This window comes from Streptosporangium sp. NPDC002544 (assembly GCF_040295965.1).
GTDB lineage: Bacteria > Actinomycetota > Actinomycetes > Streptosporangiales > Streptosporangiaceae > Streptosporangium.
The window spans coordinates 1-55,977 of record NZ_JBEOWJ010000049.1 but is presented as its reverse complement, the minus strand read 5'-3'; the positions used below and the strand labels follow the sequence as shown (position 1 = coordinate 55,977).

Annotated in this window: 58 protein-coding genes and 6 pseudogenes (1 of these 64 only partly in view); 42 read left to right on the top strand and 22 right to left on the bottom strand. The window is 68.4% G+C overall.

Annotation, left to right across the window (positions count from 1 at the left end; translation table 11 throughout):
- From ABT061_RS44150 to ABT061_RS44140, 3 genes are all read right to left on the bottom strand, one after another.
- Positions 1-337, bottom strand: partial view of an LLM class F420-dependent oxidoreductase gene (locus ABT061_RS44150; RefSeq protein WP_350929651.1) — the 5' end (the start) only. The gene continues 617 nt to the left of window position 1, outside the view; only the first 337 of its 954 coding nucleotides appear in the window; its start codon is at positions 335-337; the stop codon falls past the left edge of the window.
- The gene (locus ABT061_RS44145; RefSeq protein WP_350929649.1) at positions 330-1,190 is read right to left on the bottom strand and encodes a hypothetical protein; all 861 of its coding nucleotides are present in this window, start codon (positions 1,188-1,190) and stop codon (positions 330-332) included. The genes ABT061_RS44150 and ABT061_RS44145 overlap by 8 nt, the downstream gene beginning before the upstream one ends.
- Positions 1,191-1,275: 85 nt before the next feature.
- Positions 1,276-2,055, bottom strand: a complete 780-nt coding sequence (locus ABT061_RS44140) for an HpcH/HpaI aldolase family protein (RefSeq protein WP_350929647.1) — start codon at positions 2,053-2,055, stop codon at positions 1,276-1,278.
- 447 nt (positions 2,056-2,502) lie between these two features.
- Here ABT061_RS44140 and ABT061_RS44135 point away from each other — a divergent pair, with 447 nt between their 5' ends.
- The 3 genes from ABT061_RS44135 (at position 2,503) to ABT061_RS44125 (ending at position 4,538) form a co-directional block, all read left to right on the top strand.
- A complete protein-coding gene (locus tag ABT061_RS44135; RefSeq protein WP_350929645.1) occupies positions 2,503-2,853 on the top strand; it encodes a hypothetical protein in 351 nt (116 codons plus the stop codon).
- Complete coding sequence (locus ABT061_RS44130; protein ID WP_350929643.1) at positions 2,850-3,506, top strand: enoyl-CoA hydratase/isomerase family protein; 657 nt, start codon at positions 2,850-2,852, stop codon at positions 3,504-3,506. The genes ABT061_RS44135 and ABT061_RS44130 overlap by 4 nt, the downstream gene beginning before the upstream one ends.
- 735 nt (positions 3,507-4,241) lie before the next feature.
- On the top strand, positions 4,242-4,538 hold the full coding sequence (locus tag ABT061_RS44125; protein ID WP_350929641.1) for a hypothetical protein: 297 nt from the start codon (positions 4,242-4,244) through the stop codon (positions 4,536-4,538).
- Between the two features lie 100 nt (positions 4,539-4,638).
- Here the strand turns inward: ABT061_RS44125 and ABT061_RS44120 are convergent, their stop codons facing one another.
- The 3 genes from ABT061_RS44120 to ABT061_RS44110 form a co-directional block, all read right to left on the bottom strand.
- Positions 4,639-4,932 (bottom strand): Rossmann-fold NAD(P)-binding domain-containing protein, encoded by a 294-nt coding sequence (locus ABT061_RS44120; RefSeq protein WP_350929639.1) that lies wholly within the window; start codon positions 4,930-4,932, stop codon positions 4,639-4,641.
- A 146-nt stretch (positions 4,933-5,078) separates the two neighbouring features.
- On the bottom strand, positions 5,079-5,936 hold the full coding sequence (locus ABT061_RS44115) for an ABC transporter permease (RefSeq protein ID WP_350929637.1): 858 nt from the start codon (positions 5,934-5,936) through the stop codon (positions 5,079-5,081).
- Positions 5,936-6,775, bottom strand: a complete 840-nt coding sequence (locus ABT061_RS44110; RefSeq protein ID WP_350929635.1) for an ABC transporter ATP-binding protein — start codon at positions 6,773-6,775, stop codon at positions 5,936-5,938. Before ABT061_RS44110 ends, ABT061_RS44115 begins: the two co-directional genes overlap by 1 nt.
- 42 nt (positions 6,776-6,817) lie before the next feature.
- Between ABT061_RS44110 and ABT061_RS44105 the strand changes: the two genes are divergently transcribed.
- Positions 6,818-7,054, top strand: a complete 237-nt coding sequence (locus tag ABT061_RS44105; protein WP_350929633.1) for a hypothetical protein — start codon at positions 6,818-6,820, stop codon at positions 7,052-7,054.
- 500 nt (positions 7,055-7,554) lie between these two features.
- Here the strand turns inward: ABT061_RS44105 and ABT061_RS44100 are convergent, their stop codons facing one another.
- The 3 genes and pseudogenes from ABT061_RS44100 to ABT061_RS44090 form a co-directional block, all read right to left on the bottom strand.
- Positions 7,555-7,827: a flavin reductase family protein gene (locus ABT061_RS44100; RefSeq protein ID WP_350929631.1), complete on the bottom strand. Its 273-nt coding sequence runs from the start codon at positions 7,825-7,827 to the stop codon at positions 7,555-7,557.
- Positions 7,828-7,841: 14 nt separating this feature from the next.
- Positions 7,842-8,024, bottom strand: a pseudogene (locus ABT061_RS44095) (flavin reductase); the annotation flags it as partial.
- Positions 8,025-8,149: 125 nt separating this feature from the next.
- A complete protein-coding gene (locus tag ABT061_RS44090; RefSeq protein ID WP_350929629.1) occupies positions 8,150-8,770 on the bottom strand; it encodes a TetR/AcrR family transcriptional regulator in 621 nt (206 codons plus the stop codon).
- 399 nt (positions 8,771-9,169) lie between these two features.
- Here ABT061_RS44090 and ABT061_RS44085 point away from each other — a divergent pair, with 399 nt between their 5' ends.
- Together ABT061_RS44085 and ABT061_RS44080 are read left to right on the top strand one after the other, a co-directional pair.
- Entirely contained in the window at positions 9,170-10,249 is a 1,080-nt protein-coding gene (locus tag ABT061_RS44085; RefSeq protein WP_350929627.1) for a TetR/AcrR family transcriptional regulator, read from the top strand.
- Between the two features lie 624 nt (positions 10,250-10,873).
- On the top strand, positions 10,874-11,674 hold the full coding sequence (locus ABT061_RS44080; protein ID WP_350929625.1) for an SDR family NAD(P)-dependent oxidoreductase: 801 nt from the start codon (positions 10,874-10,876) through the stop codon (positions 11,672-11,674).
- Between the two features lie 98 nt (positions 11,675-11,772).
- Here ABT061_RS44080 and ABT061_RS44075 read toward each other — a convergent pair whose 3' ends face one another.
- Together ABT061_RS44075 and ABT061_RS44070 are read right to left on the bottom strand one after the other, a co-directional pair.
- Positions 11,773-13,029, bottom strand: coding sequence for an acetyl-CoA C-acetyltransferase (locus tag ABT061_RS44075; protein ID WP_350929623.1), 1,257 nt, complete (start codon positions 13,027-13,029; stop codon positions 11,773-11,775).
- A gap of 205 nt (positions 13,030-13,234) precedes the next feature.
- A pseudogene (locus ABT061_RS44070) lies at positions 13,235-13,453 on the bottom strand (enoyl-CoA hydratase-related protein); the annotation flags it as partial.
- Positions 13,454-13,549: 96 nt separating this feature from the next.
- On the opposite strand from ABT061_RS44070, the gene ABT061_RS44065 reads away from it, so the two are divergent.
- The 8 genes from ABT061_RS44065 (at position 13,550) to ABT061_RS44030 (ending at position 21,447) form a co-directional block, all read left to right on the top strand.
- Entirely contained in the window at positions 13,550-13,846 is a 297-nt protein-coding gene (locus ABT061_RS44065) for a 3-hydroxyacyl-CoA dehydrogenase NAD-binding domain-containing protein (protein ID WP_350929621.1), read from the top strand.
- 145 nt (positions 13,847-13,991) lie between these two features.
- Positions 13,992-15,914 (top strand): FAD-dependent oxidoreductase, encoded by a 1,923-nt coding sequence (locus tag ABT061_RS44060; RefSeq protein WP_350929619.1) that lies wholly within the window; start codon positions 13,992-13,994, stop codon positions 15,912-15,914.
- 172 nt (positions 15,915-16,086) lie between these two features.
- Positions 16,087-17,589: an aldehyde dehydrogenase family protein gene (locus ABT061_RS44055; RefSeq protein WP_350929617.1), complete on the top strand. Its 1,503-nt coding sequence runs from the start codon at positions 16,087-16,089 to the stop codon at positions 17,587-17,589.
- Between the two features lie 55 nt (positions 17,590-17,644).
- Positions 17,645-18,055: a nuclear transport factor 2 family protein gene (locus ABT061_RS44050; RefSeq protein ID WP_350929614.1), complete on the top strand. Its 411-nt coding sequence runs from the start codon at positions 17,645-17,647 to the stop codon at positions 18,053-18,055.
- Positions 18,056-18,090: 35 nt separating this feature from the next.
- Positions 18,091-18,897 (top strand): SDR family NAD(P)-dependent oxidoreductase, encoded by an 807-nt coding sequence (locus ABT061_RS44045; RefSeq protein ID WP_350929612.1) that lies wholly within the window; start codon positions 18,091-18,093, stop codon positions 18,895-18,897.
- Positions 18,861-19,595 carry a hypothetical protein gene (locus ABT061_RS44040; protein ID WP_350929611.1) on the top strand — a complete coding sequence of 245 codons (735 nt, stop codon included), beginning with the start codon at positions 18,861-18,863 and terminating at the stop codon, positions 19,593-19,595. The genes ABT061_RS44045 and ABT061_RS44040 overlap by 37 nt, the downstream gene beginning before the upstream one ends.
- Before the next feature lie 57 nt (positions 19,596-19,652).
- On the top strand, positions 19,653-20,513 hold the full coding sequence (locus ABT061_RS44035; RefSeq protein ID WP_350929610.1) for a hypothetical protein: 861 nt from the start codon (positions 19,653-19,655) through the stop codon (positions 20,511-20,513).
- Positions 20,506-21,447 (top strand): LLM class F420-dependent oxidoreductase, encoded by a 942-nt coding sequence (locus ABT061_RS44030; RefSeq protein WP_350929609.1) that lies wholly within the window; start codon positions 20,506-20,508, stop codon positions 21,445-21,447. The genes ABT061_RS44035 and ABT061_RS44030 overlap by 8 nt, the downstream gene beginning before the upstream one ends.
- 318 nt (positions 21,448-21,765) lie before the next feature.
- Here the strand turns inward: ABT061_RS44030 and ABT061_RS44025 are convergent, their stop codons facing one another.
- Both ABT061_RS44025 and ABT061_RS44020 read right to left on the bottom strand, forming a co-directional pair.
- The gene (locus ABT061_RS44025; protein WP_350929665.1) at positions 21,766-22,041 is read right to left on the bottom strand and encodes an amidohydrolase family protein; all 276 of its coding nucleotides are present in this window, start codon (positions 22,039-22,041) and stop codon (positions 21,766-21,768) included.
- A complete protein-coding gene (locus ABT061_RS44020; protein ID WP_350929606.1) occupies positions 21,926-22,282 on the bottom strand; it encodes an enoyl-CoA hydratase-related protein in 357 nt (118 codons plus the stop codon). Before ABT061_RS44020 ends, ABT061_RS44025 begins: the two co-directional genes overlap by 116 nt.
- A gap of 193 nt (positions 22,283-22,475) precedes the next feature.
- Between ABT061_RS44020 and ABT061_RS44015 the strand changes: the two genes are divergently transcribed.
- The 5 genes from ABT061_RS44015 (at position 22,476) to ABT061_RS43995 (ending at position 26,478) form a co-directional block, all read left to right on the top strand.
- Positions 22,476-22,676: a hypothetical protein gene (locus tag ABT061_RS44015; protein WP_350929604.1), complete on the top strand. Its 201-nt coding sequence runs from the start codon at positions 22,476-22,478 to the stop codon at positions 22,674-22,676.
- Between the two features lie 77 nt (positions 22,677-22,753).
- Positions 22,754-22,972, top strand: coding sequence for a hypothetical protein (locus ABT061_RS44010; RefSeq protein WP_350929602.1), 219 nt, complete (start codon positions 22,754-22,756; stop codon positions 22,970-22,972).
- Between the two features lie 64 nt (positions 22,973-23,036).
- The gene (locus ABT061_RS44005; RefSeq protein ID WP_350929600.1) at positions 23,037-24,080 is read left to right on the top strand and encodes an ABC transporter substrate-binding protein; all 1,044 of its coding nucleotides are present in this window, start codon (positions 23,037-23,039) and stop codon (positions 24,078-24,080) included.
- Positions 24,077-25,300, top strand: a complete 1,224-nt coding sequence (locus tag ABT061_RS44000) for a cytochrome P450 (protein WP_350929598.1) — start codon at positions 24,077-24,079, stop codon at positions 25,298-25,300. Before ABT061_RS44005 ends, ABT061_RS44000 begins: the two co-directional genes overlap by 4 nt.
- Before the next feature lie 29 nt (positions 25,301-25,329).
- The gene (locus ABT061_RS43995; protein WP_350929596.1) at positions 25,330-26,478 is read left to right on the top strand and encodes a CapA family protein; all 1,149 of its coding nucleotides are present in this window, start codon (positions 25,330-25,332) and stop codon (positions 26,476-26,478) included.
- Positions 26,479-27,259: 781 nt separating this feature from the next.
- Here the strand turns inward: ABT061_RS43995 and ABT061_RS43990 are convergent.
- The 3 genes from ABT061_RS43990 to ABT061_RS43980 are packed head-to-tail and all read right to left on the bottom strand — an operon-like array spanning position 27,260 to position 30,230.
- Positions 27,260-28,069, bottom strand: coding sequence for an enoyl-CoA hydratase/isomerase family protein (locus ABT061_RS43990; RefSeq protein ID WP_350929594.1), 810 nt, complete (start codon positions 28,067-28,069; stop codon positions 27,260-27,262).
- Entirely contained in the window at positions 28,048-29,085 is a 1,038-nt protein-coding gene (locus ABT061_RS43985) for an acyl-CoA dehydrogenase family protein (protein ID WP_350929592.1), read from the bottom strand. The genes ABT061_RS43990 and ABT061_RS43985 overlap by 22 nt, the downstream gene beginning before the upstream one ends.
- Positions 29,082-30,230 carry an acyl-CoA dehydrogenase family protein gene (locus tag ABT061_RS43980; protein ID WP_350929590.1) on the bottom strand — a complete coding sequence of 383 codons (1,149 nt, stop codon included), beginning with the start codon at positions 30,228-30,230 and terminating at the stop codon, positions 29,082-29,084. Before ABT061_RS43980 ends, ABT061_RS43985 begins: the two co-directional genes overlap by 4 nt.
- A 553-nt stretch (positions 30,231-30,783) precedes the next feature.
- On the opposite strand from ABT061_RS43980, the gene ABT061_RS43975 reads away from it, so the two are divergent.
- Positions 30,784-31,605: a mycofactocin-coupled SDR family oxidoreductase gene (locus ABT061_RS43975; RefSeq protein ID WP_350929659.1), complete on the top strand. Its 822-nt coding sequence runs from the start codon at positions 30,784-30,786 to the stop codon at positions 31,603-31,605.
- Here the strand turns inward: ABT061_RS43975 and ABT061_RS43970 are convergent.
- Positions 31,554-31,895 carry a thiamine pyrophosphate-binding protein gene (locus ABT061_RS43970; RefSeq protein WP_350929588.1) on the bottom strand — a complete coding sequence of 114 codons (342 nt, stop codon included), beginning with the start codon at positions 31,893-31,895 and terminating at the stop codon, positions 31,554-31,556. The two genes, ABT061_RS43975 and ABT061_RS43970, sit on opposite strands and share 52 nt — an antisense overlap.
- Positions 31,896-32,324: 429 nt before the next feature.
- On the opposite strand from ABT061_RS43970, the gene ABT061_RS43965 reads away from it, so the two are divergent.
- A complete protein-coding gene (locus ABT061_RS43965) occupies positions 32,325-33,080 on the top strand; it encodes an enoyl-CoA hydratase-related protein (protein ID WP_350929585.1) in 756 nt (251 codons plus the stop codon).
- Between the two features lie 30 nt (positions 33,081-33,110).
- On the opposite strand, the pseudogene ABT061_RS43960 reads toward ABT061_RS43965, so the two are convergent.
- Positions 33,111-33,197, bottom strand: a pseudogene (locus ABT061_RS43960) (thiamine pyrophosphate-binding protein); the annotation flags it as partial.
- A 152-nt stretch (positions 33,198-33,349) separates the two neighbouring features.
- On the opposite strand from ABT061_RS43960, the pseudogene ABT061_RS43955 reads away from it, so the two are divergent.
- The 5 genes and pseudogenes from ABT061_RS43955 to ABT061_RS43935 all read left to right on the top strand — a co-directional run.
- Positions 33,350-33,745 (top strand): annotated as a pseudogene (locus ABT061_RS43955) (transposase); the annotation flags it as partial.
- 336 nt (positions 33,746-34,081) lie between these two features.
- Entirely contained in the window at positions 34,082-34,771 is a 690-nt protein-coding gene (locus tag ABT061_RS43950; protein ID WP_350929583.1) for a TetR/AcrR family transcriptional regulator, read from the top strand.
- Positions 34,772-34,980: 209 nt separating this feature from the next.
- On the top strand, positions 34,981-35,298 hold the full coding sequence (locus ABT061_RS43945; RefSeq protein WP_350929581.1) for a hypothetical protein: 318 nt from the start codon (positions 34,981-34,983) through the stop codon (positions 35,296-35,298).
- 179 nt (positions 35,299-35,477) lie between these two features.
- Positions 35,478-35,594, top strand: a pseudogene (locus ABT061_RS43940) (GTP cyclohydrolase I); the annotation flags it as partial.
- A gap of 144 nt (positions 35,595-35,738) precedes the next feature.
- A complete protein-coding gene (locus ABT061_RS43935) occupies positions 35,739-36,200 on the top strand; it encodes a nuclear transport factor 2 family protein (protein ID WP_350929579.1) in 462 nt (153 codons plus the stop codon).
- A gap of 233 nt (positions 36,201-36,433) precedes the next feature.
- Here ABT061_RS43935 and ABT061_RS43930 read toward each other — a convergent pair whose 3' ends face one another.
- Positions 36,434-37,231, bottom strand: a complete 798-nt coding sequence (locus tag ABT061_RS43930; RefSeq protein WP_350929577.1) for an enoyl-CoA hydratase-related protein — start codon at positions 37,229-37,231, stop codon at positions 36,434-36,436.
- A gap of 68 nt (positions 37,232-37,299) precedes the next feature.
- On the opposite strand from ABT061_RS43930, the gene ABT061_RS43925 reads away from it, so the two are divergent.
- From ABT061_RS43925 to ABT061_RS43910, 4 genes are all read left to right on the top strand, one after another.
- Positions 37,300-38,202, top strand: a complete 903-nt coding sequence (locus ABT061_RS43925) for a 3-hydroxyacyl-CoA dehydrogenase family protein (RefSeq protein ID WP_350929575.1) — start codon at positions 37,300-37,302, stop codon at positions 38,200-38,202.
- A 32-nt stretch (positions 38,203-38,234) separates the two neighbouring features.
- Positions 38,235-38,966, top strand: coding sequence for an enoyl-CoA hydratase/isomerase family protein (locus ABT061_RS43920; RefSeq protein WP_350929573.1), 732 nt, complete (start codon positions 38,235-38,237; stop codon positions 38,964-38,966).
- 548 nt (positions 38,967-39,514) lie between these two features.
- Complete coding sequence (locus tag ABT061_RS43915; RefSeq protein WP_350929571.1) at positions 39,515-40,438, top strand: GNAT family N-acetyltransferase; 924 nt, start codon at positions 39,515-39,517, stop codon at positions 40,436-40,438.
- 294 nt (positions 40,439-40,732) lie between these two features.
- Entirely contained in the window at positions 40,733-41,047 is a 315-nt protein-coding gene (locus ABT061_RS43910; RefSeq protein ID WP_350929569.1) for a hypothetical protein, read from the top strand.
- A gap of 92 nt (positions 41,048-41,139) precedes the next feature.
- On the opposite strand, the gene ABT061_RS43905 is transcribed toward ABT061_RS43910, so the two are convergent.
- Positions 41,140-42,207 carry an LLM class flavin-dependent oxidoreductase gene (locus ABT061_RS43905; protein ID WP_350929567.1) on the bottom strand — a complete coding sequence of 356 codons (1,068 nt, stop codon included), beginning with the start codon at positions 42,205-42,207 and terminating at the stop codon, positions 41,140-41,142.
- 173 nt (positions 42,208-42,380) lie between these two features.
- On the bottom strand, positions 42,381-42,899 hold the full coding sequence (locus ABT061_RS43900) for a flavin reductase family protein (protein ID WP_350929657.1): 519 nt from the start codon (positions 42,897-42,899) through the stop codon (positions 42,381-42,383).
- A 189-nt stretch (positions 42,900-43,088) separates the two neighbouring features.
- Here ABT061_RS43900 and ABT061_RS43895 point away from each other — a divergent pair, with 189 nt between their 5' ends.
- From ABT061_RS43895 to ABT061_RS43880, 4 genes and pseudogenes are all read left to right on the top strand, one after another.
- Positions 43,089-44,024, top strand: coding sequence for a hypothetical protein (locus tag ABT061_RS43895; protein ID WP_350929564.1), 936 nt, complete (start codon positions 43,089-43,091; stop codon positions 44,022-44,024).
- A 57-nt stretch (positions 44,025-44,081) separates the two neighbouring features.
- Positions 44,082-45,668: a class I adenylate-forming enzyme family protein gene (locus ABT061_RS43890; RefSeq protein ID WP_350929562.1), complete on the top strand. Its 1,587-nt coding sequence runs from the start codon at positions 44,082-44,084 to the stop codon at positions 45,666-45,668.
- Positions 45,665-46,924: an NAD(P)/FAD-dependent oxidoreductase gene (locus tag ABT061_RS43885; protein WP_350929561.1), complete on the top strand. Its 1,260-nt coding sequence runs from the start codon at positions 45,665-45,667 to the stop codon at positions 46,922-46,924. Before ABT061_RS43890 ends, ABT061_RS43885 begins: the two co-directional genes overlap by 4 nt.
- A gap of 308 nt (positions 46,925-47,232) precedes the next feature.
- Positions 47,233-47,616, top strand: a pseudogene (locus ABT061_RS43880) (transposase); the annotation flags it as partial.
- Positions 47,617-47,865: 249 nt separating this feature from the next.
- On the opposite strand, the gene ABT061_RS43875 reads toward ABT061_RS43880, so the two are convergent.
- On the bottom strand, positions 47,866-48,897 hold the full coding sequence (locus ABT061_RS43875) for a zinc-binding dehydrogenase (RefSeq protein ID WP_350929559.1): 1,032 nt from the start codon (positions 48,895-48,897) through the stop codon (positions 47,866-47,868).
- Positions 48,898-49,194: 297 nt separating this feature from the next.
- Between ABT061_RS43875 and ABT061_RS43870 the strand changes: the two genes are divergently transcribed.
- The 8 genes from ABT061_RS43870 to ABT061_RS43835 all read left to right on the top strand — a co-directional run.
- Complete coding sequence (locus ABT061_RS43870) at positions 49,195-49,353, top strand: enoyl-CoA hydratase-related protein (RefSeq protein ID WP_350929557.1); 159 nt, start codon at positions 49,195-49,197, stop codon at positions 49,351-49,353.
- Positions 49,354-49,721: 368 nt separating this feature from the next.
- Complete coding sequence (locus ABT061_RS43865; protein ID WP_350929555.1) at positions 49,722-51,026, top strand: amidohydrolase family protein; 1,305 nt, start codon at positions 49,722-49,724, stop codon at positions 51,024-51,026.
- On the top strand, positions 51,023-51,220 hold the full coding sequence (locus ABT061_RS43860; RefSeq protein WP_350929553.1) for a ferredoxin: 198 nt from the start codon (positions 51,023-51,025) through the stop codon (positions 51,218-51,220). Before ABT061_RS43865 ends, ABT061_RS43860 begins: the two co-directional genes overlap by 4 nt.
- A complete protein-coding gene (locus ABT061_RS43855) occupies positions 51,217-52,431 on the top strand; it encodes a cytochrome P450 (protein WP_350929550.1) in 1,215 nt (404 codons plus the stop codon). The genes ABT061_RS43860 and ABT061_RS43855 overlap by 4 nt, the downstream gene beginning before the upstream one ends.
- Positions 52,421-53,365, top strand: coding sequence for an SDR family NAD(P)-dependent oxidoreductase (locus ABT061_RS43850; protein ID WP_350929548.1), 945 nt, complete (start codon positions 52,421-52,423; stop codon positions 53,363-53,365). Before ABT061_RS43855 ends, ABT061_RS43850 begins: the two co-directional genes overlap by 11 nt.
- A complete protein-coding gene (locus ABT061_RS43845) occupies positions 53,362-54,348 on the top strand; it encodes an SDR family NAD(P)-dependent oxidoreductase (protein ID WP_350929546.1) in 987 nt (328 codons plus the stop codon). The genes ABT061_RS43850 and ABT061_RS43845 overlap by 4 nt, the downstream gene beginning before the upstream one ends.
- Before the next feature lie 63 nt (positions 54,349-54,411).
- Entirely contained in the window at positions 54,412-55,653 is a 1,242-nt protein-coding gene (locus tag ABT061_RS43840; RefSeq protein ID WP_350929544.1) for a cytochrome P450, read from the top strand.
- A gap of 48 nt (positions 55,654-55,701) precedes the next feature.
- Positions 55,702-55,977, top strand: a 276-nt coding sequence (locus ABT061_RS43835; RefSeq protein ID WP_350929542.1) for an ATP-binding cassette domain-containing protein, incomplete at its 3' end; no start/stop codon positions are given.

Sequence of the window (55,977 nt, the reverse complement as noted above, 5' to 3'; positions counted from 1 at the left end):
CGGTCTGGCGCTGCGGGGCCACGAGCACGCCGCTCATCAGCGTGATCGAGTGAGTTACCCCGGCCAGGAATCCCATCGCCACCAGCGGCTCGAGGAACGGGTTGCGGTGGTCGTAGATCGGCTTGTCGGCCTGCAGTGTGTGCGGGTTGAGTGGCCGCCAGTCGGCCCTGACCTCGGCGTTGACCCCGACGACGTGCTCGGGCACGTAGAGCTCACCGAACCCGATCTCCTCCAGGCCCCTCGCCCACGCGGCCAGGACGGATGGATCGGTGCCCAGGTCGGCCGTCGGGTAGGTAGAGCCGAAGACCGGGCCGTCCGCGCCCGCCCGCTCAGCCACGCTCGACCGCCGCAGGCGCGAACCGGGCGGGTGGGAACGCGATGCACAGCGCCTCCGTACCCGGCGCCCCGGCCACGCTGACCGACTCCCCGAGATCCGACCAGATCACCGTGTGCCGGCCGTAGGTACGACCCTCGACCGTGACGTCACCGGTGTTGGTGAACATGCAGTACGTCCGGTCCCCGGGCATGACGTAGCCGACCGGCTCGTCCCAGCGGATCTTGGTTATCGTCAGGTCGCGCTCAGTGAACCGACCGAGGATCTTGGCCGAGACCCCCGAACCGTCCTCGACGTAGGAGAACGCGTCCGGGTTCATGAGGATCGGCTCGGGATAGCGGGGAGCCGGGATCGCGGACGCCGCGGGGCGCCCGAACACGTGCTCCCAGATCGCATTGAGCCCGTCCTTGGTCTGTCGCTCACCGTTCTCGTCGGTATAGAAGTACTCGCCGCCGGTGAACTCGCCGGTGCGGCTCAGCTCCTCGTACGCCCGGTCGTGTGCCGCGCGGGAGACCCAGGCGTCGCTCCACTGGATCTGGAAGATCGACGCCCCGTCGATCCGCTCCGGCCCGTAGTATGCCCCGGCCGGGAAGTAGGCGATCCAGCCCTCCTCGGTCACCTGGCCGCGGCCGAAGTCCTGCTCACCGGTCATCGAGATCCGGATCTGCTCGAAGTCGTGCCGGTGCCGCGGCGCGGTGAACACGTGCTCGCCGCCGACATACCAGTAGCAGTCCGATGCGTAGCCGACACCCGGGAGGATCTCGCCTTCGCGCACGTACTTGCTTCGGACGTCACCGACGCGCGCGTTGGCGACGACCGCCTTCCACTCGATCTCCTCGGTCGGGATGATCTCCACCTGTTCCTGCTCCTCCCTCGGGTCGCCTCGGCGTCCCGGCGCGGTCTCGTGTACGGTCGGGCGCGGCCAGCCGAGGCCGCGCAGGTCAGTCGGCGTCCGGCCCGCGCAGACCAGCCGTCGCGGCGTCGGCCGCCGCGGCGAGCCACTGCACGTCGCTGCCGATCGTGAGGACGGTGTAGCCCTGCGCCAGCAGGTCGCGGGCGGTCACGGCATCGGCGCACGGCATGCCGACCTGGACGCCTGCCGCCAGGCAGGCCTTGCGGACCCGCTCGATCGCATCGGCGTGCGGGCCGGGGACCGGGATCGGTGTCGGTGGCAGCCCGAGCCCGACGGCCAGGTCCGCGGGACCGAGAAACACCCCGTCGACGCCGTCGACGGCGACGATCTCCTCGACGTTGGCGACCCCGCGCGGGGACTCCACCATCACCAGGCAGACCGGCTCGGCCGAGAGCCGTTCCGGGGAGCGGCCGAGGAGCCGGCCCGCCCGCAGCGGCCCGAAGCTGCGCTCGCCTGCCGGCGGGTACCGGAACGCGCGGACGGCGCGGCGGGCGTCCTCCGCCGTCTCGACCATCGGCACGACGACGCCGAGCGCGCCCGCGTCAAGGACCCGTCCGATGAGCACGGCGTCGTTCGCCGCGATCCGGACGACCGGCGCGACCGGCCGTGACCCCAGCGCCATCAGGCACTGCACGAGGGCGTCGAAACCGTAGAGTCCGTGCTGCGCGTCAAGCAGGACGAAGTCGACGTCCGGCCCGGCCAGCAGTTCGACCACGGCGGGCGCGGCCGTGGAGCACCACGTGCCGAGAGCGGGCTCGCCCGCCGACCAGCGTCGGCGCAGCGGTCCGGGAATTTGTGGAGTTGTCAATGCCGGCACTCCTGTCACTGGTGAGCCTCGATGCTAGCCGCCGCGCGACTACCCGGTCAACGTGTACGTTTATAAGTGGCAGAGGTCCATCGTGGCCGGTCACAGCCGAGCCGCCGGCGTCGCGGACGGTCCCGAGCCGGGCTCAGCGGTCGGTGAACCGGGCGATCGCCTCCGCTCCCTGCGGCAGACCAGCATGAGTAGGTTCCGGAGCGGCCCTCGGACCTGCACCGGGCAGGCGGCCGGCCGGCTGGTCACGTGCCTGCCGGGACGGCGGGTTGATCAGATCTAATTGCACGACGATCCAGCCAACGTATATGTTGATAGAAATGAAGGGTGGGCCGTCGTCACGATGATGGCCGGAATGACCTCGGGAGGGACTGTGCAGCCAGTGTCGTCGGGCTCGCTCTCTGGCACCCCTTCGGTCGGGGTGCCGATCGGAGGTTCCGAGTGATCCGGGTCACCGGAGTGTTCGACCGGGTGACCGGGGCACGGCTATCGTGGCCGGCCGACTCCGGGCTGTACCTGCGGGCCGCCGGAGGCTGTCACACCCAGGCGGTGCTGATCGACGTCGAGGCGGTGGGCCAGGTCCGGCCGGGGGCGCTCGCCACGCTGCGGCGCGCCGCGCACGCCTGCGTCGTGCGGTCGGTGGGGTTCGCCGTCGTCGGGGCCGCGGAGCCGGAGGACCGGCTTAGCCGGGCCGAGCGCGACGAACTCGCCCGGCACCGGCGCCTCCCGAACGTGGTGGCCGTCCTGAAGTACACGCCGGGTGCGGCCCGGCTGCTGGCCGGGCCGCGGTGAGCGATTCGCCCGCCGCGGGCGTCCGGATCGAGGAACACGCCAGGCATTTGCGCCTGGTCGTCGACAGGCCGCCTGTCAACGCGTTCACCGTGCCGATGTACGACCTGCTCACCGAACTCATCGGCGCCCACTGCGACGATCCGCGCCCGCTGCTGGTGCTGGGCGCCAACGACATCTTCTCGGCCGGCTTCGACATGGGGGACGTCGCGGGTTCGAGCGGCGAGCCGGAGGTCGGCCCGGAACTCGAAACGGTCACCCGGGCTGCCGTCCGCTGCCTCGCCGCCGTCGAATCGCATCCGGCGCCGGTGGTCGCTGCCGTCGAGCGCGCAGCCGTCGGGTTCGGACTGCTGCTCGCCGCGGTGGCCGATGTGCTGGTGCTTTCCGAGGCCGCCCGCATCGGCATGCCGGAGGTTCGGCACGGGATGGTCAGCGAGCCCGGCCCGCTCCGCCGGCACCTCCCGCCGGCATGGGTGCGCCGTATCTGCCTTGGCGGCGAACTGCATCGCGTGGCGGACATGAGCCTGGCCGGCTCCGGGATCATCCACTGTGGCCGCGGCGAAGCGGTGAAAACGGCGACCGCATTGGTCGAGGTTATGGGCAGCGCCGACGCGGCCGACGCGGCCCGGATCAAGCAGCGCCTCCAGCTCCTCTGACCGAAAGGTGTCGCGGCCGCGTACCTGTCGCGGGCCACAACTTACTGGTGGCCTGTTTCCGTGAGTCGCCGGGCCCGGACGCAGGTGAGGTCAGGGGAGTGCGGGCGAGGAGGGCGGTGACGTCGGCAGTTCCGTCCAGATCGGATCGCCGCACTCCGCCCGGGACCGTGAGAGCGCGCCGTGCGGCACGGAAAGCGTGCGGGCGATTCACGATCTGCAGCCGGCTCGGCACGCCTGTTCCAGGCTCGGGCAGCACAGTGCGGTCCTCGACTGCGCAGACCAGCGGATTCGTGGTTCGAGTCAAGGTGTCGACGCGCGGGTCCGCGGGCACCCCCAGTTGCGCGGCCAGGCTGACGTCCATGGTCAGGCCGATTCCGGCGACGGCGACACGGCATGCCCGGTTGCCGGGTGCGGCGAGGGCGGCCCGGAGCCTGCGGGCATCGGTGAGGGCCCTGAAAGTGAACTCGGGTCTTGTTCGCCTGGCAGCGGGTCCCCGGTGGCTGCGCAAACGACACATCGGGATCAACTGGAAGGACCTCTATCGGCGGTTCCTGACCGGTCGTACCGGTCGTCGGCCGCAAGAGGGCAAGGTGGAGCTGTTCCAGTGCCCGAAGGTGGAGGTCACCCGCTACCGCTGGCGTGGATTCAACATCCCCACCCCATGGGCAACGGCAACCGCAACCGTATGGCCAAAGGGAATCGGAAGCACAGTTCAAGACGGTGGGGTGCTGTCCGGTGTTTCCCAGTGTCTTCGGCTCGTTCGCCGGTGCCCGTAGTTTCTGTCGCAGGTTCTTCGGCTGTTGCAGCCGTGAGCAATACCACTCCGGGATCGGCCTGCATACGCCGTTCAGCGTGCATATCGGTACGGCGCAGGCCATCCAAGAGCGGTGCGGCGCGACGATCGAGGTCTTCCGCATGGCGAACCCGCAGCGGTTCACCCGCAAGCCCTCCCTGCCCACGCTTCCAGACGTGGCGTGGATCAACAGGCCCGACAGCGACCAGGGCCAACAGCCCAAGGAGGCGGCAGCTTAGTGCGACGTTCCTCACCGGAAGTACAGATCCACCTCGGTCCTGGCATCAGGAGGGCGGACCCGGCAGTCTCGGTTTCCTCGCAGCGCGTAGGAACGGAGCATTAGTGGTTACGGCCCCGGTGTCCCTTTTGACTTGACACATGCCGTCGGTGCGTGGGCTGGTCACGGATGTCGGCGCGGAATGCGAGGATCTCGCGCCCCTGCTCGCGGACCAGCTTCTCGGTCTCGTCCAGATCGTCGGCGGTGGCCATCGCGTAGCCGACGGATTCGACCGGCCTGCACGAGTCGACGGCGATCACGTCGGTGCCCTCGGCCGCGAAACTCACCGCGGCCCGCCGCTCCTGACCGCGCGCCGCACCCGTGATGAAGACGACCCGCCCGTCGAGCTGTCCCACCGCGTCCTCCTTCGAGCACGGGGCGGCGCCGGCGGTGTTCGGCCGCCGGACGGACCCGCCCCGTACCCGTGAGTGCGTCAGCGTTGATCGATCTGGCACCGGGACGCCCACCAGCGGTATCCCGGTGCCGACCAGGTCGACCCGTCTCAGCGGTCCCACGGCAGCGCGGCGCGCTGCAGCAGGCGCAGGACCGTGTTGGTCAGTACACCGAGGATCGAGATGGAAATGATTCCGATGTACATGAAGCTCGGGATGCCGATGTTCCACGAGTTCCAGATCATGTAGCCCAAGCCGGCCTTGGCGGCGACGAACTCCGCGCCGACCAGCGCGAGGACCGCCATGCCCGCCGCAATCCGCAGCCCCGTGAAGATCTGCGGCGCCGCCGACGGCAGCACGATGTGGCGGATCATCTCGATCTTGCTGAGCCCGAAGCTCCGCCCTGCCTCGATGTGCGCTATCTGCACTTCCTCCAGCGCGCCGGTGGTGTTGATCAGCACAATCCAGAACGTGGTGATGCCGATGAGCACCAGCTTCGGCGTTTCGCCGATCCCGAAGACCAGCAGAAGCAACGGGAGAATCGCGAGCTTCGGGATGGTGTAGAGCGCGATGATCGTGGGCTCCAGAGCCCTACCGACCAAGCGGGCCCGGCCGATCAACAGGCCGGCGATGATGCCTGGGATCGTTCCGAACAGGTAGCCGAGGACGATGCGCTGCGCACTCACGCCGAGGTGGGTCCAGTACGTGCCATCGGCGATGCTTTCGCCCCAGGAACCGATGATCGTGGTCGGCGCGGGGAAGAATCGGGCGTCGATCGCACCGACCTGCGCGGCCAGCTCCCAGGAGCCGATCAGGAGCAGCGGGATGAGCACGGCAAGCGTGTTCGTGACCCGCCGATCGATGCGGGCCGCGCGGGCCGGGTTCAGCTCACGTCGGCCCGGGACGAGAACGATCGGCTTGGCAGTCGCTGCGGTGGTGGGTTTGGTCGAGTCCAAGGTTCGCGTCATCACTTTGCCTTCTCGTCTTTCCTGAGCTGGTCCTCGACCTGGCTGCGGATCAGGGACCAGATGTGCTCGTGCAGCTCCCCGAATCGCTCCTCCTGGCGCACCTCGGCGGGCGAGCGCGGGCGTTCGAACGGGACAGCGACGTCGGCGATCACCCGCCCCGGCCGGGCGCCCATGACGATGATGCGATCGCCGAGCAGGATCGCCTCCTCGATCGAGTGCGTCACGAAGACGACCGTCTTGGCCTCTTCCTGGCTCAGCGCGAGCAGCTGCTCCTGCAGCAGCAGCCGCATCTGCGCGTCCAGCGCGGCAAGCGGCTCGTCCATCAGCAGCATCTCGGGGTTGCAGGCGAAGGCGCGCGCGATCGCGACACGCTGGCGCATGCCACCGGAGAGCTGAGTGGGCCACGCCTCCTCGAAACCGCTGAGACCCACGCGGCGCAACCACGTTGTGCTGATCTCCTGCGCCTCGCGGCGTCCAACCCCTTGTGCGCGGATCGGTAGTTCGACGTTCTCCCGCACCGTCTTCCATGGGAAGACCGAGTAATCTTGGAACACCACCGACCGCGCCAGCCTGGTCGGGTCGTCGTGGCGCACCACCGCTCGGCCGACGCTGGGGTTGGCCAGCCCCGCGAGGATGCGGAGCAGCGTTGTCTTCCCGCAGCCCGATGGGCCGACCAGGCAGCAGAACTGGCCGTCGGGAATATCGAGGTCGACTTCCTGCAGGGCTACCACGTCACCAGTGGCGCTGGGGAACGTGCGCCCCACACCCTGGATCGTGACCCTCGGATGATCGAACAGCGTCTGTGCGCCGACTGTCGACTGTTCTCGTGCACTGACCATGGTGGGGCGTCCTCCGCGTCGTCGACCAAGGCGTGTCAGGCCGTGAGCGGAACCATATCCACCGACCAAAAGCTGCGTCAACAGTGCTGTTTAAAAACAGCCGTACCGGAACCCGCCGAACAGCCCGTGGTCGTGCTCGGCGTCGAAGAGCACGAGGCCGAAGCTCGGATCGCCGAGAATCTCCACGGCGATCGGCGCCGCGCTGGAGCACCAGCCGCCGAAGAGCGGCTCGTCAGCGGCTCAACGTGTGCGCAGCAGAGCGAGCGGTGGCCGTGGTAGACGGACCGACTCCACCGCGTCGGCACGTCGGCCACGACGACGCGTTCCGCCAGGCGCTCGTGGCGCCACCAGTAGCTCGAAACGGCGCCGACGCTGATGCTCGCCAATTCAGATCCTTGATGCCACGTCCCCCGCAGAACGCCCCCTTGGACACCTCCGTGCATCCTGCCGCCGACTACCGCGACCGGACGATCGGGAATCTCATCGGCGTACAGCTGCACATTCCTCTTCGAGTCCGCGAAGGGAATCCCGGAGTACGAGAAGAAGGAGAGCGGCGTGCCACAGTCCGTCGTCTTCGCGATCCGTTCGAGCTTCTCGAGACAGTCCTTCGGCGTACCGTGGATGTGGAGATCACGGTAGAGCGCCGCCGCCTCGTCCTTGCCTGAGACGCCGATCCGACCGGAGACCCTCGCGCGGCCGACCGCTTGATCGCTCCGAACCGCACGTCCCGATCTCCGCGCTCGCGCCTACCGACGGGCGGTCAGGCAAAGCGCAGCCGGTCAGGCGATCTCGTGGCCGTGGCGGAAGAAGATCAGAGAACAGTTGCCACGTTCGACGCAGATCTCGTGGTCGCCGCCGTCGTGCACGGCGACGATGTCGCAATCGACCCACGCCGGCGCTCCGCCGAGGCGTGGGGAACCGCTCGTAGCGGACGTCCAATCGAGGCCGTCGAACTTCGGCCCGCCGGAGATGGCGAACCGGCGATACGCCGCCCGCTGGTCGGTCGCGAGGATGCCGGCACAGAACCGCTTCGACGCCTGGAGCCCGGCCACGGCGTCGACGTCTTCGCCGCGCAGAACCCGACGAGCGGTGGATCGAGCGAGATCGAGAAGAACGAGCCGGCGGCGAGACCGAGCGGACCACCGCTGCCGATGGCGGCGATTACGGTGACTCCGGCCGGGAAGTGGCCGAGCACGTGCCGGAAGCGCAAGGGGTCGACCGCGGCGACGGCGGCTGCGACAGCGTCCATGACCGAGACGACGGTCATCAGTCACAACCACTTCAACATGTGTGTTGACATAGCTTGGTTTACGGTTGGATGCCGACCGGGCCCAAGCCCACGCCGTCGCCGTTGTTGGGGACGGGCGCCTCTGACTATCCCGGCTTGACGATGCCGACAAGGATGGTCTCGGTCATCCCGTCGGCGATGTCATTAGCGGTCAGCGCGCCCTCGGGCACGAACCAGCGTGATGTCCAGTTCAACATCCCGACGACGAGCTTGGCGAACACCTTCGGCGGCAGGGTGATCGCGAACTCCCCCGCGTCGATCCCGTCGCGCACGATGGACTCGATGAGGTCCTCCATGCGGCGACCGGAGTGGACGACCTCCTGGTTGAGGTGGCCGTCGATGACCGCCGAGCTGTTCTCCTGGAAGAAGATGTAAAGCTGCGGATAGTGCCGCTCATAGGCACGCATGACCGCGCGCATCGCCACCCGCAGGCGCTCCTTGGGTGGCGCGCTGCTCTCGGCGACCTCCCCCAGTTCTGCGACCAGTTCGGCCACGCCGTCGTGGATCGCCTCTCGGAAGATCGCATGCTTGTCGGCGAAGTAGTAGTAGACCGTCGCCCGGTCGAGGCCCGCCTCCTTCGCGACGGCCTCGACCGTCGTGCCGCTGAGGCCGTTGCGGGCCAGGACGGGCCCGGCGGCCTTGAGGATCTGGTCACGCTTGGCGCCGTAGCGGGTGCGGTCTCGTTGCAACGCCGCTTCACGTTTCATCGCGAGCGTTGGCGGATCCTTGACGGATCTCGATGGCCTTGGTTTCTCCACAGTTTCCACATCCTGTCAATTTACGACCGTGCTGCGGCCGATGCTCCGGCCGAGTGTGCCACACCGGCACACGGACGCCGAATGTGATTCTATTCAACCCGACCGTTTACATTCGTGCGTCCTGTTTGTTGATTTTCGTCGGTCGGCAGGCGTCGCGCGCGGGCGAGCGCGAGAGCCTGTCCCGAAGCGGTGCAGCAGATGCTTGCGGACGCTGAGGAATGGCTCTGGCGCGAACTTGATGATCGCTGGCGATGCCTCGCCAAGCCTTCAACTTGTTGATCAGGCGCTCGACGGTGTTCCGCGCGGCCCAAGCGGCGCAGGTTCGGCGCCGAGTACGAGCTGCGGACCGTGGCCGAGTACGACGCGCTGACCGAGCCGGGCGCCAAGGGAGCGCTGTTGCGCCGCGAAGGATTGCACTCCACCCACATCCTGGACCGGCGACCGGCCCGCGATCACGGGGCGCTGCAGGCGCTGGAGGCCAAACCGCCGGTGTGTAAAGACGCCAAGAGCCCGGCCGAGAAGGAGGCCGAGCGGCTGCGGCGGGAGAACGGGAAGCCTGCCGCGGCACTGGCCAAGACCCAAAAAGCACTGACCTGGGAAAAGCTGCGGGACCTGACCCGTTATCGGCGCCCCGTCGACGACGTGTGGCCGGTCGGTGCGTCACCACCGATCCGACCGCGCCGGCCAGATCGGCGGTCTATCATGAGGCATGTGCATCAGGTCCAGGCCAGCGACGGGGAGGGGTTGATGGAGGAGAAGCCGCGGCGGCCTCGGTCTGCCAAGCGGGCCCCCACGCTGGCCACGAAACGGGAGGCGGCGCAGCGCAAGGACCGCGCCCAGTACGGCGCGAAGCGCGAGAAGATCCTCAAGGCCGCAGGTCTCGTCCTCGCCCGCAACGGGCTCGGCGGTACCACTATCGAAGCCATTGCGCGTGAGGCCAACCTCGACCGGGCAACCGTCTACTACTACTTCTCCGACAAGCACGCGATCTACCGAGAGGCGATCCACGACGGCGTCGCCGATCTGGTCTCGGGGCTGGAGGAGATCAGCAAGGCCGACCTGCGCCCGCAGGCCCGGCTGCGGGAGTCGATGCGCGCCGTCATGCGGGCCTACGAGCGGCACTATCCGCAGCTCTACATCTTCTTTCAAGAAGGGGCGAGCTCGACGGTCATCGACACGCACCTCAACCAGGATCTCATCGACTCGGGCCGCCGGGCAGAGGATCTGATCGAGGCCACGGTGCGCGAGGGGATTGAGTCTGGGGAGTTCCACCTCGCCCTGCCGCCGAAGGTGTTCGCCAAGCTGGTCGTGGGCATGCTGAACTGGACGTCCCGCTGGTTCGTCCCGGACGGTGCGCTGAGCGCCGAAGACATTGCCGACGGCATGACCGAGACAGTGCTGAGCGGGATCGTGCAGCGGACGCCGTAACTCCCGCAGTCTCGGTCCAGGAACCCGGCGCAGGAGGGTGTTGGCGAGGCAGGGTCCCTGTGTGACCGTGGCGACGCCGAGACGACCGCTGCGCTACCCCGACCGACCACGCGCCGGGCCACCACCACGCACGCCGCGATCGCAGACAGCCATCCGACGAAGATCAACCCGACGCACACGGGCCTTGATCAACACTTGGCGAAAGACCGGGGCCAGGGCGCCACCGTCGCGCCGGGACACGAACCAACGTCCGCAACGCAAATCAACGATAGTGCTGACTTGGATTCAGCTTCCCCTGTTCGCTGGCTTCCAGTCCGCTTCTGTGCTCGGCACGAAAACCGAATGCAATCTTCAACAATAGTGTTGTCTTTCTGAGGGGGGCGCGGGTAGATTCGTGCCCACTCGACGGGTGTCTGCTCGACGACGCGGAGGTCCACCTATGGCAATGTCCCCCGGATCGCCCACGGGCATCACGACACGAGGGCACGACGGTCGTCTTCGTTACCCTGTTCGCGTAGTTGCACGAGCACATCTGGTCCCCGGTCCGCAGCCAGGTGGAGGGCCGGCTCGACCGGCCGGTGCGCTGCTGCGCCTGGGGCAGCGGCTCTGCCTGCCCTGGGACCGATGAGCGCCGCGGGAGCGGGGCCGGTCGGTGCGGTGCTCGGGCTCGACGGGAAGGCGGCGCTCGTCGTCGGGGGCGGGTTCGGTATCGGGCGCGCCGTTGCCCGGATGCTCTCCGCTCTCGGTGTCCGGCTCGCCCTGATCGACCTCGACGGCGAGCGGGCCACCGCCGTGGCCGCGAAGCTCAGCGCCCTCGCGATCAGGGCCGACGTGCGAGAGCCGGGAGCGGCGCGGGCCGCCCTGCTGCGGTCCGAGGAGCAGCTCGGCGGGCTCGACATCCTCGTCAACGTCGTCGGCCGGGGAGTCGCCGCACCGGCGGCAGAGGTCTCGGCCGCGCTGCAGCGCGAGGCCCTGGAGACCAACTTCCTGCACCACGTCGAGTTCTGCTCGGCCTTCGCCGCCGCGGCCCGGGCGCGGGGCCGCGGCGGCGCGATCACGCTCGTCTCCTCGTTGGCGGGCGTGGTCCCGTTCCCGGGCCAGGCCGCCTACGGCGCGGCCAAAGCCGCGCTGAACTCGTACACGATGAACCTCGCGGTCGAGCTCGGCCCGCACGGCATCCGGGTGAACACCGTCGCTCCCGGGATCGTCCGGACCGACCGCAATCCCCGCGACGGCGACACCGACCAGGAGCTCGCCCGCGCGATCCCGCTCGGGCGGTTCGCCGAGCAGGACGAGGTGGCCACAATGGTCGTCGTCGTCAGCTCGGCGGCTGCCTCCTACCTGACCGGCCAGACGGTCGTGCTCGACGGCGGTGCGGGCATGACCACTGGTTTCTGGCGGCCGCCGCCGCTGGACAAACCCTGATCGAGGAGCAGAGAAACGGGTTTCATCGACGTGCACTCGCACGTCTTGTCGGAAGGACCCGGGCCGGGGCAGTGCCGCGGCCCGGGCCCTTCCGGTTCTCAGCTCAGCCGCTCGATCACCATGGCCATCCCCTGGCCACCGCCCACGCACATCGTCTCGAGCCCGAACTGCCCGTCCCGCGCCTGCAGCGCGTTGACCAGGGTCGTGGTGATCCGCGCCCCGGTCATCCCGAACGGATGGCCGAGCGCGATCGCACCGCCCCGGACGTTGAGCCGCTCCATGTCGATGCCGAGCTCGCGCTGACAGGCCAGGACCTGCGCCGCGAACGCCTCGTTCAGCTCGACGAGGTCGATGTCCCCGATCGTGAGCCTCGCCAGGTGGAGGGCACGGCGGGTCGCCTCGACGGGCCCGAGGCCCATGATCTCGGGGGACACCGACGAGACCGCGGTCGAGACGATCCGCGCGAGCGGGGTGAGGCCCAGCTCGGCGGCGCGGCGGTCGCTGGTCACGACCACGGCGGCGGCACCGTCGTTGAGGGCGCAGCAGTTGCCGGCCGTGACGGTCCCGCCCGGCCGGAACACCGGGGGCAGCGCGGCGACACCGTCGTAGGTGACACCCCGGCGAGGCCCGTCGTCGTCGGTCACAACCGAGCCGTCCGGCAGGGTCACCGGGGTGATCTCCCGCGCCCACACGCCTTCGTTGGCGGCCCGCTCCGCCAGGTTCTGCGACCGGACCGCGAACTCGTCCTGATCGTGCCGGCTGACGCCACACAAGCCGGCCACGTTCTCGGCCGTCTGCCCCATTGCCAGGTAGACGTCGGGAAGCTCTCCGGCGATGCGGGGATCGGTCCACTGGGCGCCGTCGCGGGCCCGCGCGGCGGACCGGGCCTTGGCCTCGGCGAACACGGGGTTGGTCCAGGGGTTCACCGTGCGCTCCAACGGGTCGGCGCCGGTGTCGATGGGTGGGTTGTCGCTGCTGCCGAGGCGGGAGCGGGACACGCACTCGACCCCCGCGGAGACGAACGCGTGCCCCTCACCGGCCCGGATGGCGTGCAGCGCCATCCGGGTGGTCTGCAGAGAGGACGCGCAGTAGCGGGTCACGGTCGTCGCGGGAACGCTGTCGGTGCCGAGCAGCACGGACACGACGCGGCCCATGTTGAACCCCTGCTCGCCGCCTGGCCGGCCGCAGCCGAGCAGCAGGTCGTCAAGGGTCTCCGGACGCAGCGCGGGTACCTGCGCCAGGGCGGCGGCCACTACCTGGCGGGTGAGCTCGTCCGGGCGGATCGTCCGCAGCGACCCCTTGAACGCGCGTCCGATGGGGGATCTCGTCGCTGCGACAATTACGGCGTCCGGCATAGTTGTCCTCCGTCTCGAGGCTGCTGCCGCCTGCGGCCGGTGCCGCGGCGGGAAGGGGGAGCGGGCTGAAGCGGGGGCATGCATGCCATGCCCCCCGATGGTCGGCTGAGGCGAGCATCGAGCCCATCAGCGGGGCGGCTCGGGCGTGGTCTGTCGCGAGGTGGACCTGATCGGCCTCGAGGATCTGCCGTTTCATGACCGCCCAGCTCCCGGCGGCCGGGCCGTTCAGGGCTGCGATGACCGGGTTCGGGTACACCGCGAGCTCGTGCAGCCGGTGGCGGGCCGGGTCGGCCGCTCGCAGCGTCGCCTCCTCGCTGTCGAGCGGCGACAGCGAGGCACCCGCGCGGAAGGCGCGCCCGGCCCCGGTCACGACGGGGACCCGTACGTCGGAATCGGCCGCCAGACGGTCGAGCGCTTCGAACAACGCGTCCTCAGCTCAGGTGAGTCCATGTTCGATGACCCTAGTCAACGGCACACCCTTATTCAACGCTTACGTTAACAAGTGTGCCAGACTGTGGATGTGTCAATCGACCCTGAGGCGAATCGCGTCGCCGTCCCGGACGGCGGCACCATGGGGCCGGGTGTTGCGCAGCTGCCGGCCACGGTCGGCGACGAGGTGGCGTTGGCCGACCGGTCGTCGGCGCAGTTCGAGCGGGTCGGTGCCGCGAGGCGGGCTAGCCTCGACCGGCTGGCGGGCAAGAGCCGACTGGCCGCCGAGGCGGCGGAGCAGACGCGGGTCCGGATCCGTGTCGGCCTCGGGGAGGTGATTCAGGGGGCCGCGGTCGTCGTCGAGGCGGGCGACCTGGACCTCGGGTGAGGCGGGCGGTGCCGGGGGGTGCTTCGCTTCCTATTTTCAACGGCAACGTTGACAAATTGAGAGTGGCCTCCCTATCGTGGAACGACGCCGTTCGCCGCCCGATGCAGGCCAGTTGCGACGGCGGTACCGTCGGAGGGGAGTCGTTGTGATCGATGAGCCGGAGCCGCGTCGCCAGACACCACAGGAGCTTCGGGGGCTGGTGGGATCCGCGAACATTCCGACCCTGCTCATGGTGATCTACCAGGTGACCAGAGACGAACGCTGGCTCCGGCCGCCCTATCTCCCGACCAGGAGCAAGGGTCTGGGCGATCACGACTCGGGTGGGCTGCCCGAGCCTGTGCAGGAGGAGATCCGCGCCGCCGGCGTCCGTGCGCTCTTGGACCTGCAAGACGGGCGCGCCCCGGCCATCGCGCTGCCGGATCCAGAGCAGACCCGCCGCATGCTCGAGGCGTGCGTGGGGGAGCCGGTGGACCGGAGCTACGGCGAGATGTTCGCGCGGGAGTTCCGCCGCCGCGCGGGTGCGGACGACGGGCCGGCCCGCCCGGTGCGCGGCGGCTCGGACCTCCGCGTACTCGTCATCGGCGCGGGGGTGTCCGGCATCATCGCGGCCCACCGTCTCGAGCGCATGGGTGTCTCCTATCTCGTCGTCGACAAGCACGACGCGCCCGGGGGGAACTGGCTGGACAACCGCTACCCCGGTGCGGGGGTCGACACACCCAGCCACCTCTATTCGTTCTCCTTCGCGCCGCGCGATTGGACGCAGCACTTCGAGCTTCGGGGTGAGCTCGAGCGGTACTTCGCGGACACGTTCGACAGGATCGGCGCGCGCCCGCGGACCCGTTTCGGCACCGAGGTCGTACGGGCCGAGTTCGACGAGGGTCGGCAGCTCTGGGACGTGGAACTGCGCGACAGCGACGGCCTGCGCGAGTCGATCTCGGTCAACGCGATCGTCAGCGCGGTCGGCATCCTGAACCGACCGTTCGTTCCAGCGCTACCGGGTCTGGAACTTTTCGGCGGGCCGTCGTTCCACTCCTCGGAGTGGAACGACGATCTCGACGTCACCGGCAAGCGGGTCGCGGTGATCGGGAGTGGTGCGAGCGCGATGCAGATCGTTCCGGCGATCGCCCCTTCGGTGCGCGGCTTGACCGTGTTCCAGCGGACCCCGCCATGGGTCGCGCCCTTCGAGAAGTTCCAGCAGCCGATCGACCCAGGGGCGCGCTATCTTCTGCGCACCTTTCCGCTCTACCGAACGTGGTACTGGCTGAAGCTCTACTGGCAGTTCGGCGACAAGGTCCTCGACGCGCTGCGCAAGGACCCCGACTGGCCCCATCCCGAGCGGGCGGTCAATGCCCGAAACGACGGCCACCGCGAGTTCTTCACGCAATACATCCGCGATGAGCTGGCCGGCCGGGAGGACCTGTTCGGCAAGGTCGTCCCCGACTACCCACCCTTCGGCAAGCGCATCCTGCTCGACAACGGCTGGTACCGGGCGCTGTGCCGACCGAACGTGGAACTGGTGAACGAGGCCGTCACCAGCGTCGTCGAGGGCGGGGTGGTGAGCAGTTCCGGAGCCGTCCATGAAGCCGACGTCCTGGTGTGGGCGACAGGCTTCACAGCATCGCGGTTCGTGTCGTCGCTGGAGATCATCGGCCGGGACGGGCAGTCCCTCCGCGAGGCATGGGACGACGACGACGCGCGTGCCTACCTCGGGGTGACGGTGCCCGGCTTCCCCAACCTCTTCCTGCTGGGCGGGCCGAACTCGTTCCCGGGCAGCGGCAGCTTCATGCACTTCATGGAGGTGCAGATGCGCTACGTCGGCCGGCTGCTCACGTGCATGTTCGACCTCGATATCCGGGCGATCGACGTCCGGAAGGACGTCTTCGACGAGTACGCGGAGCTCGTCGACCGGACCAGCGCCACGACCGTGTGGACCCACCCCGGGACGGACACCTTCTTCCGCAACTCGCGCGGCCGGCTCGTCTTCGTTTCGCCCTTCCGCAACGTCGAGTACTGGACGCGGGCGCAGAGCGCCGGGCTCGAGGACTACGAGATCGTCGCGGCGCCGTAGCCGGTCCCGTCCACGCCCTCACCCCGCCCGCGACACACGCATTCTTACTATGCAATTGAGTCAACGCAAGAGTTGAAAACTGGGTCGGCCCGTGGTTAGCATGGCCCGGGATCTGTAGCCCGCTGGGCCGGTGCTTGCGCCGCCCGGTTCCGCGATGGAGGGAAAGTGTGACATGGACGTCGAATCGGTGATCGCGGAGCTTGGCGGCGCCCCGCGACGGTTGCTCATCGACGGGCGATGGGTCCCCGCCGTCTCGGAGAAGACCTTCGACACGATCAATCCGTCCACCGGTGCCGTCATCGCCTCCGTCGCGGAGGGCGACGCGGAGGACATCGACCTGGCAGTGGCCGCGGCGCGCCGGGCGCTGGAGGGGCCGTGGCGCCGGTTCACCCCCGTCCAGCGGCAGAACATCCTGCTGAGGTTCGCGGAGCTGGTCGAGAAGCACATCGACGAGCTCGCTCTGCTCAACGTCATTGACATGGGCGTCCCGTACAGCTGGCAGATGGGGGTTACCCGCGGGGGCGTGAAGCCCGGGAACCCGGTCGAGACGATCCGGTACTTCGCGGGCTGGGCGACGAAGCTGCACGGCGAGACGGTGCAGAACTCGCTGTCGACGCCACTGCACAGCCTCACGCTGCGCGAGCCGGTCGGCGTCGTTGGAGCGATCATCCCGTGGAACTCGCCGCTGGCCGCGCCGGTGTGGAAGATCGCACCGGTACTCGCGACCGGGTGCACGATAGTGTTGAAACCGGCGGAGGAGGCCCCGCTCACCCCGCTGCGACTGGGCGAGCTGCTCCAGGAGCTCGACCTGCCACCGGGCGTCGTCAACGTGGTGACCGGCTATGGGGAGACCGCGGGTGCCCGGCTGGCCGCTCACCCCGACGTGAACAAGATCGGCTTTACCGGTTCGACGGCCACCGGGCGCGAGATCATCCGGGCGTCGGCGGTCAACATGAAGCGGGTGCACGTCGAGCTCGGCGGCAAGTCGCCGGACATCGTGTTCGCCGACGCCGATCTTGATGTCGCCATTCCGGGTGCCGCGATGGGGATCTTCGCCAACAATGGGCAGGTCTGTAGCGCCGGCAGCCGGATCTTCGTCCAGCGCCCGGTCTACGAGGAGTTCGTTTCCCGCTTCGCCGAGGAGGCCGCCCGCCTGAAGGTGGGCGACGCGCTCGACCCGGACACCGAGATCGGGCCGATTGTGTCTCGAGCCCAGCTCGACCGGGTGGCCGGCTACCTCGAGTCCGGTCCCGCGGAGGGTGCCCGCGTCGTGGCCGGCGGGCACCGGGTCGAGGACGGTGAGCTCGCGAAGGGGAACTTCGTTGCTCCGACTGTGTTCGCAGACGTGCGCGACGAGATGCGGATCGCCCGGGAGGAGATCTTCGGCCCGGTGGCGTCGGTCCTGCCCTTCGACACCGTCGACGAGGTGATCCGGCGCGCCAACGCGACCGAGTACGGGCTCGCGGCCGGGGTGTGGACCCGGGACGTCGGGCGGGCGCACAAGATGATCGATGCGCTGCAGGCGGGGAACGTCTATGTCAACACCTGGGGTCAGGTCGATCCCTGTATGCCGTTCGGTGGGCTGAAAACGAGCGGGTACGGCAATGAGCTCAGCGGCCACGTGCTCCACGAGTACCTCAACACCAAGGCGGTCTGGATCCGCGTCGACGACTGACGTCGTCGGCCAAACCACCCGAACCACTCGAACCACGATGCCTGAGGAGGCACCTATGAACACCAGGCCGGTCGAGGAACTGATCCACTGGTTCGCCGAGGAGTACAACAAGGGGGTCGGCTACGCGAAGGTCGTGCTGCACCCCGAGGGAACGCTTGTCGAGCGGCCCAGTGCGGCGTACCCGGAGGGCCGGACGGTGGATCTCGCCGGCCTGATGGGCATGGAGGAGCGCCAGCTCGCCCTGCAGCCGGACCGGAAGATCACGCTGGAGCGAGTCGCCGCGCTGGCCGAGGAGGGCCACGGGCTGATGCAGTACACCCACGTGGGTCACACCGCCGACGGCACCGAGCTGACGTTCTGGGGGCTCAGCCTGCTGGAGTTCAGGGACGACCTGGTCTACCGGTGGGTCGACACCGTGGTGCGCTTCAAGCAGGAGCCGGGGGCCACCGAGCGGGTCCCGTACTGATCGACGCCCCTTCCGCACGAGAGTTCGGTGGACATGTGGCCGGGTTACCGGAGTTCGACGTCGCAGGCCAGGTCGTGATCGTCACGGGTGCAGGGCGTGGCATCGGCCGCGCTCTCGCGCTCGACCTCGCGGCATCGTCCGCGACCGTCGTCGCAGTCAGCCGGACCCGCTCCGACCTCGACGCCTTGCAGGCCGAGATCGAGGAGGCCGGTGGCGAGGCCGTGACGGTCGTGGCCGACCTCGCCACGACCGACGGGGCCCGCACGCTGGTCGAGAAGGCGGTGGCGGCGTGCGGGCGGATCGACGGCTTGGTCAACAACGTGGGGTGGGACGTGCGGCGCGACGCCGTGGACTACACCGAGGACGAGGTCGACCGGATCCTGTCGGTCAACCTCAAGGCGGCGTACTGGACGAGCGTCTACGCCGCGAAACGGATGCTCGAGCAGGGCACGGGCGGCGCGATCGTGAACGTGGCCAGCCAGGCAGGGATCCTCGGCAGCCATGGGCGGGCCCCCTACAGCGCCGCGAAGGCGGGCCTGCTCAACCTGACCCGGTCCCTCGCCACCGAGTGGGGCCGGGCGGGCATCCGGGTCAACGCGCTGGCCCCGGGGGTGACCCTCACCGATCCGGTCCGGATGTCGCTGGCCGCGCGGCCACACTTCGCCGCGGAGGTTCGCGAGCGCATCCTGCTCGGCCGGCCGGCGGACCCTCGCGAGGTCGGCCTGCCGATCCTGTTCCTGCTGTCGCCGGCTGCGGCGATGATCACCGGGCAGACGCTGGTGGTCGACGGGGGCTGGACGGCGGCGTGGAGCGTGTCGAAGGCCGATGGGTCCATCGTCTGACGGCGGCGGTCACGAAGCAGGAGGGACGGACGGCAGTGCCGGCGTTCGTTGTTCTCACCCTGAGCGCGCATGGTGGTCAGGATGGCCGGCAGGTCCGGGTGACGGTCGGCGCGCCGACAGAGCCCGATGTCACCGCGTGGCTCCTCGGACGGCGGAAGGGCTTCTTCGAGGAGCATGGAGTCAAGGCCGGCGACATTGTCGCGGGCCAGGGGGGTGCCACGGAGCGGGTCGGTGCAGGCGGTCTCGGTGAGGGAGTCGCACTGCTGGAGGGCGGTGACGTCGATGTCGCCGGCGCGACCTCGTCGGCGATCGCGAAGGACCCGTCGAAGTTCAAGCTGATCGCCTCGGCGGCGGACCACCTCCCGGAGTTCCAGGCGACGGTCCTCTCCGCGCGGATGGACTACGTGAAGAACAGCCCGCGTGCAATCGGAAGGCATCCTGGCCGGGCTGAACGAGGCCCACCAGCGATCCAGCGGAATCCCGACGAGGCCGGCGAGATCTATGCCGCCGAGATCGGTATCGAGCCCGGGCAGGGCAGGTTGAAGATCCGCAACGCACTGGCTGCCAACATCGACCAACTGTCCCGCGCCGATGTCGTCGGCTCGGATCATCGACGGGAGTGCACGCGTACCACTGCCGCTCACACCGCGAGGTTTTGGCCACAACGTCCGGGGCTCGCCGCGACCGCCTGCGCCTAGACCCCCGGCTCCAGCCAGCAGATGTCCGAAGGATCGAAGAGAAGAGGTGCGGACCGGATGGAGATCATCCCGACCGACGAGATGGATTGGAAGACCGTCGTCGCGAACGCGCGCGTCGGTGACGTGCAGAACAAGTACGTCCGGGAGGGGGAAGTCCTGCCCGGCGTCGGGTACGCCGCCGACTGCTACAACTACGTGGGCGGAGAGAACGTGTTCACCGCTCCGCGCCACCGGCACGACTTTGAGCAGATCCGGATCTCCATGACCGGCGTCCAGGACTTCGGGCGCGGCCAGGTGACCGAGGAGGGCTGGATCGCCTACTTCCCGGCCGGGGCATACTACGGGCCGGAACGGATCGACGGGGCGTCGATCTTCCAGATCCAGTGGAGCGACGCCTGGGTCTCCCGCGCTGCGCACGACAAGGCGTACGCGGAGCTGAAGGAGAAGGGCGTCTTCAGCGACGGCAAGTACGTCTACACGGACGAGAACGGCGAATCGCAGACGAAGGACGCGCTCAACGCCATCTGGGAGCACGTGTACCGGCGCCCCGCGGCGTCCGCGATCCCGGCTCCCCGCTATCCGGATCCCATCCTGATGAACCCGGATGCCTTCGAGTACGTCAGCGACGGAGACGGCCTCTCCACGAAGGCGCTCGGCCGATTCACCGAGCGTGACCTTACGATCACCAAGATCCGGTGGGATGCCGCTGTCGACTTCGAGATGCCGGCTGACCGCACGTACTGCCTGTTCACGAACGACGGTGAAATCGCCGTCGGGGACGGGCGTTTCGGTCGGCACACCGTCGTCTGGTCCGACCTTGGGGAGACGGTGCGGGTCACTGGCGATCCAGGCACCGAGGCATTGTGCATCGCCTTCCCGAGCGCCCGGTTCGCGTCGCTGGTGGCCGACCATGGCTGAGACACTCACCTTTGGCGCGACCTACCCGACCCAGGACCTCGGCACCGATCCGCTCGTCCTTGCCGAGTGGGCGAAGGGACTGGAGGAGATCGGGTTCGGGGAGCTGTTCATCCCCGAACACGTCGTCGGCGTCAACGCCGAGGTTCGCACTGAGTGGCGCCCGCTCAACCCGAACACGCTCGAGACCGGCAAGCCGATCTACAGCCACCGCAACCCCTTCCTCGAGCCCTTGATCGCGATGGGTTTCCTGGCCGGGCTGACCCATTCGATCACGCTCACCAGCGGCATCCTGATCGCACCTCAGCGGCAGACGGCGCTGATCGCCAAGCAGGCCTCGGTCGCAGACGTGCTCAGCGGCGGGCGCGTGCGACTGGGTATCGGCGTCGGCTGGAACGATGCCGAGTTCGCAGCCATGGGCGCCGACTTCCGTTCCCGCGGCCGGCGGATGGACGAGCAGATCGACGTGCTGCGTCGGCTGTGGACCGAGGAGACCGTCACCTTCCAGGGGCGGTTCGACACACTCGATGCCGTGGGCCTGTGCCCGATGCCGGTCCAACGGCCCATTCCGTTGATCATCGGTGGCGACTCGGATCCCGCGATGGAACGGGCCGCGAGCCGGGGGGACGGTTGGTTCCTGACCCACACGGCGGCCGAGTCGGTGGATCGCACGAAGCGGTTCTGGGACCGCGTCGACGAACTCGGGCGTCGGGACGGGATGACCCTGGTCGGTACGATCTACCAGGGCCCCCGTGAGCCCGAGGCGTTGCTCGACGAGGTCGCGGCGTGGGCCGAACTCGGGGCGACGCACCTGAACCTGCGGACGGCGACGTATCCAGTGCAGTGGACGGAGGCAGGGGACCCCGTGCGCAAGACCGACGTTGACGAGCACATCGACGCCCTGCGCCGGGTAAAGGAGGCCTGGGAGGGGCGCTGAGCTCGGCGCCGTGACACGGCGGCGTAGCGGGCAGGATGCGCCGCTACGCCGCCCCGCCGGTAGGCCAGGGTCTGCGGCTTCGTCGCCTGCAGCGCGGCGTACCCGTACTCGTGCGCACGCCACGCCCTGGTGCGGTCGGCGAAGGCGCGATCGTCAGGGCTCTCGGACCCACGCGCCCTTCCGGTCCCCACCAGGCTGAGCGGGATCGGTCAGTGGGCCGAGCACGTGCCGCCACTCGACCACGGAGCTGGGCCGGCCGTGGGTCGGCGACAGGGGGAGAGGATCGGGTCCGACGCGCCTCGGTCATGGCGACACCCCTCAGGGCTGGGTGTTGCGACCACCTTTAGAGCCCAAGAGTTCCTCTATCGCCCGCTCGAGCATGCGCAGCGGCGGCCGCACGATCCACGGCAGGCGGGCGGTGTGGACGCGGAGGCTCTCCGCCATCCACCGGTTGTAGCTGCGCGCGAGCGCTGCCTCCTCAAGCGGGTTGTCCAGCTCCATGCCGGTGTAGAACGTGGAGATCAGCACCTGAACGTCGATGTCGAGCGCGTCCATCGCCTCGATGCGCTTGGCCGGGTCGGTCAGGTCGAGCATCCCGGGCTCGTACGTGTTGACGGCGGCGCAGCGGCTCCATCGACGCCCCGGCGCAGAACCCGCGGCCGGCGCCGGTGAGCACGACGACGCGTACCTCGGGCGCGGCGGCGGCCGCGTCGAGGGCGCCGAACAGCTCGGCCTCCAGCTCGTAGGTCCAGGCGTTGAGCTCGCCGGGCCGGTTGAGGGTCAGCAGCGTGACGCCGTCGCTCGCGTCGGCGACGAGGACCGTCGGGGTGTCCATGCCCCGACCTTATCCGGCACCGGCACGGTGCTCAACGGTCACGTTGGCTGAATTTAGACGGCTGTCAGCCATAGACATGCACTTCCTCAACTTTAGTGTTGACCGTTGTCGGCGACCCTGCTTATGCTGCGGCGGTCGGTCGCGGTGGCGTCCGCGGTCGAGGCGATCGGGACGGTTCAACGAGGAGGCGGCGATGGCAGAGTTGTCCGGAACGACGATGGACCTGCTGGAGGCGACGCTCGACGTCGACGCCCACGAGATGACGCCGTCGCACCTGTGGGGCGAGGCGTGCGCGCGCGAGCCCGCGGTCGTCCCGGCCGGCGCGGCGGAGTTCAACGCGTTCCGTCGCGCGATCCATGACCAGGTGGTCGGGGCCGACCGCGTGCCGGGCTGACCGGCACCGCACCGCCCGCACCGCACACCGCACCCCGACCGGGTGCGGCGCGTGGCCGGCTCGCCGGAAGGAACACCATGTCCGCCACCGTCGGTGACAAGGCCACGCTGCGCGCCGAGTTCGACCCCGCCGTGTTCGACGACCCCGACGCGTTCTGCCCGGGCCGCGACAAGGCCCGGCTGCACTTCACATTCGGTCACACGTCGCACCATTGCATCGGCGCCAGCCTGTCCCGGCTGGAGGGCCGGATCGCGACCGGGCTCGACGTCGAGTGGGACCTGCCCGCGAGGGCATAGCCGGCCGCCGGCCGGGCGGCCGTGACCCGCCCGGTGCTGCGGCTCCAGGAAAACGGAGGTTGCAATGAGGAAGCATACCCTGTGGCGGCTTGTGGGCGTCGCGTGCGGCGCCCTGCTCGTGGCGGGCGTCGCGGCGTGCGGCTCGGGCGGGGGCGGTGACACGCAGGCCCCGGCCCCGGGCGGGCCGCCGCTGCATCTGAAGGTCGGGACGGCGTTCTCGCTGACCAGCGCGCCGCTGCTGGTGGCGGCCGAGCGCGGCTACTTCAAAGACGAGGGGCTCGACGTCGAGTTCGTCTCGGCCAGCGGCGCCGATGCGCAGACGATCACCGCCGCCGGGCAGATGGACGGCTACTTCGGCAGCCTGTCCGCCAGCTACTTCAACGGCATCGCGAACGGCATGAACACCCCCATGATCGGCTCCGGCGGCACGTCGTCGGCCGACGGGCGGGCCCAGATCGAGATGGTCGTGCCGGCCGACTCGCCGATGCGGAATCCGGCGGAGCTGAAGGGCAAGAAGGTCGCGATCCCGGGCGGCGACACGGTGTCGGCGGTGTGGCAGGTCGACACGATGCTGCGCGAGCACGGGATCACCCTCGCCGACCTCGAGCTCATCAAGCTCGGGTTCGCCGACGCCCCGGTGGCGCTGGCCAACGGCCAGGTCGACGCGATGCTCGGGTTCTACCCGTCGCTGGCCAATCTGCTGGCGCAGAAGCAGGTCAAGATCATTGGCGACATGTCGAAGGCCTACCAGGTCAGCGGCGGCGCGTTCGTCGTCGGCCCGACTCTGACCAAGGACAACCGGCAGGCCGGGGCGGCGTTCGTGCGGGCCATGAACCGGGCCGTCACCAACGACCTGCAGGGCGACTACCTCGCCGACCCGGCCATGGTCACGCTGCTGTCGAAGCTGACCAACATCCCGGAGGACGTCATCAAGCAGTGCCCGGCCCCGACGTTCGCGCCCGGGCTGCCGCTGTCGGCGCAGGCGATCGACGAGATGCAGACGTTCTTCCGGTCCCGCGGCCAGCTGGCCTACGACCAGAACATCCCGCTGGACAAGCTCGTCGACACCGAGCTGATCAGCGACGCGTCCGCCACACCGGTCCGGTGACGACGGTGACCGCCGCGCTGCGCACGCTGGACGAGGCCGTCCGGCTCAACGACCCGCACTTTCACACCTACGAGGCCGCGGAGGTGTTCGCGCGGCTGCGCCGGGAGGACCCGGTGCACCACCACACGCCGCTGGACACCTGGGTCCTCAGTCGCTACGACGACGTCCGGCACGCCTCGCGTCACCCCGAGGACTTCTCGGTCGCGCACGGCATCCGGCTCGACAACGCGGCCGGCCAGCCGCCGGCGAGCGGCATGTTCGCCGACGGCGGGGAGTTCCTCGCCTACACCGACCCGCCCCGGCACACCGAGCTGCGCAAGGTGCTGGCGCCCGCGTTCACCGCCCGCGCCGTCGCCGCCCGCGAGGCCCGGATCCGCGACATCGCCGTGTCCGTCGTGGACCGCGTCGAGCCGGGCGCGGTCGTCGACTGGGTGCCGCTGGCGGCACAGATGCCGATCCTGGTCATGCTCGACCTGCTCGGGCTGCCCGCCACCGACGTCGACGACGTCCGGCGGTGGAGCGACGGGATGGAGCGGCTGTCCTACCCGCTGCGCCCGGGCGAGCTGCAGGAGGTCTACGCGCAGTTCGCGCCGCTGGGCGACTACCTGCGCGAGCAGATGCGCCGCAAGCGCGCCCACCCCGGCGACGACCTGACCTCGCTGCTGGTGGCGCCCCGCGAGGGCGGCACCGTCGTCACCGAGGCCAACGTCGTGACGTTCCTGCAGACCGTGCTCGGCGCCGGCAACGACACCACCCGGTCGCTGCTGTCGGGCATGGTCGTGGAGCTGGCCCGCCGTCCCGACCAGCTCGCCGCGCTGCGCGCCGACCCCGGGCTCGTCGACCGGGCCGTCGAGGAGGCGCTGCGGTGGATCACCCCGGCCCGCGGCTTCGTCCGCACCGTGGTGCGCCCCACCGAGATCCGCGGTGTCGCGCTGCGGCCCGGGCAGCGGGTCTACCTCGCCTACGACTCCGCCAACCGCGACGAGGAGGTGTTCGCAGACCCGGACGTGTTCGACGTGACCGTGCCGCGGCGCCAGCACGCCTCGTTCGGGTTCGGCACCCACGTGTGCATCGGCGCGGCCTACGCCCGCAAGGAAGCCGCCGCGCTGCTGTCCGCCCTGCTGCGCCGGTTCACCACGTTCGAGCTCGCCGGAGAGCCCGAACGCGTCGTCGCGGTGCTCCGTGAGGGGTACCTCGGCGCGCCGGTGATGTTCCGGTGAGGGATCAACCAAGAGGAGGAACGAGACCTGTGACCGAGAAGTCCACCGTGCGGCTCGCTGCCGTCGGCGACACTGCTGCCTTCCGCCGCGAGCCCGAGAGCGGCTACGCGTTCGCCGGGCCCGTGCTGGCCGGCTACGACGTCGTGTTCGCCCAGAACGAGCGCCTCTACAGCACCACCGAGGACACGATCCCCGCCGTCGGCTGGACGGAGATCACCCGGCCGGAGAACGTCGCGGCGCTGAAGCTGGGCAACTACGACGTCATCTCCTGCGCCAGCAACCACGCCATGGACCTGGGGCCCGACGTGCTGCTGGAGACGATCGAGGCGCTGCGCGGGGAGGGGTTCGCCGTCGTCGGCGCCGGGGCGGACAACGCCGAGGCGCGCACGCCGGCCTTCATCGAGCGCGACGGCACGTCCGTCGGGTTCCTCGCCTACTGCTCGCTGCTGCGGCCCAACTACGAGGCCGGGCCGTCGCGGGTCGGGGTGGCGCCGATGCGCGCGCACACCCACTACGAGCAGGTCGACTACCAGCCCGGGACGGCACCGCGGGTGCTGACGTTCCCGGTGAAGGACGACCTGGCCGCCATGACCGCTGACATCCGGGCCGCCAAGCAGCGCTGCGACGTGCTCGCGGTGTCGTTTCACTGGGGCATCCACCTGGTCAAGGGCGTCATCCCGGACTACGAGTACGACGTGGCGCGCGCCGCCATCGACGCCGGCGCCGACATCGTCATCGGCCACGGCCCGCACGTCATCAAGGCGATCGAGGTCTACGCCGGCAAGCCGATCTTCCACAGCCTCGGCAACTTCTGCTTCGACAACCCACGCCGGCTCATCGAGGAGGCCCGGGCCCGCAACGCCGAGTTCGACCACCTCATCGGCAGCCACCAGTCGATCCTGGAACCGACCGAGTACGACGAGTGGTACCACCCGTACACGATCTCGCCGGACCAGGTGCTGTCCATGATCGGCCAGGTCGACATTGTCGACAAAAGGGTCGCCCGAGTATCGTTCCGACCGGTCGTGATCAACAAGCGGGCTCAGCCCGTCGTCCAGGGCCGCGACGACAAGGGCTTCAGGCAGGTCCTCGAGTACATCGAGGAGGTCACCGCGGGCGTGGGACTGGACACGACGTTCACGGTCGAGGGCGACGAGGTCGTCGTCGCTCTGCGATGACGGGCCGCCCCGGCGGTCCGACCGCAGGCACGACCACCGGCGTGTTCCCCCGGAGACGGAAGTCGGTGACTGCAATGAGGCAGGTCCGCGTGCTCCTCGCGGTGTTCGTCGTACTCGCGGTGTGCTCGTCCGGGTCGTCGGCGCCGCCCGCCGCCGACTCCGGCCCCGTCAAGCTCAGGAAACCGGGACCGACACGCCGGCTCCTCCGCCGGCGGGTCCTGCATAACTGACCCGGCCCTGACCGACTACTGGGCCGAGGGGGCTCCGGCGCAGCAATGCGCCGGAGCCCCCCGCTGAGACCTTCTTCTCCATCGTGCAGCGCAAGGCCCTCACACCCAACGACTTCACCGGCCTTGACCGGGTCGAAGACCGCCTCATCGCCTTCGAGCGGCGACCGCCCGGCCCTTCAGATGGAAGTTCACCCCGGCCGGCCTCGAGGACCTGCCGACCCGGGTCGAGCGGCACGAACAGAAAGAGTCCAACCTCCAGCAGCACGCCGACTGCGACCATCGGCTTGCCGTACTCGACCTCGTCGGGTAACCCCCGAAGGATTTACGAACGTGACCACTTAGGGGCGAGGAAGTTCCACGTCTCGGGAACCTCCAGGACGTGCGAATCGAGATCGATGAAGCCCATGACCCGCCTTTGCGCTCGCCGACGACTACGAGCGGCTCGTAACTCGCGCAGGTCCGTGACACACATGCGGCCGAATCGACGTCGGCGACTTTAAACACGATCGTGGAAAGATTGGCGCCCTCGGTTCGCGCCCCCTGGACGGGGGTCACCGCCCCTTGAACACCGGCGGCCGACGGTCGCGGAAGGCACTCATCGCCTCGGCGTAGTCCTCGGTCGACTGCACGACGGCGAGGTGCGAGGAGATCAGGTCGAGGCTCGTGCGGAGGTCCGAGCGCAACGACTGGTACACCGCCCGCTTGATCATCGAAACCGCGATCGGGCTCTGCTCAGCGATGCGGTTGGCCAGTGCGAGAGCCTCGTCGAGGAGTTCGTCGTCGGGATGGACCCGGTTGACGATACCCATGGCGCAGGCGTCCTGCGCCGAGATCGAGTCGCCCGTCCACAGTAGTTCAAGAGCCTTCGCTGTGCCGACCAGGCGAGGCAGGAAATAGGCGCCGCCGTCGCCGGGGACGAGGCCGACGCGGATGTAACCTTCGCTGAAGCGGGCAGACTCCGCAGCGAGCCGGATGTCGCACATGAGGGCCATGTCCATGCCTGCGCCGATGGCAAGGCCGTTGACCGCACAGATCAGTGGCTTGTCGAGGTCCTCGACCGCGCGAGCCACCTTGTGGACCCGGTCGGTCAGCATCCTTTTGCTGTCGATCGGGTGCTCACCCACGGAGGCCAGATCGTCGAGATCGACACCGGTGCAGAAACCCTTGCCCGTGCCCGTGAGGACCACGGCCCGCACGCTGTCGTCATGGCGGGCGGAGACGAGCGCCTCGGCCCACCGGTCGATCATCGCCCAGGTGAAGGCCCCCAGCCGGGCCGGACGATCGATCCTTATCAGGCCGACTGCCCCGAGGACCTGGTAGGTGATCCCCTCATCGGAGGCTACCCCGTGATCCGTTGCCATAGCGATGTACCGTCCTTCCAGGTCAATTCCGTGCCGAGCCGATCGCACCATGTCGCCTGATTGCCGTACTCCTCGCGCCATGCCCACAGGCGGGTCGTGAGGAGATGGAGGGGATGCTCGTCGGTGAACCCGATCGCTCCGTGGATCTGGTGGCCGATGGCCGCGACCGTTCGTGCGCCCTCGGCGACACGGACCCGCGCAGCCTCGAGTGGCCAATCCTCAGCAGGATCCTGATCGACCGCGCTCGCCGCCGCCTCCACCGCGACGGTCATCGCGCTCGCCTCGGCCGCGAGCTCGGCAAGCTGCTGCTGCACCGCCTGGAGCGCGGCGAGTGGGCGACCGAACTGGTGTCGCTGCCCGGCGTAGCGGACCGCGCGCTCGTACACCCCCTGCGCCGCACCGGCCATCTGCGCCGCGCGCCCGAACGCCGCCCGCCTCGAGAAGTCGGCGGCGAGTCCGTCCGCGCTCTCGACGCGGTGCAGGTCGCCGGCCGGGACCAGGTGCGAGGAGAGCGTTACGTCGTCGCGGGGCTCCCACGCGACATTGACGCCAGGACGGATCTCGGCTCCCGCGAGTGGCACGACAACGACGCAGTGCCCCCCGTCAAGGGGGCTGAGCAGCACGACCCGGTCCGCGCAGCGTGCCCACGGGACGCGCGTGACGGTCCCGGAAACCAGCCACCCGTCGTTGACCGGACGAATCTCCAGGCCATCGGCGACAGCCGCCGTCAGGACGCCGCCAGGCAGCTCCGCGCCGGTACGATCCAGCAACCAGCCGGCGAGCAGACCCGTCTCGACCGCAGGTACCGACGCCGCCACCGACCCGAGAGCGATGAGAACGGTGGTCGCGGCGCTCAGTCCGGCACCGCCGCCCCCCGCCTCCTCCGAGACAGGCAGCGCTGTCACGCCGATCTCGTCGAGAGCCCTCCAGACCTCCGGGTGCCAGCCGTCGGCGGCGGGTTCCCCGCATACACCGACGACAGCCTCGTGCAGGTCCCGTCTCTCCTCCGTGTTCATCGTCCGACCACCGCCTTTGCGACAACTCCACGAAGAATCTCGTTGGTACCACCGCGGAGGGTGAATCCGGGCGCCTGCAGCAACGCCCCGGCGAGAATGCCCGCGAGCGTGCCGTGGGCCTCGGGATCGGGCTCGATCGCCAGCGCCTCGGCGACAGCGTGGACGAGGTCCTGCTCGAACCGGGTTCCGAGATCCTTCACCATGGCCGCCTCGACGGTCGGGGCTCGGCCTGCCTGCAGCTCGGCTGTCACCGCGATTGACATCGCACGCAGGGTCCACAGCTCGGCGCTCAGCCGGCCGATCAGCCGCCTGCCCTCGGCGGTGCGGGACAACGCAGGGCGCGCCGCCTCGAGGAGCGGGTAGGTGCTCAAGATGCGCTCGGGGCCGGAGCGCTCGTACGCCAGCTCGTGGGTGACCTGGGCCCAGCCGTCCCCGATCGTGCCCAGCACCTGGTCGTCGGCGACGAACACGTCGGTCAGCACGACCTGGTTGAAGTGGTGCGCACCGCTGATGAGCCGGATCGGGTTGCACTCCACGCCGGATGCGGTGAGGTCGACGATGAACTGGCTGAGTCCGGCGTGCCGGCGCGCCGGGTCCGCTGGGCTGGTGCGGACCAGGGTCAGCATGTGGTGGGCGTGGTGGGCATGGCTCGTCCAGACCTTGGTTCCCGTGACCACCCAGCCGCCGTCCACGCGCTGGGCGCGGGTACGGACCGAGGCGAGGTCGGATCCCGCGTCGGGCTCGCTCATGCCGATCGCGAAGAACAGCTCCCCTCGTGCGATTCCGGGGAGGTACCGCTCCCGCTGGGTCTCGGTGCCGAAACGCAGGATCGAGGGTCCCGACTGACGGTCCGCCACCCAGTGCGCGGCCACCGGCGCCCCGGCGGCGAGCAGTTCCTCGGCGATCACGAAGCGGGCGGTCGGGTCGGCGCCGGCTCCGCCGTACTCCTTCGGAAAGGTTGTACCGATCCAGCCGCGACGGCCGAGCCGCCGGCTGAACTGAGCGTCGAACCCGGCGAGCCAGCTGTCGCATCGCGGGGTGAAGCCACCGGAAGTGAGTTCCTCCGCTAGGAACTCGCGAACCTCGCAGCGGAGGTCGTGGTGCTCTGCGGGTAACGCACCCGCATGCAGGAGCGGGAGTTTCATCCACACCTCGAGGGTCGGAAGGCGCTTCAGCGCGACGAGCATGCTCGGTCCGGCGTAGCGAGGACCCTGCTCGGGCACCTCGCCGTCGGCCGCTGCAGCCCAACCTACGCCCCCCTTCGAAAATCGTCAACGTTTCTGTTGATAGTTTTTAGGTGTCGGCGGGCCAGAGTGTGCGCCTCCGCCTAATCGCTCGGGATCGCGGCCTGACCGTTCCGGTCGGTCATGGCGCGGATTGTCGACGGCGGGCCGTGCGCTTGCGCCTCCAGGCCCCCTTCAACAGATTTATTGATCATTTTTCATCCATGTCGCCCGTGCCCTTTGGGCGACCGGGAACTGCCGCTCCGCATATCGGATCGTGTCCGTCCGGGGCGTCACGGCAGTTCAACGGGCCGATCTGCATCGGTGATTCGAGGTTGCGGATGACCAGGCGGCTCCTGGAAGCCTTGTCGCCGGTGGGTGCGGGTAAGTTTATCAACATTTAAGTTGACGAAGTTGCGGATGGGTTTTTAAGCTCTGCCCATCAGCCGGATCCAGACAGGAGCGAGTCGTGGGCATGCATGACGGCCGGGTTGTCTTCATCACAGGTGCCGCCCGAGGGCAGGGGCGCGCTGCGGCGGTGCTCTTCGCGGAGCAGGGCGCGAACGTCATCGCCGTCGACCTCTGCGAGTCGATCAGCACGGTCGGCTACTCGCTCGACACTTCCGAGGACCTCAAGGAGACGGAGCGACTGGTCAAGCAGGCGGGCGGCGACATCCTCGCTGCCCGTGCCGACGTTCGGGATCGGGCCGCGCTGCAGCAGGCTGTCGACGCCGGTGTCGACCGATTCGGGCGACTCGACTACGTCCTCTGCAACGCCGGAGTCTTCTCATGGACCGGCGAGCACTACAACACGCCGCAAGCGTGGACCGACACGCTCGACGTCAACGCTCTCGGCACCTACCACACGGTCGAGGTGGCTCTGCCCGCCATGATCGAGGCGGGCAACGGCGGTTCGATCATCATCACCAGCTCGCTGGCCGGTATGGCGGCGATGCTCGACGACTACCGGTTCACGTCCACCGGATACCTCGCGTATATGGCTGCCAAGCACGCTGTCATCGGCATGATGCGTGCCTACGCGCTGATGCTGGGCACGTTCGACATCCGGGTCAACGCCATCGCCCCCGGCGGGGTGGCGACCCCGATGATCGAGAACGAGTCGGTGAACGCTATGCGTGCCCAGATGGGCAAAGCGGTCGTGTACAAGCCGGCGATGAACATGAAGCGCATCGAGCCGGGGGACGCCGCGAACGCGAGCCTCTGGCTCTGCTCAGAGGGTGCCCGCTACATCACGGGGACCGTGCTGCCCATCGATGGCGGCGCGATGCTGCGGTGACCCCTCGACAGCTTTGACGGCGCGGTCCCGGCGCGGACCGAGCAGCAGGGACGACTGACCAGGCATCTGCCCCGCCCTCCTGCGGACAGCCGCTCGCACTCGGAGAGGGCGTGGTCGTAGCCCTGCGCCATCATGATCGCCCCGGCCTCGTGGATCACGGAGACGTACCGGCCGCCGTAGGCTTCCGCGAAGCTGTTGACCATGTAGAGGTTCGCGTCGCTGATCAGGCCGAACATGGTGCCGACCCCGGCGTCCGGGAGCGGGGCGGCTACGGCTTCGTGGACGAACAAGCGAACCTCCTCAAGCCGGTGCCGATGCGTTCACCGGTGCGCCAAACCGCAAGACAGGTAGTCAACGTAACTGTTGGGCTACTTGGTTGGGGCTTGGCCTTGGGGCATGGACGCTGTCGGTGCCCGGTCCGGCGCACCGAAGTTCGACGGCCTCGACCGGACGTCGGCGGCCGGCGGCGAGCCCCGGTCGGACGGGTGCCGGCCTGCTTCGAGTGCGACGTGGCGGCAGTACACGGCGGCGGGGATCGCGATATCTGTGCCGGTCGGGTGCGTGCGCTGGAGGTCGAGCGGGACACCGCGCCGCGGATGTTCGTCCGGGGCGGATACCTGTCGGGCTAAATCGCTATTTTCAACGACTGTGTTTACTTTTGGATCGATGGCTCCTATGCTGGCCCAGACCACGGCCAGAGTCGAAGGGTGGGACGGGGAATGGCAGGCGACCTGAGGGTGAGCGTGCAAGACGGCGTGGCCGAGGTGGTTCTCGACCGGCCGCCGGTGAACGCGCTGGCCCGTACGACCTATCGCGAGATCGCGGAGGTGTTTGGCGCCTTTGGCGATCGGACGGACGTGTCCGTCGTCGTCTTCACTGGCGCGGGGGAGCGGGCCTTTTGCGCCGGCCGGGACATCAAGGACCTCGCGGTCGAGCGGTCCGAGCCGTCGCCCGTCGACGTGGGGGACCCGTACCGGGCTACCAGGGAGGCGTTCTGGGCGGTGCGGCGCTGCGCCGTGCCGGTCATTTGTGCCGTGAACGGCGCGGCGATCGGCGCCGGTCTCGCCTTGGCCGCGGTGAGCGACATCGTCATCGCGTCCGAACGCTCCTTCTTCGCCCTGACCGAGATCGACGTCGGTGTGCTCGGCGCCGCGTCGTTCGCGCAGTGGATGGTGGGACCCGGCCGGGCGCGCCGGATGATCTACACCGGGGAGCGGGTGTCGGCACAGGAGATGTACCGCCTCGGCGGCCTCGACTCCGTCGTCCCGCAGGACCGCCTGCTCGACGATGCGCGGGCGCTCGCGAAGGAGATCGCCGGGAAGAGCCCCGTCGCGATCCGGATGGCGAAGGCGTCGGTCCTGCGTTCGGACACGCTCCCGTTGGAGGCCGCGTACCGGGCCGAGCAGGACTACACCCAGCATCTGTCGGCATACGCGGACTCGGCGGCTGCCATCGCGCGGTTCACTGGGCGGTAGCGAGCGTTTCATACGAACCAGCTCGACGAGCGCGGTGGCGGTGTCGGTCAGGCCGGGACCCTGGGGCACCGTGACCACGCCTGGCCTCCCGCTGTGCGCGGCGTAGCCCTGCGCCATCATGACCGCACGTGGCGCAGGGCCCAGTCCCTCATCTGAGCGCGCCGGCGGATGAGCACCATGGCCGACGGGCGGCCGGTTGACACGCCGAGCCCGACGAGCATCCGGGAGATCACCGGTGTGACGAGGCCGGAGCCGACGCCACCGTCTTGGCCCTGGCCCAACTGCCCAGAACCCGACGCCGTCAGACCCTGATCCGCACCGGCTCAGGCGGCGGCACTCATTAGTTCCTCACCTGGCTGACGCGTCCGGGCCGGTGGTTGAAGTACTCCATCGGCTTCACCGTCACCGACGACATCGGTGAGGCGATCTTGCGCTTACCCGCCGGCGCCTGGACACCCGCCTACGACGCCGAGGGGCAGGTAAGACCAGGCGCCTGGATCGCCGAGATCACCGGCCTGGCGAACCTGACCTCCCGGCCCAAGGGCATGCGCGTCATCGTCCGCAGGGAGCGCCCGCACCCCGGTGCACGGCTGCGCTTCACCTGTTTTGTCACCAACACCAAGCAAGGTCAGCTCGCCGATCTGAAGCTGCGGCATCGCCGTCGCCGGGCGCCTGGTCCGCGGCGGCCGACGACTCCGGCTCCGCATCGCCGCCCGATGGCCCTGGGCCACGCAGATCATCACCGCCGTCACACGTCTGCAAGCTCTGCCGGCGTCACCCTGACCAGCGCCAAGCCACCCCACCGAACAGGAAAGGACATCCACGGGCCCGTGGAACCCCGCTCACCCGGCGCGACAGCCGGGCCACCACGCTGACCAGGAAGCGAAATCACGCCTCAGCCGATCACACGAAGATCACGAAAGATCGCGGCTAGCCAAGACCCGTGGAAGAATCGCGGACATGAAGGCTCTTCGACACCGTTCAACCGGCTGGAGGCCCCAATGAGCGAAAAGCCCAAGCCGACTGGAACCAGCAAGGGGCCGGCTACCACGCTCGCGATGAAGCGTGAGGCGGCGGCCCAGCGAAAGGACCGGGCGCGATACGGAGCGAAGCGGGAGGAGATCCTGAAGGCGGCTGCCGTGGTGCTAGGCCGAAACGGCTTGAGCGGCACCACCGTCGAGGCGATCGCGCGGGAGGCCGGTCTGGATCGCGCCACGGTGTACTACTACTTCCCGGACAAGTTTGCGATCTTCCGCGAGGCGATCCACGACGGTGTGACAGAGATGGTCGAAGGCCTGGAGAGGATCGCCGGTGCGGATCTTCCGCCGCAAGAGCGGCTCCTGGAGGCCATGCGCACTGTGATGCGGGCGTATGAGCGCCACTACCCGCAGCTCTACATCTATTTTCAGGAAGGTGCCGGCCAGGCCGTCATCGACCAACACCTGAACCAGCAGCTGATCGGGTCCGGCCGCGTTACGGAGGATCTATTCGAGTCCACCGTGCGGGATGGCATGGCGAGAGGCGAGTTTCAAATCTCGTTACCCCCGAAGGTGTTCGCCAAGCTGTTGGTCGGCATGCTGAACTGGACCTCGCGGTGGTTCGTCCCGAACGGTGCGCTGAGCGCCGAGGACATCGCTGACGGGATGACCGAGACAGTGCTGGCGGGAATCGTCGTCGGGCGGGGCAAGTAGCCGACCCCGAGCGCGGCTTCGTCCGCAGATGCAACAGCCGCCCGTGGCTCTCGTGCTGCAGGACGACCTCGAGCCACGGTCCCTGCCCCTGGCGATGATCGAGTTCGTGCTCACCGGGGTCGGGATTCCCCGCGACCCCCTGTGTCGGAACGGTCCGCTGCGTCCTCGTTGCATTCGATGTCGTTGGCATTGTGCTGTTCTCTGGCGCCTTGTCGGCCCTGCTGGTCTTCGTCGAATCCCTCGCCAACCCGAACTGGATCGCCCTCGCCTGCCTGCTCGGCATCCTGCTCCTGGGCTGGGAGCTGCGCGCCTACGCGCCGCACGTCGACGTTCGGCTGCTGTGGGTGAACCGGGCACTCAACCCGAACCAACGGCTTCAGACATGCGGCTCTCCTGTAACGGCGGATGCACCGACCCTACGCCTTGGCTGCAGGGTTATCAACGTGATCGTCGATAAGTGTCCCGATCGCTCCGCGAGCAGCCCGGTACGGATCAGCTGGCTGCTCGCGACCATGCATTCAACGTAATCGTTGACGTTTGAGTTGACTTGCCATAGATTGATGACGCCGATGGCTGTGCGGGGTGCCGTGAGGGCGTGACGCGCTCCACGGCAGGGTCTGAATCGAGCGATGGAGCCGGCGTCCGGCAGTCGCAACTGCGGAGTGGCTGTGACTGGATTTGCCGTAACCGTGTCCAAGCCGGTTGGCTGGTCGACCTGTACGCCAAGCGCCCGCAGGTGCAGGAGCGGTTCACGTCGCAGGTCGCCGACGTGGTTCAGGACCGTCTGGAATCCGCGGGAGTGATCGTCGTCCTTCAGGCGGAGTGCCGGTACCCGTTGGAGCCGCCACAGTCGGCGGTGACCGACAGCCGGTCAGTGTTCGGGTAGATGGCGGGCGCCCGCTCGCGGTGACGATTGGTCGAGTCCGAGTCACCAGGACGATCCAGCAGTTGCAAGACGGAGGCACAAGTGACGGAACGCACGGACCTTCTTGGGTCACTGACGGCGATTCAGCAGTTGCCGCACCGCTATGCGCGGGCGGTCTCCTCGGGCGACATAGATGCCCTGGCCGACCTGTTCGCGCCGGATGTGCGTGTCGTTCTCTACGAGATCAGCCATGACGGATTCGAGTCCTACCTCGGCAGCGTTCTGCGGCAGCCGCGACCGTACGATCGGTTCCTCGGCAACCACACTGTCGACTTCGACGACGCCGATCACGCGCGCGGCATCGTGTACTGCCGCGCTGAAGTGGAATCGGTCCTCGATGGTCGACAGTGGTGCATGCTGCAATATCGGGACTGGTACGTCCGCGTCGATGGTAGGTGGTACTTCGCCCGGCGCCGATGCCATCGGGTGTCGGACCGGCCCTCGATGACGAGCGTGGCGGCGGCCGGGCCGCGGATGTCGATGCCGTGGAGCGATGATGCATGACGTGTTGATCACCGGCGGGACGGTCGTCGACGGGACCGGTGTGCCGCCTTGGCAGGGCGATGTCGGCGCCGCGGGTGGGCGAATCGTTTTCCTGGGAAACGCGAAGGAGGCAGGCAAGACCGCTCACCGCGGTCGTTGACACGACCGGCCTGGTGGTGTCGCCGGGTTTCCTCGATATCCAGACCCACTATGACCTACAGGTCATACGGGATGCTTCGAGGACGACCTACAGGTCATACGGGATGCTTCGAGGACAGGGGAGCGAACTGCGGAGATCGTTTCTCCCGGAAGGCCCGGACACCCTCCTTATGGTCGGCCGACGCCAGGGCAGGCTCCATCAGGATCATCGCCTCCTCGTAGGCGACGGACAGGGTTTGGCGATCCGCGTTGAGTAGCTGACGCTTGATCGTCGCCCAGCTGGCCGGAGATCCCGTGGCGACAAGCATGCGTGCGTACGCCATCGCCTCCTCCAGACACGCGCCGCTCTCGACCGACCTGTTCACCAGGCCCATTTCGGCGGCCTCGGTGCCGGTCAGGGTCCGACCGGAGAGCAGCAGGTCGTTTGCACGAGCAAAGCCAACCACGCGGGGGAGTAGCCAGGAGACCCCGTGCTCCGCGACGAGACCCAGCCGCGCGAACGAGGTGGTGAGCTTCGCCTCGGCAGCGGCGAACCGGACGTCGCACGACAGGGCGAGGGCTAAGCCGAGGCCGGCTGCCGGCCCGTTGATCGCCGCGATCACCGGCTTGGCGAACTCGGTCAGCTCGCACAGCCGTCGCCGCCGGGCCCGGTCCGGGCGCTCCATCGCCGAACCGTTGCCGAGCAGCGAAAACGACGCCCCTGCGCAGAAACCGCGGCCCGCGCCGGTGACGACCACAACCCGAACCGCCGGGTCGACCGCCGCGGCGTCGAGGGCCGCGAAGAACGCGGACTCGAGCGAGTAGGTCCAGGCGTTCAGCTCGTTTGGGCGATTGAGGATTAGCTGGGCTATCCCCGCCTCGTCGGTGCGCACGATCAGCTCAGGCTCATCCACATCGGTAACGTAGCGCCGACTCGCAAGAATTTCAACAAAAACGTTGAGAACATTGCTATTCTCGCGTCATGACACCAGTACGCGACATCCGCCGGGTTGCCGTTGTCGGCGCCGGCATCATGGGTTCTGGCATCGCCCAGCTAGCCGCGACGGCCGGGTACGACGTCGCCCTGTACGACGCGACGCCGCAGCAGTTGGAGCGTGCCCGCGAAGGCATCAACGCGAGCATTGAGAAGCTGGTCGCCAAGGGACGACTCGCCGCCGAGGAAGGTGAGCAGGCCCTGAGTCGGCTGCGGCTTTGCACGACGCTCGGTGACGCGGCGGCGGACGCCGACCTCGTCGTCGAGGCCGTCGTCGAGGCGCTGCAGGTCAAGCAGGCCGTGCTCGTCGAGGCGGCGGCCGCCGCAAAGCCCGACGCCGTGCTCGCCACGAACACTTCGCAGCTCTCCATCACCTCGATCGCGAGCGCCGTCGGCGACGGGGCGGCACGTGTCATCGGCCTGCATTTCTTCAACCCCGCGGTGCTCATGCGCCTGGTCGAGGTGGTGCCCGGCCTGCAGACCAGCGACGACGTGGTCGTGGCGGCCTGCCGCTTCGCGACCTCTCTGGGCAAGGAGACGGTTGTCTGCCGGAAGGACAGCCCTGGCTTCCTGACCTCGCGGATCTCGGCGATCGTGCGGTTGGAGTGCCTGCGCATGCTGGAGGAGGGCGTCGGCACCGCCGAGGACATCGACAGGGCGCTGCGCCTTGGGCTCAACTTTCCGATCGGTCCCCTTGAGCTGGGAGACCGCAACGGCCTCGACACCTACCTGCGCGTGCTCGAGTCGTTGACCGAGACCCTGGGGGAGCGCTTCCGCCCGACCGTGGGCCTGCGCAACCTCGTTGCGGCGGGCCGGCTCGGACGCAAGAGCGGGCGGGGAATTTACGAATACGGCGACGACGGGGAGATCCGCTCCCCTTCCGGATCGTGACGGACATGGTCCCCGGGGCCTGCGGGACGACTGTGCGCACAGAGCTCGAGTCGGGGGTGCTCACGGTCCGGCTCGACCGGGCGGAGGCGGCTCACGCGCGCAACCAGGTCATGCGCGACGAACTGGCCTCGCTATGGCGAGCGGTCGTGGCCGACCGCGGGGTGCGGGCGGTGATCCTCACCGGCACGGGCGACCGCTTCTTCTGCGCGGGCATGGACCTTAAGGAGGCGGGCAGCCCGGAGGATCCGGTCTCTCGCCGCGACCGCATGCGGCGCAGCCGGGATATCGAGCAGCTCGCCGAGCTACCCCAGCCGACGATCGCCGCGATCAACGGGTTCGCCCTCGGCGGCGGGCTTGAGATGGCGCTCGCCTGTGACATACGTCTGGTCGCGGACCATGCGCAGATCGGACTGCCCGAGGTTACCCGTGGCCTCGTCCCGGGTGGGGGCGGCACCCAGCGGCTTCCGCGCCTGGTCGGCTACGCGCGTGCGTGCGAGCTCGTCCTGTCCGGACGTCGCCTGACGGCCGCGGAGGCGGTGGAGTACGGGATTGCCCTGCGCGTCACCCCGGCCGCGGACCTGCCGGCGGCCGCCGTCGAGTTGGCTCGGGGCATCGCCGGGAACCCGGAACCGGCTGTCCGCTACGCCAAGGCGCTGCTTCGACGCAGCCAGCAGGTGCCGGTCGACGTCGGAGCCGACGCGGAGCTCGACGCCTTGCTGACGCTGCTGGGCGAGGCTGACGCCGCCCGTCGGCGGAGTTCCTAAGCCGCTCCGGGACGCCGATGTTTCTGTCGTGTCCGACGTTCGCGGAATTCCCTCCGTGACGCGCGGCGCGCTCCGGAACCTGTCAAGATTGTTAAGACAGGTGTTCGTATGACGGCTGCCGGCTGGTTGATCCAGGCCGCGCCCAGGATGGGTGGCACGGCGGCGACGAAGCGGACGGGCCCGGTGAAGAAGCCGGCGAGCGGCCCGCACCAAGGCACAGCACAACGGCGAACCCCGATACCGTCCTGCCCCGCGCATCGAGGCGAGGGCATCGCCCACCCCACTCCCCGTCCGCCATCGCGCCCGGCGGGCGGGCGATGCCCTCGCGTGGCAGGGGTTCGGGGGCGGCGGCCCCCGAGACCAAAGACCGCACGATCACCCAGCAGCCGACTGTCTCATGCCACCGAAGTTCGAGTAGTGGGGACGTGTGCGGCCAGAAGGGCGATTGGGGGAGATCGCGGAGGTGGGGGCGTATCCCGCGCTGTGCATGACAGGCCTGCATCCGGAAAGATGTTGCCGCGCGCCGCTTGCCTTGGGACAGTCCCGGCATGCAGATACGCGCCGCGATGATGAACGACCTGACAGCCCTGACGGAGCTGTTCCAGGCGATCGAGCTGGCCGAGATCGGACGTGCAGAGACCAACGAGGCCGACATCCGGCAGATCCTGATCATGCCAGAGCTGGATCTGGAGCGACGTAGCCGCGTATATGAGAAGGACGGTGACATCCTCGGCTTTGCCGCGCTCCATCCCGCTCCGCACGCCGACCGGCTCCGCGCGCACCTTGGAGTGTCACCCGTCGCCCCGGACTCCCTGACCGATGCGCTACTGCGGCAGATCGAGGAATGGGCACACAAACAGACCGCGACAGCAGGCCGAGAGCGTGAGAGCGTCACGCTTTTCCAGATGCCTCAAGCTCTCGCCACGCCCGCGCTCCAAGATCATGGCTGGCACGTTGTCCGTCGTTACAGCCGCCTGATCATCGACTTGAACGGCGAGCGGCCCTCCCTTCCGCAGCTGCCGGCCGGAACCGAGATTCGGATCGCGGCTGGTGACGACGATCGGCGCCGCCTGCACGCGGTGCTGGAGGAAGCGCTGAGCGGACACTGGAACCACCACCGTCGAACGTTCGAGGAGTTCTGGGCCGATCAACAACAGCGAGACGGTCACGATCCCAGCCTGTGGTGGATCGCCGAGGTCGAGGGAACCCCAGCGGCTGGGCTGATCGCCCGCTCGCAGCCGAACCGCGGCTGGATCGCCTGGCTGGGCGCCGAGCAGCGTTACCGAGGGCGAGGATTGGCCCGCTGCCTTCTGCTCACCGCGTTCGCCGAGCTAAAGGCATGTGGTCGCCACATGGTCGGTGTCGATGTTGACAGCGCAAACGATACGAACGCCACGGGTGTTTATGAGGCTGTCGGCATGCGCGTGCTCGGCCAGGCCGACCAGTGGCAACGGGATATCAACCCTGGTTGAGGGTCTGTCGAACCACTCAAGGTTCGGTAGCACAGAACACCGACCGGTCAGGGTGGGGCCATTTCAAGCCGCCACATTTTCACCTAGTGATCAACAGACGGGTCCACGCTTCTTAGGCCGGCGAAACGGCTTGGTCATGGCAACACCCCTTGGGGGCAGGTGTTGCGACCACCTTTAGAACCCAAGCCGTTCAACTGGGTCCAGCTGAAGCCGTCCTAGCCAACCGACGACCTGTCCGGCCACAACAGCGTCTCCACCCGCGAATGGCTCACCGAGCATCCGCGGATCCAGCAGGTGTTCATCCCCAAAGGCGCCTGCCGGCTCAACCTGCAGGAAGCCTGGTGGCGCATCTTCCGCCGCCAGGCCCTGGCCGGACAGACCTTCGCCGACCCCGATGAGATCGCCTACGTCACCGCCATGGCGACCACCCAGCTCAACATCCGCGCCCGCCCCTGGGCTTGGGGTCGCCCGGCCCCCCGAGCCTCGTCAGCGTCGACGTCGTTTTATCTGCCTGCTTTGAGGAACGGAGCACTGGCACCGGTGAGGATCACGGCGGATATGTCGTCGCAGTACCGGAACGAACTGAGGAGCTCAGCGATTCGACGGTAGGTTACGCGCGCCGGCGCGTTGACCGGCGGGCGGCCGGTCGATGGTGGCCTGGGCAGCGCGACCGCGTTGGCCCATCCGGATGCCACCGTCGGTCATTTCCACTGCTGCACCACAGGAAGGATTTCCTCGCTGTAGAGGAGGAGATTCTTTTTAGATGTCTCAAACGGGATTCCCGAGTAGGAAAAGAAGCTGATCAGGGTGCCGGCACCAACCGCGTCCTTGATCCACTCAAGCTTTTCGAGACACTGTCGCGGCGTTCCCTGGACGTGCAGGTCGCTGTAGAAACGGGCGGCCTCGTCCTTCCCGGACGTCTCGAGTCGGTCCGCGACCTTGGCGTAGTAGGAGTAGCCCTTCTGCTTGGAGAAGTGTCGACCGGCCAGCTCGTAGTGCTCCATCACCCGGTGGTAGTACAGCGCCGAATAGTGCTCGCCCTGCTCGTTGGCGTACGCCTCGTCCGGGTCACAGAAGACATGCGTGGCGACGATGGGCGCCGGGGCGTCTCGGTTGGGGTGGTGCTTGGCAAACTCCTCGCGGTACATCGCCACCTCGCGGATGACCGTCTCCCACGGCTTCTGCGGAATGATGATCAGCCCGGCGCCGAGCCGCGCCATCGACAGGACAGACTCCGGGGAGACAGCCGCTCCGTAGGTCCGACCCACGAAGGTGCCGGTCGGGCGCGGGTGAAGCTCCCGCTTCGGGATGGAAACGTGCTGCCCCGAGGACTCGATCACGCCGGTCTCGAGCGCGTTAAGGATGGCCACCGCCGACTCATCGAACACCTCGCGCGAAGACGACATGTCGGCGCCGAGACCGTCGAACTCGACCTTGCCCAGCCCGCGGCCGAGGCCGAGCCGGAAGCGGCCATTCGACAGGTTGTCTACCATCCCGATTTCACCCGCCAGGCGAGCTGGGTTGTGCCACGGCAAGACCACGACCATCGACCCGAGTTCGACCCGTTCGGTGCGGCCGGCCATGTAGGCCAGGAACTGCAGCGGATTCGGGATCATTGAGTAGTCGGTGAAGTGGTGTTCGACTGCCCATACCGAGTCGAAGCCGAGCGGCTCGGCCATCTCGGCCAGGGCCACGTCCTCGCGATAGACATCCTGGTCAGTGCCCTGCTTGCCGGTGCCCATGAAAAAGAAACTCAGTCCAGTCTTCACCGATCCATACCTTTCGCGCTTCGCGCGTCGCAGGGACGTCGCCCCGGTGGGCGACCGAGCAAACTCTAGCGTCAATACTGCTGTTGAAAAGATTACGTGATGATGGATCTTGCGTATCCGAGGCGGCCGCTTGAGGGCAACGCGCCGAAGTCAGTGAACATGAGGGTGAACTGTCAGGAGATCTCGTGCCGGCCGCGATAAAAGAGCAGCGGGCCGGCGCTGCGCTCGACCGCGAGGGCGCGTACTCGGCCTACGCAGATGTCGTGGTCGCCCCCGGGGTAGATGGCTTCCACATCACAGTCGATCCAGGCCAGGACGTCGACGAGGCGCGGTGACCCGCTACCGGTCGTGTCCCAGCTCAACCCGGCGAACTTGTCCCCGCCGGATACTGCGAACTGGCGGCACACTGCCACCTGGTCCTGCGCGAGAACGTTTACGCAGAATGAGCCCGCGCGCTTGATCTCCGGCCAGGAGGAGGAGGAGTTGGCTGGACAGAAGCCGACGAGCGGCGGGTCCAACGAGACGGAGAAGAACGAGCCAACCGCCAAGCCCACCGGCCCCGAGGAGCCGGTCGCCGCGATGACGGTCACTCCGGTGGGAAAGTGACCCAGGACGTGTCGGAATAGCGCCGGATCCACATCTAAGGCCGCCGCTGAAGGTTTGGGCGCCGTGACGTCTCGAGCAGTCGACATAGTCAGCACACTAGCCTGCCTCTGCGCAATATTCAACGCTTGTGTTGATATAACGATTGCCCAATCACGCTGTGAGTGATCGATTCAACATCGATGTTGTCTTCGTGTCGGTTTGGCGGTTCAATGTGGTGTACGGGTGCCGACGCACGGGACAGGCCCCGACAGTCATCCGATCGAGGGGATCGCGCCGTGTTGGTGCACGAGGCCATCGCTGCCGCAGTGGCCGATCGCGGCGTCACCACCGTGTTCGGGCTCATCGGCGATGCCGGCGTCATCGCCTCGGCCCGCCGCCCGCTGGTCCTGGTGGGCCAGGGGGCTCTCGACAAGGACACCCGATCCGCCGTCCTCGAGTTCGCACAGCACCTGGACGCCCCGCCGGCCACTACGCTCCGGGCGTGCAACCTGTACCGCGCCGACGAGGGCTCGGCCGGCGTGTTCGGCACATTGTCGACCGATCGCGGCACACAGACGATCGCTGACTCCGGCTGCGTGATCGCCTTCGGAGCGAGCCTCGACACATGGACGACCGGCCGCAACGAACCGACCAAGCGCAAGGCGGTCGTCCACGTTGACATCGACCGCGCCAAGCCGGGCCGCGACAGCACCCCCGCCGCGGCGGTCCACGGCCACGCGGCCAGGGTAGCCCCGGAATTCATCGACCGGCTCGACGCTGGTGAGCTTACCGTTCGCCTCTTCCGGGACGAGGTGCTCGCACACACGTCCCCAAACGATCTGCGCTGGACGGCGCCGCTGCGGGACCGGCTGGATTTCGCCGGAGTCCTCAGCGCGCTTAACGCCGCGCTTCCCGAAGCGCGGATGGTCGTATTCGACGGCGGGCGGCTCCTCGACGAGGCGTTCAAGTACACTGACACCCCCGGCGCCGCCCAGCAGGTGCTCTCCACATCGTTCGGCGCGGTCGGCCTCGGCATGGGCTCCGCGATCGGCGCCGCGTGCGCCACCGCCGAACCCACTGTGCTGGTCACCGGCGGCGGCAGCCGCCGTGGCGGAGTCGATCGGGGCGCGCGGCATCACCGTCGACTCCGTCGGGGACGTCCCTGCGGCGATCGCCGCCGCGGACGCCCAGGACACCACACTCGTCGTCGACGTGCAGGTCGGGCCTGGTGACGTGCCGGAAGTTCCGCATTAATACCGACAGCCGCACAAGGGAAGGCCGCGCAGAGTATGCAATCGCCGACCGACATCGGATCCAATCACACCATCATCGACCTACTCGATCGTACGGTGGCCCGCTTCGGCGACCGCGTCGCCATCGTCGATGGGCCGACGCGTTACACCTATCGCGACCTTCGCGACCGCGTCGATCGAGCAGCGGCAGGCCTGCGAGCACTCGGCGTCGGAAAGGGCGATCGCGTGGCGATCTGGCTGCCGAACCGGGTGGAGTGGGCGGTCGCCTTCTTCGGCGCGGTTCACGCCGGCGCGGTCGTGGTGCCGATAAACACCGTGCTCTCCGTGCCCGAGGCGCAATATCAGATCGAACAATCCGGCGCCCGAGTGCTCGTCGTAGCCGACGAGTTTCGTTCACGCAGCTACCTCGACGATGCCCTGCGCATCCGGCGACTCCTGCGCCGCGATCTCACCGTCGTGGTTGTGGGCGGCTCTACCTCGCGCGAGGTCGTCGATTGGGCGGACGTCGAGCGGGATCGCCCCGAACGCCTCAGCCCATTCTCGCCTGTTGAACCCGCCGACCCGGTAGTGATCCTCTACACCTCCGGTACGACCGGCCTGCCCAAGGGTGCCGTCCATACTCATCGATTCCTGCCGTCGCTGCTCAGCGCTGCACAACGGCTCCGGCTGACTGAGCAGGACTGCGTCGTTCTCTATCTCCCGCTGTTCCATGTGTACGCACTCATGGCCGGCTTGGTCCTGCTGACCTCCGTCGGCGCAAAGCTCGTGCTGATGGAACGCTTCCAGAGCACGCAGTCGTTGGAGCTCATGGCGGCAGAACGAGCCACGGTCGTCTATGGCGTCCCGACGACCTACATCGACCAGCTCAACGACCCCGCCATCGACTCCTTCGATCTCTCCTCGGTCCGGGTCTCGATCACACCGTTTGCGTACGACCTCGCCCAGAAGGTCAGCGCTCGATTCGGCCGCTGCCTCAACTGCTTCGGCATGACGGAGACGGCGTCGATGGCGCTGCTTCCTCAACTCGACGATCCACCGGAGACTGCCCTGCGAACCGTCGGAACGCCGCTCGACGGGCTCGAGGTCAAGGTCGTCGACGACCTGGGGGCGCCGGTCATGGCCGGGACCCCCGGATCGCTGCGGCTGCGAGGCCCCTTGATCACGACCGGCTACCACAACAAGCTGGAGGAGACCGCCAAGGTCTTCGACGAGGACGGCTGGTTCAACACCGGCGACATCGCCTGGACCGACGCCGACGGCAATGTGACCTTCGTCGGCCGCCACGGCGACGCCTTTCGGGTCGGCGGTGAGAGCGTCGACCCGGTCGAGGTAGAGACGGCGCTGCACACGCACCCCGTCGTGGACCGCGCCGCCGTCGTCGGTATCCCCAACGAGCGACTCGGCTTCGTACCCTGCGCGTGGGTCCAGTTGCACAAGGGCATGACCGTCGCGCCGGAGGAGTTGGTCCGGCACGCCGCCGACCGGCTGGCGAGCTTCAAGGTTCCGCGGATTGTCAAGTTCATCGACCAGCTGCCCACGACTCCCAGTGGCAAAGTGCAGAAGTACCGGCTGCTGGAAGCGTCGGCGACCTCGCCTGACGAGAAAGAGCAGGTCGGGCGATGAGCGACGGGACCCTCGTCGTCGGGGCCGGCCAAGCCGGTCTCAACGTCGCCTTGACACTACGGCGGTCGGGATACCACGACCCGATCACGCTCGTCGGCGAGGAGCCGTGGCTGCCCTATCAGCGCCCCCCGCTCTCCAAGGGTTTCCTGCTCGGCGAAGTCGCCGAGGACAAGCTTGCCCTGGCGCGCCCGGAAGTCTTCCGAGACGGTGACGTCGAACTGGTGACCGGCGACGCCGTGGTCACGGTGACCCGGCCCGAGGACCGGAGCGCCGGCATCGCGAAGACGCGCTCCGGCCGCACGATCCGCTACTCCAGACTCGTGCTCACTGTGGGCGGCACCCCAACTCGGCTGCCGATCGAGGGAAGCGACCTAGACGGCGTCTTCTATCTCCGTACCATCGACGACTCGCGGGCCATCCGCGCCGCGCTTGCCGATGGGCCACGCCGGGTAGTCGTCGTCGGCGGAGGTTTCGTCGGCCTCGAGGTCGCGGCCAGTGCCCGTAGGCTCGGGCACTGCGTTTCGGTCGTCGAGGCCGACCAGCGGTTGCTTGCGCGGTCGGTCGCCCCGATGGTCTCCGAGGCTCTGCTGGCCGCCCACCGCAGGCGCGGCACGGATGTGTACCTCACCGCTCCCGCCGGTCGGTTCGCTGGGCAGGGTGGGGTCGTGACGACTGTGCAGCTTGCCGACGGCCGGTGCCTGCCGGCCGACGTCGTGATCGTCGGTGTCGGCCTCACGCCGCGACTGGAGCTTGCTCACCAGCTTGGCCTCGCCTGCGACCGCGGGATCCTGGTCGACGAATCCGGCCGCACGAGCAGGCCATTCGTGTGGGCGGCCGGCGACTGTGCTCAGTTTCCCGACCCGCTGACCGGCGCCGGGTCAGTTCGGCTGGAGTCTGTGCAGAACGCTATCGACCAGGGCCGCGCCGTCGGGGCCGATGTCGCCGACAAGGGCGGCGTTTACTCAGCCGTACCGTGGTTCTGGTCCGATCAGGACACGCTGAAGCTGCAGATTGCCGGACTGGCGGACGACTTCGACGAGCACCTGCTGTTCGGGAACCTTGACGAGGAGCGCTTCTCGGTCGTCTATTTCCGCCGCCAGGACTTGGTGGCGATCCACGCTGTGAACCGACCCAAGGACTATTTGGCGGTCCGTCGAGCCTTGGCACAACGGATGCCGGTAAGCCGACAGGCCTTCGCCAATCCCGAGGTGGCTCTGACGGAGGTGATAGACCGAGCGATGGCCGAACATCGCTGATCAACGCGTCCGGTTCACCGTGGGGGATGCGGCCACCAAGGCCCCTGCTCGCCTCTGGGCCGGTAGGGGCTACGGCGGCGTGGATCACGGGCGGGGCGTGGTCGGTTCACAGTCCGCCGGCTGCGGCCGTACGTGCTCGGCCGCAGCCGGAGCGCTGGTGGTCATCGGCCCGTCGTTGCCGATCCGGGCAGTGTCGTGATCTGCGACCACGTCCAGTTGGCGCTCCCCGGAACCGGGTCTTGCCCCTGAAGTGTGGAACCTTGAATACCGGATGATGGAGATCCGGAGACAAGGAGTTCCGCGCGGCGATGAAGTCGTATCCGACGGAGTTCAAGGCGGACGCCGTCGCGTGGTATCTGTCCGATCCGGCGTGGACGCCGGTGTCGGTGGCCCAGAGCTTGGGGATCAGCCGGGAGACGCCGCGTGACCGGGGGTACGTCAGGCCCAGGCGGATGGCACGGCGGAGAAGCCGGCGAGTGGCCCGCTATCGTCCGAGGACGTGCTGGAGGAGGAGAACAAGCAGCTCAAGGCGGTGCCGACGCGGGAGAACGCGAATTCACGGTGAGTTCGACGGCACCTACGGCAGCCCGCGCATTACCGCCGGGCTGCGCGCCGCAGGGCGGCGGGTCAACCGCAGGCGAGTGGCACGGGTGATGCGCGTGTTCGGCATCGACGGGCTGCGATTGCGCAGGAAGTCGATGGGCGTGGGGGACCAGCGCCGAAAACGCCCTCAAAGCCACCCTCAAACGGGAGATCCTTCAGGGCGCTCGGCAGGGCACGCCAGCGTTGAGTGAGCAGGGCAAGGCCGCGTTCGCCGAGGAGTTTGCAGGTAGGGGTGTCCACGTCCAGCGCGCGGCCGTTGGCGGGCTGTTCGGCCCGAGTGGGTGCTGCGGTGAGGACGCGTCGGCGACGACTTTTCAACACATCTGTTGCCTATTGGGCTACTCCGCGACCGTAACCGTCATCTTCCCGATGTTCTCCCCGGCCATCATCCCGACGAACGCTTCGGGCAGGCTTTCCAGACCGTGGCGCTCCGTCTCCAGCACGCGCAGAGATCCGGTCGCGATCCAGTGCTGCAACTGGGCCTTCGCGGCTGGGAAGAACTCGGAGTACTGGGTCCAGGCGAAGCCCTCGAAGCTCAAGCCTCGCAGGTGGATCGGCTTGATGTCGACCTTCAGGCCACCATCAGGCTCGCCGTAGGTCGCGATCTGCCCGCACTCGACGACCCTGCCGCGGAACGGCATCTGGTCCATCACGAGCTGCGACAGCTCCCCGCCAACGTTGTCGAAGTAGATCGACGGGCCGCCGGGTATGAGCGCACGGAGCCGGTCGGCCAGGTCCTGGCCTCGGTAGACCAGGGCGCCGTCGAACCCGAGTTCCTCCGTCAACACCGCGGACTTGCGTTCCGAGCCCACCAAGCCGTACACCTTGGCACCCAGGATTCGCGCGATCTGCCCGGCCACTGAGCCGACGCCCCCCGCCGCTCCGGAGATCAACACCGTGTCGCCGGGTCTCGGCCGCGCGACCGCCATCATGCCGAAGAACGCCGTGTAGCCGGTGTTGCCAAGCACACCGAGGTGATGCGAGAGCTTCACGTCGGCCGGGCGGGCATGGGTGAGCCCGTTGCCTGCGCCGAAGCCCGCAAGTGGGCCTGCGACGGAGTAGTCCGCCCACGCGAAGCGGCCCTTCACCAGATCGCCCTCGACGAAGTCGTCGTTCCGGCTTGCGATCACCCGCCCGACGCCGCGGGAGTGAATGGGCTCGTCGAGCGCGAACTGCTGGTTGTAGAAGTCCGAGCGGCCGGTCATCGAGCCACGCAGGGTGGGATCGAGCGAGAGCACCAACGTCTGGACCAGCACGCCACCGGGAGGTGGTTCGGGCACCGGCCCGGTCCGCAAGGCGAAGTCGTCCGGTACGATCGCACGTCCTTCGGCGTACTGCCGCAGCGAAACGTACCTCGTGGTTCGACCCATCTGGCCCTCACAGAACTCCCGCGCCCCTTCGAGGGCGCCCCTGCCGACTGGCCGAGAGTAGCAGCATGCGTGCCAATCGCCAACGCTTACGTTGAATTTGTGCGGCCCCGCGGTGCGGATGTGGATTCCTGTCAGGATCGGTGAAGGCTCTCATCCCACGCTGACTTCGCCGGCAGGTCGCGGGAGGACTGGTGCTGGAACTCGACGGAAGGCCGCCCTGGTCGACGTCGTCGGCCGTGGCGCGTCGGCGCCTGCGTCCGAGGTGTCGGCATGGCCACCCGCGAAGCCTGCTGAGGCGTGCGGCACTGCGCGGTTCCGGTGATCTGCGCGGTGAACGGTGCCGCGATCGGGGCAGGCCTCGCGCTTGCTGCCGCGAGCGACATCGTCGTCACCTCAGAGTGGACCTTCTTCGCTATCACGGAGATCGACGTGGTGGCGAAGGACTCGATCCTTTAAGGGGCTTACTGGCATCGGCACCGTCCGAATAGCCTTGGACAGGAGTTTGCCGGTGACGCGGCCCGAGGACGCGCTGCGCGGCCGGTGGGCCGCAGGCGAGCCCGCGATCGGCGGCCGGTGCTCCAGGGGGCGCGGCCTGCCGAGGCGATGCTCGACGAGAGATCGCCGCCTGGGTGGAATGGGGCGCGACACATCTGAACCTGTGCACCTCGACGTATCCGGTCACATGGACGGAGGGTCGCCTGGTTCGCAGGACGGACCCCTCGCAGCATGTCGAGGCGCCGAAAGTCGCCTGTGGATATTTTCAACACGAGTGTTGGCAACCGGTAGAGGCGTGGCCTATCATCTGTGTCACCTGAGGTCAGGTCGTGCCTTCCGCCACCGTCCGCGCGGTCAACGGCCGGGGCACAGCGCATCAAGGAGGAAGCGTGACGGATCTATCAGCGGAAACACTCGATCTCCTGGACCATACCCTCGACATCGACGCGCACGAGATGACGCCCTCGCACCTGTGGGGCGAGGTCTTCGGTGCGGCCGCAGCCCGCATCGCCGAGCTTGCCGAGCCGGTGCTGAAGAAGACCGGTGCCAACGACTTCTATAACCCCAGCGTCGCAGGTGACCTCGAGGAGATCACCGACGAGAACGTGTGGAACATCCGGGGCAGCCGAGCGCCTGGCGCGTTCGACATGACCCGACGCATCGCGGTCATGGACGTCATGGGTGTCGCGCGTCAGTTCGTCTTCCCGAGCTTCGCCCTGTTCGCCAACCACCTGTACGCGGGCAACGAGGCGACCCACCGTGACCGATACGGCCTGACGTTGCCCGAGGACGAGATCCGCAAGCTCGGGCTCGACGGCATCACCGAGTACAACGACTGGGTTGTGCGCGAGTCGCAAGTCGACCCCGAGCGGGTGCGCCCCGTCGCCTACGTGTCGCCGGGTAGCTCTCCTGAAGAGCTGTTCGAGCAGACCAAGGACCTCATCGACCGCGGCGTACTCGCGATCAACCTTCCTGCGGGCGAACCGCCTGGCGGCCGATCGCCCGCCAGCCCCGACCTCGACCCGTACTGGCAGATGCTGGCCGATCGCAACATCGCGGTGCTCGTGCACGTGGGCGGCGAGACGGGCTTCGTGAAGTCGCCGGACTGGAGCCGGGCGCCCGCCTTCAAACCGGGCAAGGTCGAGAGCCACGAACTGGGCTCCGAGCCGTTCTCCTTCGCCACCGTCTCGTTCCCGATCTGCAACTATCTGACGGCGATGACGCTCGGCGGTGTGTTCGAGCGGCATCCGAACCTGCGGTTCGGCGCGATCGAGATCGGCGCGGGCTGGCTGGGCCCGTGGGCCGACAACCTCGACATGTGGGCGCGCGACGTCTATGCGGCGCGCATGAAGCCATTCATCTCGAAGCTGCCCTCGGAGTACATCGCATCGAACGTACGGGTCACCCCGTTCAACAACTTCGAGCCGGTCGACAAGTACTTGGCGGCCTACCCGCACCTGCGCACGAGCTACTGCTGGTCGACTGACTACCCGCACATCGAAGGTGGCAAGGACATCAAACGCAAGTTCCTGAAGATGCTCGCGCCGATGGGCGACGAGGTGATCCAGCAGTTCTTCGTCACCAACTCCGAACTGCTGCTGCCCCCACTCACAGAGATCAGGAAGAACGCATGAGGGTGTCAGTGGATGGGGACCGGTGCGTTGGTTCCGGCCAGTGCGTCGCCTTCGCCCCTGACGTGTTCGCTCAGCGCGACGATGGGTCCGCGGAGGTGATCATCGCGCATCCGTCGGCCGACCACGAGGCCGTCGTCCGCGAGGCCGCGTACTCGTGCCCGGTAGTCGCCATCGAACTGAGTGAGGAATCATGACAGCAGGATCGAGGGCGGACGTCCTCGACGAGGAGGCCGTGCTCGCGCACCTTGCCACGCCCGAGTTCAACGACGACCCCACCGCGGTCTACCGGTTCTTCCTGGCGCACCCCGGCTGGTATTCGCCGTCCGGCTACCGGGTGTTCGCCCGTTACGACGACGTGCGCACGATCCTGCGCACCGCCGACGTGTTCGGACAGCCGGGCCGCAAGGACGGCAACTTCCACACCGCCGACCCACCCGAGCACACCCGCCTGCGCAAGCTGGTGACGCATGCGTTCACGTTCCGGGCGATCAAGCAGCAGCGCGACTTCATCAGCGAGGTCGCCACCGAACTGCTCGACGACATCCGCCCCGTTGGGCGGATGGACCTCGCCACCGACTTCGGCGCGCTTCTGCCAGGGCGGGTCACCGCGAAGCTGCTTGGCGTCGACTACCAGGACGGCGCGCGGTGGCAGAGCTGGCTCGAGGCGATCAAGGCCTCGCGTGGGGTGGTGCACTACCTGGCCCCCGATCCGGCGGAGATCGAGCGTATCGACGCCGCCGCGGCCGCGGCGGCCGCGGGTACCGCCGACTACCTCGCGGGCTTGATCCGGGAACGGCGGGCGGGCACGGGGTCCGACATCATCAGTGTGCTGCTCTCGGCCAAGGAGGGCGACGACACGCTCACCGAGAAGGAGCTGCTGTACACCCTGCTCCTGCTGCTGGGGGCGGGACTGCACACCACGAGCGCGCAGATCGCCACCACGATGGCGCTGCTGTTCGCGCACCCCGACGTTCTGGAGCGGGTGCGGGCCGACCCGGCACTCGTGCCCGCCGCGGTGGAGGAGGCGTTGCGCTTCGACGGGGCGCTCCAGGCGGAGTACCGGGTAGTGCGGGTGGCCACCCAGATCGGCGGGGTAGAGCTGCAGCCCGGGGAGAAGGTACTCATCGTCGTCGGCGCCGCCAACCGAGACGCGGCGAAGTTCGCCGACCCCGACGTCTTCGACCTCGACCGTCCCAACGCCAAGGACCACCTGACCTTCGGCTCGGGAATCCACCGCTGTCTCGGTGCCGAGTTGTCCCGAGCCGAGCTGGAGATCGCTGTGACGCAGTTGCTCACGACGCTACCCGACCTGCACGCCGCGGGTGCTGCCGTACGCCACCACTACAACCGCTGGCGCGGGCTCGCCTCCATGCCGGTCGCCTGGTCGGTGCGCGATGGGAGCTGAGCTGCGCTTCGACGGCCGCGTCGCCGTCGTCACCGGCGGTGGGCGCGGGCTGGGCAGAGCGTTCGCGCGGCTGCTCGCAGCCCGTGGCGCCGCTGTGCTCGTCAACGATGTCGGCGTCTCCAGCGACGCTGACCGCTACCCGCCCGAACCCGACGCCGCAGAGGCGGCGATCGCTGTCGCCGCCGAGATCGTCGCTGAGGGTGGCACCGCCGTCTCGAGCACTGCCGACGTCGCCGACGAGCACGGTGCGCGCTCGGTGGTCGACGAGGCGCTGGCCGCGTTCGGCCGGCTCGACATTGTGATCAACAACGCAGGAATCGTGCTCGACGGTGCGTTTCTCGACCAGACGGTCGACGACCTACGCGCGCTGTGGTCGGTGCACGTCGGAGGCGCGTTTCGGGTGACGCGCGCGGCATGGCCGCATCTCGCCGGCCAAGGCTACGGGCGCGTCGTGAACGTCGGTTCGATCGCGGGTCTGCTCGTCGGCGTCGGGGGACACAGCGCCTACGACGCTGCCAAAGGCGGGCTGGCGGGCATGACCCGCTCGCTCGCGACCGAGGGTGCCCCTCTCGGCATCCAGGTCAACGGGTTGCTGCCGACTGCGACCACCCGGGCCGCGCTGTCGGTGCGGCGCTCCTACGACCGGGGCATTGCGTTCGAGCCCGAGCAGGTCGCCGCTGTGGCCGCCTGGCTCGCGCACGAGGAGTGCCCGGTGTCGGGTCGCTACTTCGCCGCCGGCGCGGGTCGCGTCGGCGAGGTGTTCACGTCGGCGGCGCGCGGCTATCAATGCCCGACGCCCGCCACGTTCACGCTGGAGCACGTGCGCGATGAGTGGGCCGTGATCAGGTCGACGGCGGACGCGATGTCGCCCGCGACGGTCGCCGAGTACAACGCGTTCCGCATTGGCATCTATCAGGATGTGGTGGGGTCATGACCGACCAGGTGCGCTTTGACGGCCGCGTCGCCGTCGTCACTGGGGCAGGGCGAGGGCTCGGCCGGGAGTTCGCATTGCTGCTCGCCTCGCGTGGCGCCGCTGTCGTGGTCAACGACATCGGTGTCTCCGCCGATGCCCAGCGTTACGTGGGCGTGAGCCACGGCGGTACTGAGTTCGGCGGCGACGCCTATGCGGGCGGTGTCGCCGACCAGGTCGCCGCCGAGATCAACGGGCTGGGTGGGCGGGCCGTCGCCGACCGGAGCAGCGTGTCCGACCCGACGGGCGCGCCGTCGATCGTCGAGAAGGCGCTGGAAAGCTTCGGCCGCGTCGACATCGTCGTCAACAACGCAGGCGTCGTGATCAACCGGCCGCTGCCGGAGCTGACCGAAGCGGACCTGATGAGCGCGCTCGATGTGCACGTCGTGGGTTCCGTCCAGGTGTTGCAAGCCGCCTGGCCGCACTTCGTCCGCCAAAACTACGGACGCGTCGTGAACGTCTGCTCCGTGGAGGGCGTACTCATCGGCAGCGCGGGCTTCGAGGTCTACGCCGCCGCCAAGGGGGCGCTGATGGGGCTGACGATGGCGCTCGCCGCGGAGGGCGCGGGGGCGGGTATCGGCGTGAACGGTCTGTTGCCCGGCGCCATGACCCGCGGCAACGCGTCGGTGCAGCCTGCCTACCGGCGCTCGTCCACCATCGACCGCGGACCGCAGCTGGTGGCACCCGCCGCCGCCTGGCTCTGCCACGAGGACTGCGACGTCACCGGTCGGTTCTTCGCCTCCACGGCCGCGAGCATGCGCGCCGTCTTCACCTCGGCGGCGGTGGGCTACCAGTCGCCGAACCCGGGAGCCTTCTCCCCGGAGGAGGTGCGCGACAACTGGGCACAGGCCTGTGCCCAGGCACCCGCACTCTTCCCGGAAGACCCGACGGCCTTCAACGCCTTCCGGCGTGAGATCTATGAGGAGAAGGTCGGGGTACCGCGATGAACTCAACCGCCCAGGCGCCTCGTGGGCGCGGGTCGATTCCTGCTACTGATTGAGGAGCATGTCATGTCCACGGACACCGAATCCGTCGCCGAGCTGGGAGCGACCTTTGACCCGTTCGAGCGCCAGACCGTCGATGACCCGTTCCCGGTGTGGGCCGCGGCGCGGGCGGTGGCGCCGATCTTCTGGTCGGAGCGGATCGACGCCTGGGTGGTGACCGGCCACGCGCTCCTGGAGGAGATCTTCCGCGACGCGAAGCGGTTCCCCAGCGGTGGGCTGGGTGTCATGACCCCGCCCCCGCCGGAGATCGCGGAGATCCTCTCCGCGATCGATTACGTCTCGCCGTTGCGCGCCACCGACCCGCCCGACCACACCCGTCAGCGCCGACCCACCCTCGCAGCGGTGTCGCCTCGCCGAGTCGCCGCGTTGGAGGAGCCGATCCGCGAGATCGCCGACGAACTCATCGACAGGTTCGAGGGGAACGGGAAGGCGGATTTCTACCGAGAGTTCGCCTATCCGTTCCCGCTACAGGTGATCTCGAATCTGCTGGGCTTCACTCGCGAAGATGCCGACAATCTGCACAACTGGGCGGCGGCTCGAGTCAGATTGGCCTGGGGGCGGATGGAAATGGAGGAGTGGAAACGTAATGCGCGCGACATGGTCGCCTTCCACGACTTCATGAAGGCCCAGGTGCTCGACCGCCGCGACAATCCGCGTGACGACGGCCTCACCGACTTCGTGCAGAGTGCGCTGGCGGCGAAGGAGCCGATGACGATCCCGGAGATCGTGGAGCAGTCGATCGCGCTGGTGACCGGCGGGCACGAGACCACGGCCAACTGGCTGACTCTGAGCATGTTCCACATGCTGTCGCATCGCGAGCGCTGGGAAGCCGTCGTCGCGGGCAGGTACACGATGGCGGAGCTGGTGGAGGAGTCGCTGCGCTATGACAGCGCAGTGCGCGCAGTCTGGCGCAAGGCGGCCCACGATCTGCAGATCGGTGGCGTGGACATCAGCGAGGGCCAGCGGCTCTACTGCGTCAACGGCGCCGCGAACCGCGACCCTGCCGTCTTCGAGAATCCCGACGACTTCTGCCCCGGCCGGGGGCAGGCCCGTCTGCACTTCACGTTCGGTCGCGCCTCCCACCACTGCATCGGGGCCAGTCTGTCGCGGCTGGAAGGCACCATCGCCTATGAGGCGCTGGTGCGGCGGCTGCCCAGCATTCGACTGACCTCGGGCGAGCTGCGCTGCGAGGACAACGCGACGCTGCGGGTCACCACCGGCCTCGACGTGGAATGGGACCTGCCGTAGCGGTGCACGCCTGCCGATAGGCCGGCGACGCGCGGAAGGCACCCCACTATGGTCGGTGCACGAGGACGGTCGGCAGGTGGTGCTACAGCACTGCTCGACCTGCCGGGAGTCGCGATGCAGGGGATGGGGCGCAGGTTCCCCGCTGCCACCGGAGATGTCGTCGCCCTGCGGGAGGTCGACCTCGACATCCCCGACGGTCAGTTCTGCTGTCTCGTCGGCCCATCCGGCTGCGGTAAGACGACCCTGCCGCGCATCCTCGCCGGGCCGGCCAAGCCCGGCCCCGACTGGTCGTGTTCCGCACCGTCTTCCATGAAAGACGGTGCG

Coding starts and splice junctions, on each gene's coding strand:
- ABT061_RS43900 (WP_350929657.1), bottom strand. CDS start 42,899: ATGTCGACTGCTCGAGACGTCACGGCGCCCAAACCTTCAGCGGCGGCC.
- ABT061_RS44055 (WP_350929617.1), top strand. CDS start 16,087: ATGGACGTCGAATCGGTGATCGCGGAGCTTGGCGGCGCCCCGCGACGG.
- ABT061_RS44020 (WP_350929606.1), bottom strand. CDS start 22,282: ATGGACACCCCGACGGTCCTCGTCGCCGACGCGAGCGACGGCGTCACG.
- ABT061_RS44110 (WP_350929635.1), bottom strand. CDS start 6,775: ATGGTCAGTGCACGAGAACAGTCGACAGTCGGCGCACAGACGCTGTTC.
- ABT061_RS44090 (WP_350929629.1), bottom strand. CDS start 8,770: ATGAAACGTGAAGCGGCGTTGCAACGAGACCGCACCCGCTACGGCGCC.
- ABT061_RS44005 (WP_350929600.1), top strand. CDS start 23,037: ATGAGGAAGCATACCCTGTGGCGGCTTGTGGGCGTCGCGTGCGGCGCC.
- ABT061_RS43875 (WP_350929559.1), bottom strand. CDS start 48,897: ATGGGTCGAACCACGAGGTACGTTTCGCTGCGGCAGTACGCCGAAGGA.
- ABT061_RS44035 (WP_350929610.1), top strand. CDS start 19,653: ATGGAGATCATCCCGACCGACGAGATGGATTGGAAGACCGTCGTCGCG.
- ABT061_RS43925 (WP_350929575.1), top strand. CDS start 37,300: ATGACACCAGTACGCGACATCCGCCGGGTTGCCGTTGTCGGCGCCGGC.
- ABT061_RS43850 (WP_350929548.1), top strand. CDS start 52,421: ATGGGAGCTGAGCTGCGCTTCGACGGCCGCGTCGCCGTCGTCACCGGC.
- ABT061_RS43965 (WP_350929585.1), top strand. CDS start 32,325: ATGGCAGGCGACCTGAGGGTGAGCGTGCAAGACGGCGTGGCCGAGGTG.
- ABT061_RS44025 (WP_350929665.1), bottom strand. CDS start 22,041: ATGCTCGACCTGACCGACCCGGCCAAGCGCATCGAGGCGATGGACGCG.
- ABT061_RS43950 (WP_350929583.1), top strand. CDS start 34,082: ATGAGCGAAAAGCCCAAGCCGACTGGAACCAGCAAGGGGCCGGCTACC.
- ABT061_RS43990 (WP_350929594.1), bottom strand. CDS start 28,069: ATGGCAACGGATCACGGGGTAGCCTCCGATGAGGGGATCACCTACCAG.
- ABT061_RS44050 (WP_350929614.1), top strand. CDS start 17,645: ATGAACACCAGGCCGGTCGAGGAACTGATCCACTGGTTCGCCGAGGAG.
- ABT061_RS44080 (WP_350929625.1), top strand. CDS start 10,874: ATGAGCGCCGCGGGAGCGGGGCCGGTCGGTGCGGTGCTCGGGCTCGAC.
- ABT061_RS44030 (WP_350929609.1), top strand. CDS start 20,506: ATGGCTGAGACACTCACCTTTGGCGCGACCTACCCGACCCAGGACCTC.
- ABT061_RS44010 (WP_350929602.1), top strand. CDS start 22,754: ATGTCCGCCACCGTCGGTGACAAGGCCACGCTGCGCGCCGAGTTCGAC.
- ABT061_RS43885 (WP_350929561.1), top strand. CDS start 45,665: ATGAGCGACGGGACCCTCGTCGTCGGGGCCGGCCAAGCCGGTCTCAAC.
- ABT061_RS44115 (WP_350929637.1), bottom strand. CDS start 5,936: ATGACGCGAACCTTGGACTCGACCAAACCCACCACCGCAGCGACTGCC.
- ABT061_RS43840 (WP_350929544.1), top strand. CDS start 54,412: ATGTCCACGGACACCGAATCCGTCGCCGAGCTGGGAGCGACCTTTGAC.
- ABT061_RS43985 (WP_350929592.1), bottom strand. CDS start 29,085: ATGAACACGGAGGAGAGACGGGACCTGCACGAGGCTGTCGTCGGTGTA.
- ABT061_RS44075 (WP_350929623.1), bottom strand. CDS start 13,029: ATGCCGGACGCCGTAATTGTCGCAGCGACGAGATCCCCCATCGGACGC.
- ABT061_RS43915 (WP_350929571.1), top strand. CDS start 39,515: ATGCAGATACGCGCCGCGATGATGAACGACCTGACAGCCCTGACGGAG.
- ABT061_RS43845 (WP_350929546.1), top strand. CDS start 53,362: ATGACCGACCAGGTGCGCTTTGACGGCCGCGTCGCCGTCGTCACTGGG.
- ABT061_RS43890 (WP_350929562.1), top strand. CDS start 44,082: ATGCAATCGCCGACCGACATCGGATCCAATCACACCATCATCGACCTA.
- ABT061_RS43855 (WP_350929550.1), top strand. CDS start 51,217: ATGACAGCAGGATCGAGGGCGGACGTCCTCGACGAGGAGGCCGTGCTC.
- ABT061_RS43980 (WP_350929590.1), bottom strand. CDS start 30,230: ATGAAACTCCCGCTCCTGCATGCGGGTGCGTTACCCGCAGAGCACCAC.
- ABT061_RS43975 (WP_350929659.1), top strand. CDS start 30,784: ATGCATGACGGCCGGGTTGTCTTCATCACAGGTGCCGCCCGAGGGCAG.
- ABT061_RS44015 (WP_350929604.1), top strand. CDS start 22,476: ATGGCAGAGTTGTCCGGAACGACGATGGACCTGCTGGAGGCGACGCTC.
- ABT061_RS43860 (WP_350929553.1), top strand. CDS start 51,023: ATGAGGGTGTCAGTGGATGGGGACCGGTGCGTTGGTTCCGGCCAGTGC.